This window comes from Lentzea sokolovensis, assembly GCF_033949975.1.
Lineage (GTDB): Bacteria > Actinomycetota > Actinomycetes > Mycobacteriales > Pseudonocardiaceae > Lentzea > Lentzea sokolovensis.
In genome coordinates this window covers 286982-343601 of sequence record NZ_JAXAVU010000004.1, presented here as the reverse complement: position 1 = coordinate 343601, position 56620 = coordinate 286982, and the positions used below count along the sequence as shown (strand labels likewise).

Here is a 56620-nt window from a genome sequence, read left to right as displayed (position 1 = left end):
AGGCTGGCGCGGCAGCTGTGGTTGCTCCACCTTCTTGGGGGCTTTCATGTCCCGGACGCGTTCGAACTCCCGGACCCACAGCTGGTGCTCGCGGTGTGAGACTCCGCAGGCGTAGAGAAACGCGTACAGCCACTGCTGCGATGGAAGCTTCGTTCTCGTGAGCACGACCTGGGCGCTGCTGCGAGAGATACCTGACCGAGGACCAGCTTTACGAGCCAGGCGTTCGTAGGAGAGATCGAGTTCGGTGCGAAGTTCGTTCATCAAGCGGACGAACTCGGCAGGTGACGACGCGGACACCGCGGCGAGCACTGCTTTCGACAGCGGCAGTGCCTTGGCGTCGGACAGTACAACGGTGCCCTCGGCGCCGTGAGTGTCCACGGCGCCGAGGGTCTCGGTCGACTTCTCCGTCACGCTAGCGAGCCAGCGTGACCTGCGGCCAGGTCCGTGCGGGACGGCCGAATCCATGCCCGACCTGAACGGACAGAACGCCAAGACCTGCCGCGAGCGCCAGGCAAGTCGTCGCGTCGTAGCCCCTGCCGAGCAACACGAGCACGAACACGAGCAGCAACGCGAGGACTGCGGTGCGTGCCAGCTGGGTGGGGAATGGGACGCACTCCAGCGAACGGTGTGTCCGTGGAATTTGCGGGGTTCTCATAGTGCGGTTCTCCCTCTCGACTCGACGTGCAGATGGCCCGGACGAAGAAGCTCGCTCCTGCGCCGCTGGTGAATGACTCTCATCCGGTTGGTGCCGGAGGAGGAAGCGGGGCGGGCGGGCTGTGATCCTGCTGCACCAATGATGGGGTGCATGAGGCGCCTGACCACGTAGGACAGCCGTCCAGAATTGCCGTCCAGTCGCTTGGAGGACGCTACTTTCACGCAGTCTTCGCAGATCAAGCCCACTTTGGCCGTCCAGGACGAAGTTGTGGGCGTCCAGGACGGTCCGGCCGGGCTGGCGCGCCGTCAACGCTTGGGCATACCGTTGAGTGGCTGAACAGCGACCAGGTTCGGTTCTCGACGTCGACGTCCGTTGGCCCGGACACGTTCGAGGTGGGGGCGGGCTCCTGTTGGTGCAGGAATCCGCCCTTCTGGCCGTCCAGGCGGATGTCCAGGATGGATTGCGTGAAGACCCATCAATGAGAAGCGTTGCCCAGGGCCTCGCGCAGTTGATTGTGAGAGGGTCGGCCGATGGTGAGCTTCAGCCATCCTGACGACCTGACCGGCGCCGCGTTCATCGACGTGAGCCTGCGGGGCGCGCGGTTCACGCGGTCGGACCTGTCCGGTGCGGTCATGCGGGCGGTCGACATCGCCGGTGCCGACATCGACGCGCCGTGGCTGCTCGGCGGCGAGAACGCGCTGCTGGTCAACGGGGTCGACGTCGCGCCGTTCGTGGAGGCCGAGCTCAACCGGCGCTTTCCCGGACGAGGGGAGCGGCGGGCGAAGGATCCGGACGGGCTGCGTGCGGCCTGGGCCAAGGCCGAAACCGCGTGGGCCGCCGCGCTGGAGAGAGTCGCCGGAATGCCGCCGGGCACCCAGGACGTCTCGGTGGACGGCGAGTGGTCGTTCGCGCAGACGGTCCGCCATCTGATCATGGCGACGGACACCTGGCTGGGCGGGCCGATCCTGGGCCGCGAGAAGACCTATCACCCGCTGGGCCTGCCGAACGCCGAGTACGAGACCGACGGGTACGACCTGTCCGTCTTCGCGCCGGGCACCCCGCCGTACGCCGAGGTGCTGGAGGCGCGGGCCGGTCGGGTGGCGATGGTGCGCGAGTTCCTGGCCGGGGTGACCGCGGCCGACCTGGCCGTGACACGCAGCAACCCGTGGGCGCCGGAACATCCGGAATCCACCCTGTCCTGCCTGCACACGATCCTGGAGGAGGAGTGGGAGCACCTGCGCTACGCCACTCGCGACCTCGACGTCATCGCGGCACGCCCTTAGCCCTGCGAACTTTCTTGAGCGGTTCCGCGTGGGTCTGACCTGCGGTTTTTTCGCCTTGCCGGTGGGTGTCCGTCGCTGACGGGCCTTGTGCCGGGCGTCCGCTCGTGCCTATATTTGCCGAAACAAGACTATGTAAGCGCTTACATTACCGAGCGTGACATGTAAGCGCTTACATCTCGATCAACGACGACGAGGGCGGCAGGCAGCGCTATGGCGAAGCAGCACCCAGCCTCTGCGGAGGCCCGGTCCGCTGGAGCGACGATCTACTCGGTCGCCGACCACGCCGGCGTGTCGATCGCCACCGTCTCGCGGGTGCTCCAGGGCGCGACGGTCGTGGCCGAGGCCACCCGGCAGAAGGTGCTCACCGCCGTCGAGGAGCTCGGCTACGTGCCGACCGGTGCGGCCCGCAGTCTCGCCGTGCGGCACCACGAGGCGCATGGGCTCGTGCTGCCGGAGCTGTCCGGTCCCTACTACGCCGAACTGCTGATGGGCTTCGAGGCGCGTGCCGCCGAGCTCGCGCAGTCCGTGGTGCTCGTGCTCACCAACAGCCGCACCGACATGGCCGCGGCGGTGCGGCAGCTGGCGACCAGGGTCGACGCCATCGCTGTGTTCGGGTCGGCGGCGATTCCGGCCGACCTGGTGCGGTTGCTGCGCGCGAAGAAGCCGGTCGTCGTCATCGCGGGCGAACCGCAGGACGGCATCGAGGCGGTCGCGGCGGAGAACCGGGAGAGCGCGCGGGAGCTGGCCGGGCACGTGCTCGACCACGGCCGGCGGCGGGCGCTCTTCGTCGGCGACCCGGACAGCGGTCCCGACATCCGCAACCGGTACGCGGGCTACCTCGCCGCGCACCGGGACCGTGGTCTCAAGGCGGCCGAACCCGTCCTGGCCCGGCTGTCCGAGGCCGACGGCACCGCCTTCGCACAGCGGTTGCTGGCCGGTGAGCACGAGGCGGACGCCCTGATGTGCGCCAACGACGAGCTGGCGTTGTCGATCATGACCACGCTGCAGGACGCCGGTCGGGACGTGCCCGGCGACCTCGCCGTCGTGGGCTGGGACGACGTCATGACCGCGCGGTACGTGCGGCCGGGGCTGACCACCGTGCGCCAGCCCGTGCACGAACTGGGCGCGCTGGCCGCGGATCGCCTGCACGAACTCGTGGGCGGCGAGTCACCGCGAACCTACGCCCAAATGCTGCCGACGCGGCTGGTGGTGCGCACCTCGTGCGGCTGCCTGCCCGTCACCTGATTCACCACCGTCTATTCGAGACGAACGCCGAAGGGAAGCGAAAAGCAATGGTGCGCAAAACTTCCAGGTCGATCGCGGGGGTGTCGGCCCTCGTGCTGGTGCTGGCCGCCTGCGGGCGCGGCGACGACCAGACCGGTGGTCAGAGCAGCGCCGACATCGCGCAGGGTCCTGCCACGGGCACCATCACCGTGTGGGCCATGGGTGCCGAGGGCGAGAAGCTCCCGGCGCTGGCGAAGGAGTTCGAGGACGCGAACCCCGGCGTCGACGTCCAGGTGACCGCCATCCCGTGGGACGCCGCGCACAACAAGTTCACCTCGGCGATCACCGCGGGCCAGGCGCCCGACGCGGCCATGGTGGGATCGACGTGGATGGGCGAGTTCGCGGGCATGGACGCCCTCGACCCGACGCCGTCCTCGATCGACAAGAACGCGTTCTTCGACGGCGCGCGACGCACGACCGAGGTCGGCGGCACCTCCTACGGCATTCCCTGGTACGTCGAAACGCGGTTGCTCTACTACCGCAAGGACCTCGCGAAGACGGCCGGGTACGAGACACCTCCCACCGACTGGGCGGGACTCAAGGAGATGGCCAAGGCCCTGCAGGCCAAGTCGGGCGCCAAGTGGGGCATCGGATTGCAGGCCGGCGGCACCGGTTCGTGGCAGTCGCTGCTGCCCTTCGCGTGGTCGAACGGCGCGGCGCTGACCAAGAACAACGACGCCGCCTACAACTTCGACAGCCCGGAGATGCAGGAGACGCTGAAGTACTACGGCTCGTTCTTCAGCGAGGGCATCGCGGACAAGGAAGCGCCCGCGCAGCCGACGACCGAACCGGACTTCGTCAGCGGGCGCGTGCCGATGTTCATCTCCGGCCCCTGGATGATGTCCGCGGTCGAGAAGCTCGGCGGGGAAGGCTTCAAGGACAAGTACGACGTCATGCCGATGCCGGTGAAGAAGACGTCGTCGAGCTTCGTCGGCGGGTCCAACTTCGTCGTCTTCAAGGAGACCAAGAACCGCGACTCCGCCTGGAAGTTCGTGAACTGGCTGGCGAGCCCGCAGGTGCAGGTCAAGTGGTACCAGTCCTCGACCGACCTGCCGTCGGTGAAGAGCGCGTGGCAGGACTCGGCGCTCGCCGCCGACACGAAGCTCGCGAAGTTCGGCAAGCAGCTCGACACCGCGCAGTCGCCGCCGACGTTCGCCACCTGGGAGCAGGCGATCACCGCGCTCGACACCGAGGTCGAGAAGGTGGCCCGCTCCGGCGCCGACCCGGCCGCCGCGCTCAAGGCGGCCCAGGCATCAGCCGACTCGATCGGCACCGGCCGGTGAGCTTGACCGCCCCGGCCCGCCGCCGAGGCGCGGAACGGGCGGCCTGGCTGCTCATCCTGCCGTTCTGCCTGCTGTTCGGAGTCTTCACGGCGTGGCCGGTGCTCCAGTCGTTGTTCATGAGCTTCACCGACACCCGCAACCGCGACCTGCGCACGCCGTTCGCCGTGGAGTTCGTCGGGCTGGGCAACTACGTGCAGGCGTTCGCCGACCCGCTCTTCCGCACGGCGGCGGCGAACACCGCGTACTTCGTGCTGGTCGGCGTGCCGCTCACGCTCGCCATCGCGCTGTTGGCCGCCGTCGTGCTGGACAAGGGGATCTCGCGGTTCCGCGCGTTCTTCCGGCTGGGCTTCTACACGCCGGTGATCACCTCGATCGTCGCGGTCGCGGTGGTGTGGAGGTTCCTGCTCCAGGACGAGTTCGGGCTGATCAACACCGTGCTCGGCTGGGTCGGGATCGACGGGCCGAACTGGCTCGGCGACCCCGACTGGTCGATGCCCGCCCTGATCCTGATGGCCGCGTGGCGCAACTTCGGCACCGCGATGATCATCTTCCTGGCCGGGCTGCAGGCGGTGCCGGCGTCGTTGCACGAGGCCGCGTCGATCGACGGAGCCGGGACTGTGCAGCGGTTCCGGCACATCACGCTGCCGCTGCTGCGCCCGACGCTGCTGTTCGTGTCGGTGACGACGGCGATCGGCTACCTGCAGTTCTTCGAGGAGCCGTACGTCATGACCAACGGCGGCCCGCTCAACTCGACGATCTCCGCGTCGATGTACACCTACCGGCAGTTCGGGTTCGGCAACTACGGCTTCGCCTCCGCGATGAGCTACCTGATCTTCGTCGTGATCGCGATCGTCACCGCCCTGCAGTTCCGCCTGCTGCGGGAGAGGGGCTGACATGACCGGGCAACGCACGCAGAACCGCTGGTGGATCTACGTTCCGCTCACGCTCGCGCTCATCGCCGTGATCGCGCCGTTCGTGTGGATGGTGCTGGGCAGTTTCAAGGGCGAGGGCGAGATCCTGGCCAACCCGCCCACGTGGCTGCCGGAGTCCGCGTCCCTGGACAACTACACGCAGCTGTTCTCCCGCCTGCGGTTCGGGACGTACTTCCTCAACTCGGCGATCGTCGCCGTCCTGGTGACCGCCGGGAACCTGCTCTTCTGCTCGATGGTCGGCTACGCGCTCGCCAAGCTGGAGTTCCGGGGCAAGCGGGCGCTGTTCGCGGTCGTCCTGGCGACCTTGATGATCCCGGGCGTCGTCACGTTCGTGCCGCTGTACGTCCTCGTCGTCAACGCGGGCCTGGCGAACTCGTTGCCCGCGCTGATCCTGCCGTTCCTCGTCTCGCCGTTCGGTGTGTTCCTGATGCGCCAGTTCATGACGGGCCTGCCGACGGAGCTGATCGACGCCGGCCGCGTCGACGGCGCGGGCGAGGTGCGCATCTTCGCCCGGATCGTCCTGCCGTTGTGCGGGCCCGCGCTCGCCACCCTCGGCATCCTCACGTTCCTGGGCAGCTGGAACAACTTCCTCTGGCCGCTGGTCGTCGCGCAGCAGGAGAGCGAGTACACGCTCCCGGTCGCGCTGGCCCTCTACTCGACCGGCCAGAACTCGATCCAGTACGGCCTGCTGCTGGCCGGGGCCACCATCGTCGTCGTTCCGGTCCTGCTCGTGTTCCTCGTCTTCCAGCGGCGCTTCATCGAAGGCATCGCGACCACCGGCATCAAGTGATCGTCCAAAGGGGACTCTCATGGCATCGCCAGCAAGGATCACCCGCCGAACACTGCTCGTCGCGAGCGCGGCCGCGCTCGCCGTTCCCTCGTTCGCCTCCGCCGCCCCGGCGCAGAAGGTGCTGACCGCCGACCCCACCCGGATCCGCGGGTGGGCGCGTGACACCTGGCGCAGCCTCGTCGCCATGACCCCGGCACGCACCGGCCTGCCCGCGGACAACATCCCGGAGTCGCTCGCCGCGTCCGACCGCTCGGGGTACACGTCGCCGACGAACATCGGTGGCTACCTGTGGTCGACGATCGTGGCCCGCGAACTCGGCCTCATCACCTCGGGCGAGGCGTCGGCGCGGCTGGTCCGCACGTTGTCCACTTTGGACCGGATGGAACACCACGCCCCGAGTGGCATGTACTACAACTGGTACGACGAGGAGACCGGGGAGGCGTTGCGCGCCTGGCCCGGCACGGGTGCCGTGGTCCACCCGTTCTGCTCCAGCGTGGACAACGGCTGGCTCGGCGCGGCACTGCGCGTCGTCGCGGAGGCCGACCGCGCGGCGTCCGGACCGGCCAAGCGGATCTTCGGCCGGATGCGGTGGGACGCGTTCTACAACCCCGGCGACGATCCCGCGCACCCGGTGCGGCCAGGCGGCCTGATCCACGGCGGGTTCTTCCCGTTCGACCACGACCGGCCCGGCGGGGTCTACCAGGGCACGCACATCGGTGGCGACCCGGTCTGGCTGACCACGCACCACTACGACACCACGGTGTCCGAAACGCGCATCACCAGCTACTTGGGCATCATCACCGGCCAGATCCCGCCGAAGCAGTACTTCGCGATGTGGCGGACGCTGCCGGCGTCGTGCGACTGGTCGTGGCACGAGATGCAGCCGGTGGGGGAGAACCGGACCTACTACGGCATCGAGGTCTTCGAGGGCGCCTACACCTATCGCGGCATGCGGATCGTGCCGGGCTGGGGCGGGTCGATGTTCGAGGAGCTGATGCCGGACGTGTTCGTGCCCGAGGCGAAGTGGGCGCCCCGGTCGTGGGGCCGCAACCACCCGTTGCACGTCCGGGCGCAGCGGGAACACGGCCTGCTCGAAGCGAAGTACGGCTTCTGGGGCTTCAGCCCGGCGAGCAACCCCGCCGGCGGCTACCGCGAGTACGGCGTCGACGCCCTGGGCATCGGACCCGGCGGCGAGCCGGGGAACCCCGCCAGCGGCTACTTCTCCGACCAGGAGATGACCAACTACGACGCGGGCTTCGGCTCGTGCCGCCCGGCCACCAACCCCACACCGACGTACGGCGACGGCGTGGTCACCCCGCACGCGGCGTTCCTGGCGATGATGCACGAACGCGACGAGGCGTACACGAACCTCGTCGGCATCCAGAACGATCTCCGCGCCTACGGGACGGGTGGGTTCTTCGACTCGGTCGCCGTGCGGTCGGGCACCATCGCGCGCCGCTACCTCTCGCTGGACCAGGCGATGGTCATGGGAGCGATCGGCAACGTCCTGTGCCGCGACGTGATCCGCCGGGCGTTCGCGACACCGGCCGTCGAGCGTGCTTTGCGGCCGGTGATCGGTGTCGAGGAGTTCGGTGCGAGCCGAGTCTGAAAGCTGTGGAGGTAAAGGCATGCGGCCCGTACGGCTGATCTCCGAGGACGGTGTGGAGTACCGCGACCTCAACGGCAACGGCGTCATGGACCCCTACGAGGATCCGCGCCTGCCCGTGGCGGAACGCGTGGCGGACCTGCTGGGACGCCTGACGCTGGAGGAGAAGGCAGGCCTGCTGTTCCACACCGTCATCGAGGCGGGCGCGGACGGCACGGTGAAGGAGGCGCCCGGCGACATCAGCAAGTCGCCGACAAGTGTTGTGGTGAAGCAGAAACACCTGTCGCACTTCAACGTGCACGCGCTCGACGACGCCCGCATGGCGGCGCGCTGGTACAACAACCTCCAGCTCATCGCCGAGAGCACGCCGCACGGAATCCCGGTGACGATCTCCACCGACCCGCGGCACGCGTTCATCGAGAACGCGGGTGTGTCGTTCAGCGCCAAGGCCTTCTCCCAGTGGCCCGAGTCGCTGGGCCTCGCCGCACTGCGTGATCCGGCGCTGGTGGAACGGTTCGCGGACATCGCGCGCCAGGAGTACGTCGCGGCCGGCATCCGCTGCGCCCTGCACCCGGCGATCGACCTGGCCACCGAACCTCGGTGGGCGCGCCAGGCCGGCACGTTCGGGCAGGACACAGCGCTGACGGCCGAACTCGCCGTCGCGTACGTGCGCGGGTTCCAGGGCCCGTCGCTGGGCTCGGAATCGGTCGCCTGCACCAGCAAGCACTTCCCCGGCGGCGGGCCGCAGAAGGACGGCGAGGACGCGCACTTCCCGTACGGCCGTGAGCAGGTTTACCCCGGCGGCCGGTTCGACGACCACGTCGCGCCGTTCCGCGCGGTCATCGAGGCGGGCACGGCGGCGGTGATGCCCTACTACGGCATGCCCGTCGGCCTGGAGGTGGACGGCGAGGCGATCGAGGAGGTGGGCTTCGGCTACAACCGCCAGGTCGTCACCGGGATGCTGCGCGAGGGCCTCGGCTTCGACGGCGTGGTGCTCACCGACTGGGAACTCGTCATGGACAACCACGTCGGCGACAAGGTGCTCCCCGCACGCGCCTGGGGAGTCGAACACCTCGACGCGCACGGACGCATGGAACTCATTCTTGCTGCAGGAGCCGACCAGTTCGGTGGCGAGGAATGCGTCGAAGTACTGCTCGAACTCGTGGCACAGGGCCGTGTCACGGAGGAGCGGATCGACGAGTCGGCGCGCAGGCTGCTCAAGGTCAAGTTCCTCCTCGGCCTCTTCGACGACCCGTTCGTCGACGAGGACCTGGCGGCGGAGGTCGTGGGACGGCAGGACTTCCGCGACGAGGGCCACGCCGCGCAGGCGAAGTCGGTGACCGTGCTGCAGGTGGGCTCGGGCGCGACGAGCCTGCCGTTGGCGCAGGGCCTGAAGATCTACGTGGAGAACGTCTCGCCCGAGGCCGCCGCGCGCCTGGGCGCCGTCGTCGCCACACCCGAGGAGGCCGACGTCGCGCTCGTGCGGCTGATGGCCCCGTTCGATCCGCGGTCGGACCTGTTCCTGGAGTCGTGGTTCCACCAGGGGTCGCTGGACTTCCAACCGGGCCTGGCCTCACGCCTGGCCCGGATCGCCGATGCGTGCCCGCTCGTGGTCGACGTGACGCTGGACCGCCCGGCCGTTCTGACCCCGCTGCTCCAGATCGCGTCGACCCTGGTGGCCAGCTACGGCACCAACGACGAGGCCCTGGTCGACGCGCTGACGGGTGTGTGTCCGCCACAGGGCAGGCTTCCGTTCGACCTGCCGCGCTCGATGGAGCAGGTCCGCCGCCACCCCGAGGACGTCGCGGGCTACGAGGACCCGCTCTTCCCCTTCGGCCACGGAGTGATGCCGGGCGACCGCTAGAAATCCTGTCCAGGACATCAATCGATCGCGCCGTTGACCGGGTCGTACCGCACCCAAGACCATGAGAGCGTTCCCACGGACGCGAGGGTGTGGTCGGTGTGCTGAACTTCTTCGTGGCGTTCCTGGTGGCGCTGGTTCCCTCCGCACCGCCCAGCGGACCACCCAGCGGACCGCCGCCCAGCACCCCGCCCGTGGTCGCGGCAGCCGTGGTGTGCGTGCTCTCCTGCGACACCCTGGATCCCTCTCAGGCCAAGCAGGAAACGTTCCCGGTGCCGGAGAGGCAGATCAACGGCCGGCGGCTGGTGCTGCACGTGTCGGATCGCGACGGCATGGCGTGGGGCAGCATCGACAACGGTGTCGCCGGCGACTCGGTGTGGCTGGACAGGTCGTGGGACGGCGGCGCGAGTTGGGAGGGCCTGCTGGGCAGGGCGAGCGTTCCCGGCTCGTGGACGGGCACGAGAACGTTGATGTACAACGTGACCGACCCCGTCGGCCACCGGCGCGGCCTGATCCGCGCGTGTGGTGACGCCGCCGCGGTCACGTGCACCGACTGGATCTACCCGACCGTGTGCGACGTGCTGTGCGACCGCACGAGCGCGGGCCAGGCCAACGGCGACATGCAGCCGGTGCCGCCGACGACGTTGTACGGCCGGGTCATCCGGCTGCACACCGACGCGAACGCGATGGCGTGGGCGAGCATCGAGGCGGGTGGGCCGGGCGACGAGGTCTGGCTCGACCGCTCCTGGGACAGCGGCGTGAGCTGGCCCGGCGGTTCGTCGCTCGGCCGCACCGCGACGCCGGCCGGGGCGAACTCGGTGCGCACGAGCATGTTCGCGACCCGAGACCCGCGCGGCCGCCACTACGGCGGCGCCGTGCGCGCGTGCGGCAGGGAAGCAGCCCACCAGGAAGGCAGCTGCACGGCGTGGGCGCGACCCGTCCCCACGAGGGCGCGCGCCGCAGCCGACGCACTCCTGTACTCCTACGACCCGTCCACCGCGTGGTGGCCGACGAGCTGGTGGAACTCGGCGACGACGCTGACAGCGGTGATGGACTCCGGAATCCGGGACTACGACTGGGTGATCGCGCGGACGTTCGACGTGAACCGCGGCCGGTTCGCGGCGGGACAGCGCGGCAGCGACCCGATCGAGGGCGACTTCATCAGCCGTTCGATCGACGACAGCGCCTGGTGGGGCCTCGCCTGGGTGGCCGCCTACGACCGCACCGGTGACCAGCGCTACCTCGCCATGGCGACCACCATCGCGACGTACGTGCACCAGTACTGGGACACCCGCACGTGCGGTGGAGGGGTCTGGTGGGACCGCGAACGCACCTACAAGAACGCCGTGACGAACGGCCAGTACCTGCGGCTGACCGCGTCGATCCACCGCCGCACACCCGGCGATTCGGTGTGGCTCCACCGCGCCCGCACCGCCGCGGACTGGTACCTGAACAGCGGACTGATCAGCTCGTCCGGCCTGGTCAACGACGGGCTGACCGGCGACTGCCGCAACAACGGCCAGACGGTGTGGACCTACAACCAGGGGCTGGGCATCGGCGGTTTCGTCGAGGTGTGGCGCGCGACCGGCGACGCCAGGTACCTCGACACCGCGAAACGCCTGGCGGACTCGGCGATCGCCAGCCCCGTGCTCACCCGCAACGGTGTCCTCACCGAGTCCTGCGACGTCGGCTCCAACTCCTGCGACGACAACCAGAAGCAGTTCAAGGGCATCTTCGTGCGCTACCTGAACGACCTCGTCGAGGCCACGAACTCCACTACCCATCAACGCTTCGCGCGTCAGCAGTCGGACTCGGTCTGGGCGAACGACCGCGACGCGCTGAACCGGATCGGCCAGCGCTGGGCCGGCGGCACGCCCAACCAGGTGGACTGGCGCACGCAGGCGAGCGGCCTGAACGCGGTGATCTCCTGATCACCTGTCGGGCCGGGAGAGGGCCTTCTCGGCGAGTTTCGTCTCGATGTGCCGCAGCGTCGCGATCGTCGCGTCCACCTCGGCCCGGTCGGTGACGACGCCGTCGAGCAGGTCGCTCCAGAGGTCGCGGAGCCGCCGGAGGTTCTCCTGTGCGCGGTCGGTGGGGTAGAGGCGCACGCGCCGGGCGTCCTCAGGGTCGGGTTCGCGGTGCACCAGGCCCTTGTTCTCCAGGCCGCGCAGGGCTCGGCTGAAGTTGCTGGAGATCTGCTGGGTCGCCTCGGCGGCAGCGCGGGCCGACGTGCCGGGGTTGCGGTCGATGTAGCGCATCACGGCGATGTCGCCCGCTGTCCACGACTCCCGGTTCAGCGCCTCCTTGGAGGCGTGGATCTGGCGGCCGACCGCGGCGATCAGGTCGGCGAGCTCGAACAAACGGGCCTTCTCGTCCTCATCCACGCGACCCATGTTACTTTTGCTGTCATCTGATAGCTATCATTTGACAGGAGAAGTGGTGAACTCGCCGTCACGCAGTGCCATTCCCGTGCCGTTGCTGCTCGTGCTCGCCCTGCTGGCGAGCGTCGCCCCGTTCGGCATCGACCTCTACCTGCCGGCGTTCCCGCGCATGGCCGTCGAACTGGAGACCAGCGACACCGCCATCCAGCTCACCCTCACGATGTTCCTGCTGGGGCTCGCGACCGGTCAGCTCGTCTTCGGCCCGGTCTCGGACAGGTGGGGCAGGCGCGGACCGCTGCTGATCGGGTCGGCGCTGTTCGTGGCCGCGAGCCTGCTCGCCGCCGCCGCGCCCACGATCGCGATCCTGCTGGTGGCCCGGCTCGTCCAGGGCGTGAGTGCCGCGGCGGGCATGGTCATCGGCCGCGCGATCATCGCCGACCTCGTGACCGGGCGTGCCGCGGCGCGGGCGTTCAGCCTCATGATGACCGTGACCGGGGTGGCGCCGGTGGTCGCGCCGCTGCTGGGCAGCCTGATGGTCGACGGCATCGGGTGGCGGGGCGTGCTGTTCGTGCTGGCCGGTCTGGCCGTCGCGATGCTCGCCGGATCGGCGGCGCTCGTCCGCGAGACCCATCCCCGGGAACGCCGCGGCTCGGCGCACGGCGGTGGCTTCCGCAGTCTCGGCCGGCGCGCCTACCTCACCGCGACGGCGACGTTCGTGCTCTCGTTCGCCGTGCTGATGGCCTACATCTCGGCCTCGCCCTTCCTCTACCAGGTCGTCATCGGACTGAGCCCCGTCGGCTACGGCATGTTGTTCGCGCTCAACGCACTCGGCCTGATCGCGAGCAGCACGGTCGCCTCCCGGCTGCTGCGCAGCCGCTCCCCGCGGCAGATCCTCGCCATCGGCACCACCTGGCTGCTCACCGCCGCCGTGACGCTGCTGGTCCTGGCTGTCCTGCCGATCAACGCCGGCTGGCTCGTCGTGCCGATCTTCTTCCTGGTCCCGGCCCTGGGTTTCATCGCGGGACCGGCGACGGGACTCGCCCTCGACGCGGTGCGGGGCGCCGCGGGTACCGGGTCGGCCGTGCTGGGAGCGTCGCAGTTCGCGCTCGCCGCGTTCGTCTCCCCGCTGGTCAGCGTGGGCGACGGCCACTCGGCGCTGCCAATGGCGATCACCATCGCCGTGCTCGCCGCACTCGCGGCCTCCGCCTACCAGGTGCTCGCCCGCACTCCTCAGGTCGAGAACGATGGGAACGCTCTCACCCAGAGGGCGGTTGTGACGCCTGCGGGTGGTGCGCCACGGTGATCACCGGCTGACAACGTTGTCCCGGAGGTCTCGTCATGCGTGCGCTGCTGGTCGTGCTGGCAACCGCCTTCACCCTGCTCGTTCCCGCCGGACCCGCCTCGGCGGGCACCGCGCCGGACTACGCGGAGTTCCCGTACGCGCCGACGACCTACGCGGAGCCGTTTCGCGGCCAGTTCCACTTCAGCTCGCAGTCGGGGTGGATGAACGACCCCAACGGGCTGGTGTTCGCGAACGGCCTCTACCACTTCTTCTACCAGCACAACCCGCACGGCCTCGAGTGGGACACCATGCACTGGGGTCACGCCACGAGCCCGGATCTCGTGCACTGGACCCAGAAACCGATCGCGCTGGAGCCCGGCGTGCACCCCGGCACGTTGTTCTCCGGCGGCGGCATCGTGGACAAGTTCAACACCTCGGGCCTCAAGACCGGTGCCCTCGACCCGATCGTCGTCTTCTCGAACACCAACGGCGTCAGCGTGTTCTACAGCAACGACAACGGCCGCAGCTTCCAGGCGTACGACGGCGGGCGCAAGCAGATCGAGATCCCGGAGGAGAGCCGCGACCCCAACGTGGTGTGGGACGCCGATCGTCGCCAGTGGGTCATGGTGGTCTGGTCGAACCGGGGCGGCAACGGCGTCGACATCTACACCTCTCCCAACCTTCTCCAGTGGACGTTCGCCAGCCGCTACGCCGCGGACTGGCTGTTCGAGTGCCCAGACCTGTTCGTGCTGCCGCTCGACGGCACGCCGCAGTGGGTCCTCACGTCGGCGACGAGCGAGTACGTGGTCGGCTCGTTCGACGGCACGACGTTCCGCACCGACCGGCCGCAGCCGAAGAAGATGAACCTGGGCACGACGTTCCCCGGCGGCACCTTCTACGCCGCCGAGTCGTTCGACAACACGCCGGACGGCCGCGTGGTGCAGATGGCCTGGCAGGGCGGCAACAGGGGCGGCTCCTGGACCGGCAACGCGACGTTCCCCGTGGCGCTGGGCCTGGTCGGGTCACCGGACGGCCCGAAGATCACCAGGACGCCGGTGGCCGAACTGGACTCGCTGCGCGCCGACACCCGCACCTGGCGCAACACCACCGTGACCGCCACGAACAACCCGTTCGCCGGAATCCTCGCCGACACCTACGAGATCACCGCGCGCTTCGACCTGCGCGGCGCGACGGCTCAGGAGTTCGGTTTCGCGCTGCACAGCCGTTCCGACGGCACGGCGGACCGCACTGTCACCTACGACCGGGTCGCGGGCACGTTGTACGGCAGGCCTTTCCAGCCCACCGGTGACGAGGTCAGCGTGCGGCTGCTGGTCGACCGCGGCCAGCTGGAGGTCTTCAGCGGCGACGGGCTGTTCTCGGTGGCGGACAACGTGAACTTCGACTCCGCCGCCGTCAGCCAGGGCATCAGGTTGTTCGCGAACGGCGGCACGGTGCGGTTGAAGGACGCGAAGTTCACCCGGCTCAGCACGAGCTGGGGCACCGCTCAGTCCACTTTGGAGAGCAACCTCCCAGGTCCCTGGCACGCCACCGCGGGCCAGTGGACCGACGTGGCGGGCGGCAAGCGGGCACAGGCGACCGGCGACTCGTTCTACCTGAGCGCGAGCACGGCCGGCGACACCACCTACCAAGGAGACCTGCGCCTGGACACGGCGCAGGCAGCCGGTCTCACCTTCCGTGCCACGCCTGAGGGTGCCGGCTACACCGCGAACATCGACGCGGCCGGCGTGGTCAAGCTGTGGCGGCCCGGCCGTGACATCGCGAGCTACTCCACGCCGATCACGCAGGGCCAGACCTACCACCTGACGGTGCAGACGACCGGATCGCGCATCCAGGTCTGGCTCAACCACGGCACGTCGCCGATCATCGACGCCACCGACACCGCGTACTCCAGCGGCCGGTTCGGCGCGAACGTCTATCGCGGCACGGCGACCGTGCAGAACCTGAACACCGGCCCGTCCGGGTTCGCCGCCTTCGCGTCCGGACCGTGGACGGCGGTCGGCGGCACCTGGACCGCGACACCGGAATCGTTGCGCGCCAACGCTTCCGGCGACGCCTTCTACCTCAGCGACCGCACCGCGTCCGACCTCGTCTACGAAGGCGACCTGTCCATCGTCAACGGGGTGGCGGCGGGCCTGACGTTCCGCGCGGGTGCCGACGGCGCGGGCTACACGGCGAACATCGACGCGAGCGGTGCGGTGAAGCTGTGGCGTCCGGGCCGTGACATCGCGACCTACTCCACGCCCATCGTCCAGGGCCGCACCTACCACCTGAAGGTGCAGGCGACCGGCTCGCGCATCCAGGTCTGGCTCGACCGCGGCACCTCACCGGTCATCGACGCGGCCGACACGACCTACGGCGCGGGACTGGTGGGACTCAACGTGTACGCCGGAACCGCCGCGGTACGCCAGCTCACGATCAGCTGACACGGCCGGTCACGTGCGGGCGATCTTCGCCACCAGGAGCTGCCGGGCGAGCAGGGTGAGGCCGTTCCAGAGGGCGTCGAGCAGGTCGTCGGTGGGCTTGGCCCGCAGCTCCTCCACGGAGAACCCCGAGTGCCGGTCGGTCTCGGTCATCGCGTCCTGCCGGTAGATCCGTTCGAGCCGTTCGGCCGGGCTGTCGACGAGCCGGAAGTACAGCACGGAGCAGATGTCCATCATCGCGTGCCAGTCCGCGTGCAGGCCGGCCTTCGGGAAGTAGGTCTGCAGGCGGCTTTCCAGTGCCTTGCCGACGACGCGGGATCTCCGGTACTGCAGGCCGAGGTCGTGTTTGACCGTCTCCAGGTAGCCGCGGTTGCCCGTGGCGGACGCCGTCGTGTCCTTCATGAACCAGTAGTAGGTGGCGAGGAAGTGGAACGAACCGGCGGCGTCGGTGACCTGGTTGACCAGTTCGCTGCGGAGCTCGCGGTTCGCGCGCCTGGTCTGGATGGTGTGGTTGAGCCAGCTGATGAACCCGCCGAGCACGAGCGTTCCGAGGATGGCTCCGGTGACCGGGCCGATCAGGGCGCGCAGAACGTCCGCAAGTGCCACGTTTGTGCTGTCGCGGCTTGGACTTCCGGCGCTACGGGTGCTCGGGCAGGTTCATTCGTTCGGCCCCTTTCGGTCCGTTAACGGGACTTCGCGGCCGCCCAGGTCTGGAGCCCGTCCAGGAACCGGTCCACGCCGAAGGCGAGTTCGAACGGCAGCGCGTCCTTGCTCGTCTGCCGGGGCCCTGCGGCGACCTCGGCGGCGTGGACCGCGGTCAGCGCCGGGTAGTTCTCGGGGTCGATGAGGTCGGCGACGACGTGCGTGAGGTCCGCGTCGGTGTGCGGGATCCCGTCGTCGCGCTTGTACTGGCCGGCCATGCTCGTGCTGATCTGCGCGGTGCCGCGGACGACCGCGGTCAGGTGCAGGGCCGCCGCCCGCGCCTCTCCGCCGGTCAGGCCCGCTGCCAGCAGGGGGCGCAGCAGCCGGTCGAGCCAGGCGAGCTGGTTGGGGCCCACGGGCGCGTGGTCGAGCGGGACGCGCAGGATCCAGGGACGGCGGTGGAACCCGGCCCACAGCGCGCCGGCCCACAGCCGGACGGCCTCCCGGAAGTCCGCGGCGTCGTCGAGGTTCGGGGGAGCGCCCGCGCCGACGTCGGCCGCCACCTCCAGCAGCAGGTCCTTGCTCGGGACGTGGTTGTAGAGCGACATCGTCGAGTAGCCGAGCTCGGCGGCGATCCGCTGCATGGACAGCGCCTCCAGCCCGTCGGCGTCGGCGACCTTGACCGCGGCCTGCGCGATCAGCTCGACGCTGAGCCGGGACCGGGGGCCGCGCCGGCCGGGTTGGCGTCCCTCCCACAGCAGCGTGAGGCTGCGCCGCAGGTCAGGGTCCTTGCTGTCACGTGTCGTCATCCGCCATCCCGTCCGGTTGCCCGGTGTCATCCTAAAACTATGTACGTCATACGTTTCTATGTATGGTGTACATAGTTTCCGCCCGGTCCCCACTCGAACGGACTTGTCATGACTTCGACCTCGCGCGCCTCCTGGTGGCGGCGGCCCTGGATCGTGCCGCTGATGCTGGTGGTGGCGGCGTTCCTGGCGTTCTCCGTGCCGCCGTACCTGACCCTCGACCCCGCCCAGTCCCGCTTGAAACCGCCGGAGGGCAACGACCTCTACTACCCGCTGCTGGTCGCGCACGTCCTGTTCGGCACCGTCGCGATGGCGACCGCCTGCTTCCAGGTCTGGCCGGCGTTCCGCGCTCGGCACCGCGTCGGGCACCGGATCACCGGCCGGATCTACGTCTACGCAGGGGCGTTGCCCGCCGGTGTGCTCGGCCTGTACATCGGCTGGCACACCGTGGCGGGACCGTCGGTGCTGGTGGCGAACCTCGTGGGATCGGCGCTGTGGCTGCTCGTCACGATCGTCGGGCTGCGGAAGGCTCTTCAACGGCGCTATGACGAGCACCGCCGGTGGATGTCGCGCAGCTTCGCGCTGGCGATGTCGATCGCGCTGAGCCGGGTGATCAACATCCCGGCGATGATCGTGCTGACGCCGCAGGTCGACACCGCGTTCGGGGGCAACGAGGAACTGATGCGCAACACCGCCACGAGCATCGGTGTGTGGCTCAGTCCTCTTCTTCTGCTCCTGCTGACGGACTGGATCCTGGAACGCCGCAAACCTCGTGCGCCACGAACCGCGCCGTCTCCCGCGGATTTCGGAACACCCGCAGTCGCGCGCCTTTAGCGTGCGTGGCGATCGCGTTCATCAGCAGCGGCCGGTGCCGGCGGCGCCACGACCAGACCCAGAGCCAGAAATCGGCCCGTTCCCGTGACCGGCGCAGCGCTCGCCAGGCGCAGCGCGGGAACGAGTAGTCGAGCAGGAGGACGGTGTCCGCCCTGCGCAGCCGGACGTCGAGCACGTCGTAGGGCCCGAGGTCGCCGTCCATGATCCACCGGTCGGCGGCGGCGAGTGCGCCCTGGACGACGGCCCAGCGGTCCGGGGGAGTCGCCTCCAGGCCCGGTCCCCAGAAGTGCTGGTCGAGTTCGACGACGGGAAGCCCGGTCGCGGCGCCCAGGGCGGCGGCGAGAGTCGACTTGCCCGCGCCGCCACGGCCGAGGATCACCACGCGCTGCACGGTCGCGATGGTGCCAGCGCGGCCGTCGGCGGTGCGAGCCTGTTTCGTCCGGTGAGGACGGTTAAGCTACGCCGGTGATCAATGGCCGGCGCCACCCTGGCCGCCTCGTCGTGCTGTCGTTCCTGGCCGCGGTCACTACGGGCACGGCGCTGTTCATGCTCCCGATGGCGGCCGAGCCCGGGAAGACGACTCCGTTCATGACGGCGTTGTTCACCGCGGTCTCCGGCCTCACCGGCACCGGCCTCGCGGTGGTCGACACGGGCACGCACTGGTCGACGTTCGGCGAGGTGCTGCTGCTGGTGCTGTCCCAGATCGGTGGTATCGGGATCATGACGCTGGCGTCGCTGCTGGCGATGATGGTGTCGAACCGCATCGGCCTGCAGCTGCAGCTCACCGTCCGGACCGAGACGAACACGCTGAACCTCGGCCACGTCCGCAGGGTCGCGCTGGGCGTCGTCGTGATCAGCCTGGTCATCGAGGCGATCGGTGCGGTGGTGCTGGGCCTGCGGTTCTGGCTCGGCCACGGCTACTCGCCCGGGCGGGCGTTCTACTCGGGCGTGTTCCACTCGGTGTCGGCGTTCAACAGCGTCGGCCTGTCGCTCTACCCCGACAACCTGACGAGGTTCGCGACCGACCCGTGGGTGTCGCTGACGGTCGTGGCGGTGGGCGTGATCGGCGGGCTGGGCTTCCCGGTGCTGTTCGAGGTGCTGCGCGGGCGGCGGCGCAAGCGCTGGTCGCTGCACACCCGGATCACCGTGCCGGTGTACCTGTCGCTGATCGCGTTCGGCGCGGTGATGTTCCTCGTCGTCGAGTGGGCTCGCACGGGCACGCTCGGTCCGTACGGGGTCTGGGAGAAGCTGCTGATCGGCGTCTTCCACGGCGCGCAGCCGGGCACCGCGGGCTTCAACACCGTCGACGTCTCCCAGCTCCAGCCCGCCACGCTGCTGGTGAACGACGTGCTGATGTTCATCGGCGGCGGCAGCGCGGGCACCACCGGCGGCATCAAGGTGACGACGTTCGCGCTGCTGGCGTTCGTCCTGCTCGCCGAGGTGCGGGCCGAACCGAGCGTGCACGTGATGGGCCGCCGGCTGAGCAACGACGTGCAGCGCCAGGCCGTCACGGTGGCGTTGATGGGCATAGGCGCCGTCATGATCGCCACGCTCATCATGCTCGCGACGACCTCGTTCCGGCTCGACGCCGTGCTGTTCGAGGCGGCGTCGGCGTTCGGCGGCGTCGGCATGTCGACCGGCATCACCGCGCAGCTGCCCGTGGTGGGCCAGCTGGTGATCATGGCGCTGATGTTCATCGGCAGGCTCGGCCCGATCACACTGGTGTCCACGCTGGCGCTGCGCGAACGCGGGCGCCGCTACGAACTACCCGAGGAGCGCCCCATTGTCGGATAGGCACGTCAACCGGGTCGTCGTGATCGGTCTCGGCCGGTTCGGCAGCTCCTTGGCACTGGAACTGGTCAGCCACGGCACCGAGGTCATGGCGATCGACCAGGACCCCAAGCTGATCCAGCGCCACGCCGACGACCTCACCCACGCCGTGGTCGCCGACAGCACCGACGCCGAGGTGATGCGGCAGCTCGGCGTGGACGAGTTCGAGCTGGCCGTCGTCGGCATCGGCACGAACCTGGAGGCCAGCATCCTGACCACCGCAGTCCTGGCCGACTTCGGCATCACGACCATCTGGGCCAAGGCGATCAGCCGCGAGCACGGCCGCATCCTGGAACGCATCGGCGCGCACCACGTCGTCCTGCCCGAGCACGAGATGGGCGAACGCGTCGCCCACCTCGTCACCGGCCGCCTGCTCGACTTCATCGAGTTCGAGGACGACTACGCGATCGTCAAGACCCGCGCGCCGAAGGAGGCCGTCGGTCACACCTTGGGTGAGAGCAGGTTGCGCAAGAAGTACGGCGTGACCGTGGTCGGCGTGAAGCGTCCGGGCGAAGGCTTCACCTACGCCACCGCGGAGACCATGGTGCACCCCGGCGACGTGCTCATCGTGGCGGGCAGGACGTCCGAGGTGGAACGGCTCGCCGATCTGACCTAGGCCGTGTCCTGCAGGTCCGTTCGATGAGAGTCACGGGCGAGAGACCCGGAGGCGGTGCCGCCGGAGCGCCCTCATACCGGGCGTATTCGGGCGTTCCGGCGGTGCCGCCTCCGGGGCCCTCGGCCGCGACTGTCGCGGACGAGACCTGCAGGACACGGCCTAGTCGAGCCGGGCCAGCTCGTCCGCGCTCAGCGCGAGTTCCACGGCCTGGGCCGACGAGGTGATGGACGCCGGACGGCTCGCTCCCGGAATCGGGATCACGACGGGGGAGCGGGCGAGCAGCCACGCCAGGGCGATCTGCTGCGGGCTCGTGCCTCGTTCGGCCGCGACGGCGTGGAACGCGGTGCCCGCCGAGGCGGGGCCCGGTCCGTCGAGCGAGCTGCGGGAGAGGCCGCCGAGCGGGCTCCAGGGCAGGAACGCGAGACCGAGGTCGGTGCACAGCCGCAGCACGTGCTCGCTGTCGCGGACGGCGGGGGAGTACCTGTTCTGCACGGACGCGAGCCCGTCGCCGAGGATCTCGCGTGCTTCGAGGACCTGGGCCGTGGTCGTGTTGGAGATGCCGGCGGCGCGGATCGTGCCGGCGTCGAGCAGGTCGCGCAAAGCACCGACGGACTCGGCCCACGGCACGGCGGGATCCGGCTTGTGCAGCTGGTACAGGCCGATCGTGTCGACGCCCAGGCGCCGGGAGGAGGCCTCGGCGGCGTGCTTGAGGTGCTCCGGGGCGGCGGTGACGGTCCAGCTGCCGTCGCCGGGACGGCCGCGGCCGCCCTTGGTGGCCACCAGAACTTCCGACGTGTCGCCGTAGCGAGCCAGGGCGCGCGCGATCAGGAGTTCGTTGTGGCCTTCTTCGCCGGCGTGCCAGTGGTAGCTGTCGGCGGTGTCGATGAGCGTGACGCCGGCGTCGAGGGCGGCGTGGATGGTGGCGATGGCCCGGGTCTCGTCCGGCCGGTGTTCGATCGACAACGGCATGGCGCCCAGGCCGATGGCGCTGACGGCGGTGTTCGCGATGAGGCGATGGCGCATCAGTTCCCCAGAAGGCCGGTGACGGCGCCAGGCAGCCAGTCACGGGTGTGCGAGACGAAAAGGCCCAGTTCCTTCGCGCGGGCGTTGCTCATGGCGTAGTGGCGGTCGAACGAGAACGGCGACGCCTCGGCGCCCTCAGGAACCGTTCGGCGGACAGGCGCACGGTCTACCTGCGCGGCGACGACCGCGGTGAGCTCGTGCACGTCGAGCGGGCCGTCGGAACAGGCGTTGACCGGACCGGTGAAGCCGCCAGTGGCCGTCCACCGCAGCACGTCCGCCAGCTCCTCCCAGTGGACGAAGACCGTCGGCAACGCGATGGCGTGCACCAGGATCTCCTCGCCGCGCAGGACGCGTCCGACGTAGTGCGCGAGCCGGCCGGTGAACTCCCTGGCGCCTCCGCCGAGCACATGAGCGCTGCGCACGCTGACGAAGTCGAAGCCGCCGGCACGCGTGAACACCGCCTCCGCCTGACGCTTGCCCTCGGCGTAGTGCGCCTGCAGGTACCTGTCGTCGTGCCAGGGAAGGTCCAGGGCCACCAGCCAGGTGGACGGGTCCACGAGCTCCTCCCGCACGGGCGTGTGGGGAGGCACGGTCAGTGCGGCGGTCGCGGGGTCGTAGACCTCGATCGTGGACGTCATGACGTAGCGCCGGGTGCGGCCGGTGAAGACGCGGGCGGCGATCGCGGCCTGCACCGGGGTGTAGCAGACCTGATCCACCACGACGTCGAACGTGCGGTCGCCGAGCGCCGCCTTCAGCGCGGTCTCGTCGTTCCGGTCGGCGACGAGGTGCTCGACCCCGGTGGGCGGCGAGGCAGCACCGCGGTTGATCACGGTGACCTGGTGCCTCGCCTCGTGCAGGCGCTCCACCAGGAGCGCTCCGAAGTACCGGCTTCCGCCGATGACGCAGATCTTGGGCATGCCTCCATCGTGGAGACCTGCGATCATCAGCAGAAGTCCCGAGCTGCTGTATCGGCATTAAGGAAAACTGTTGATCGACGTGCAACGGCTCCGCGTCCTGCGGGCAGTGGCGGAGCACGGCAGCTTCAACCAGGCGGCCGCCGCGCTCCGCCTCACCCCGTCGGCCGTCTCCCAGCAGGTGGCCGCGTTGGAACGAAGCGTCGGCACCGAGGTCGTGCACCGGAGCACCCGCGGTGTCACCCTGACCAGGGCCGGCGAGATCATGGTCCGCGCCGCCGAGTCCGTGGCCGCGGAGCTCGAACACGCCCAGCGGCAGGTCGCGCGGCTCAACACCGGCCGCACGCAGATCACCGTCGCCACGTTCACCAGCGGCGGCAGGGTTCTGTTGCCCGCAGCGCTCACCCGGCTCACGACGGTCCACCCCGGCACCGTCGTCCACATCAGGGAGAGCGAACCCGAGGAGGCTCTGCCGCTGGTCCGCCAGGGCGCCGTGGACCTCGCCCTCGCCTACCACTTCGACGGCCCGCTGCCCACCGGGCCGAACACCGGTCTGGAGTGGACCCCGCTCCTCGAAGACCCCCTGCACGTCGTTCTGCCCCAAGGACATCGGCTCGCCGGCCGGGACGCGCTCGACCTCGCCGAACTGGCCGCGGAACCGTGGGTGCTCGGCTGCCTGAAGACCGAGGCCTATCTGCGCCGCCACGCCGAGCGCGCCGGTTTCGTCCCGGACGTCCGCGGCACCACCACCGACTACTTCTTCGCCCGCTCACTAGTCGCCGCGGGCATGGGGATCTCGCTGATCCCCTCCATCGCGCTCGCTCCGGAGATCCCCGGCCTGCGCACCGTCGCCATCGCGCAGCCGCGGCCGATCCGCCACATCGGTACCGCCACGCTCGGTCGAAGCGACCAGCCCTCCGTCACGACCCTCGTCGAGGCACTCCGCGAACAGGCGATCTCGGCTTCGGCCTGCTGAGTCAGCCGGGCCGTGGCTCGTCGGATTCCCGGTCCAGGCCGGGTTCGTCCGGACCGGACTCCTCCGGTTGGCTGGTGTGCACGTCGGCGGGCGCCACGAATTCGTCCGCCTCGCTCAGCAGGGACCGGATCGCGGAGTTGAGCACCGCCAGCAGTGGCACCGCGAGCAGTGCGCCCGCGATGCCCGCGACGAGGAGGCCGGCGGCGATGGCCAGCACCACCGCGAGCGGGTGCAGCTTCACCGCGCGGCCCAGCAGGAACGGTTGCAGGACATGGCTTTCCAGCTGGTTCACGGCGATGACGATGATCAGGGCGATCGCGGCGGTCACCGGGCCGTTCGCGACCAGGGCGATGAGCACGGCCACGCCGCCCGCCACCACGGCACCGAAGATCGGGACGAACGCGCTGATGAACACCAGTGCTGCCAACGGAACCGCCAGCGGCACGCGCAGAATTGCCAGTCCGATGCCGATGCCGAGCGCGTCCACCACGGCGACCGCTCCGGTCGCGCGGACGTAGCTGACGAGCGCGGCGAGACTGCGCCTGCCCGCGACGTCGACGCGCCTGCGGGGCCCGTTGGGGACGACGCGGATGAGGAACTGCCAGATCCTGGGGCCGTCGTAGAGGAAGAACGCGAGCGCGAACAGCACCAGCAACATCTCGACGAGGGTCTCGCCGACCGTCGCGGCGGTGGTGATGGCACTCGTGGTGATGCCGGTCTGGTTGTCCTGCAGGGTTTTCACGATCCGGTCGGCGAACTCGCGCAGTTGCGTCTCGCTGAGCTGCAACGGGCCGTTGACGAGCCAGTCGGACACCGCGTCGATGCTGCGGGCCAGTTGTGCCGCCAGATCAGGAAGGCCGTTGACGAACGTCATCACGACGAACGTGAGCAGTCCGCCGAGCACGGCCAGTCCGCCGACGAGCACCACGAACGTGGCGAAACCTCGCGGAAACGTGTGGCGCGTCAGGAAACTGACGGCGGGAGTGAGCAACGCGGCCAGCAGCAACGCGATCGCGAGCGGGACGACGAGCGAGGCGAGCCTGCCGAAGATGGTGCCGATCACGTAGAGCGAGGCCACCACGACGAGAAAGCGCCACCCGAGAGCCGCACTGACGCGCAGTCCGAGGGGAACGGAGTCCAGCGGGTCCCGGCGGTCGGTGCTCACGGCGTTCGTACCTCCGGTGTCGGTCTCCGACGCCGGGGTCCGGGGTCATCGGTGAGAGGGATGCGTATCCGCACACCTCTGTGCCGGTTTCCCTGTCAGAGGCGCCACAAACGTGGCATGGGCGATGATTGAGGTTCTCCGCTGTGGGCATCCGATGGTCGACGTCCCATCTGAGATACGGGTGGAGGAGAGGAAGACATGGGCACCGACGACAAGATCGACGCCAAGGCCGACCAGGTCAAGGGCAAGGTCAAGGAAGGCGTCGGCGACGCCACCGGCGACCGTGAGCTGCAGGGCGAGGGCAAGGTCGACCAGGCGAAGGGTCACCTCAAGGAAGCTGGCGAGAAGGTGAAGGACGCCTTCAAGAAGGACTGACCGGCGTTCCGCTCTCACGGGAGCATGCATCCTCTGGGTGCGTGCTCCCGTTTTGCGTTCAGGCGAGCACTTCGGTGCCGATCAGACCGGCCAGCAACAGCGCCACGCTCACGACGGCACCGAACACCTCGACCGGAACGAGCCGTTTCCTGGCCTGCCGCGCGAAAACCAGGTTCACCAAGGCATGCGCGGACGCGGTGGCCAGCACCCACCACGGCCCGGCGGTGAGCAGCAGGGTCGCACCCAGGTAGAACGACATCGCCGTGAGGCCACGAACGCCGCTGTGCACGGGATGCGTGCTGACGAACCCGCCCTGCGCCTTCAGTTGTTCGGCGGCCTGACGCCCGATGGGCCAGGTGAACGTCGTCAGCTCGATGGCGGCGATGAACACGAGCTGAGCCAGCGCCCAGCCGAAACCGGCCCAGAGCGCGGACTCGACGCCGCTGACGGCGACCAGGACCAGCGCGAGCCGGACCAGCTCGTCGGTGATTCCCGTCGTCACCCCGATGATCGTGTCCCGGCGCCGGACGGCGTGCAGGCGGCCGGCCGTGCCCAGCGTCGGCAGGCGCGCCGCCAGTGCGGCCAGCCAGCCCAGGACGCCGACCACCGCCGTGCCCGCCTGCGAGACACCGAGCAGAACCGCCAGTGTCACCGCGAGAAGCACGAGCAGGATCGCGACCACCGCGGCGCCCGCCCGGATTCTCCCGGTGAGCTGAGCCGAGTCCGTGCCGGGTTCGCGCTGCGATGAGGGGTCGATGGCTCGACGCTACTCCGTCACCAGCGTGGCCGCGGTGTGCCGACCCTCGTCAGCGCGGCGGCCTCCGGTGACCGTTCGTTGACCAGCCTGGCCACGTCGGACAACAGCTGACCGGTGTTGCGCGCGTAGTTCCGCATGAGGGAGAAGGCGTCCGCGACGTCGATCTCCAGCCGTTCGGTCAGCACGCCTTTGGCTTGTTCGATCACGACGCGATTCATCAGTGCGGCCTGGAGTTGCTCGGCGACCGCCTCGCTCTGCTCGGTCGCGCGCACCTGGAGAAGACTGATCGTGGCGACGTTCGCGAAGGACTGCGCCAGTGCGGCGGCCTCGGAGGGCAGCGCGCCGGGCGACGTGCGGAACAGAGTGAGCGCCCCGATGGCCTTGTCCCGCGACCGCATCGGCACCGCGTCGACCGCGGCGAATCCCAGTTCCACGGCCGCGGCGGTGAACCGCGGCCACCGCTGCTGCCCGCGCAGATCGGGGCAGCGCACCGTCCGTCCGGAGTGGACACACTCCTCGGACGGGCTGTCTTCGCTGTGCGGCATCAGGTTTTCAAGCGGGTGGGCCAGGTGGCTGGAGGCGGCCATCAGCTTGAGGGCGCTCTGACCGTCGGCCAGCAGGATCCCCGCCGCGTTCACCGGCAGCAACTCGACGGAGCGCTCGGCCAGTACGTGCAGGAACTCGATGGTGTCGAACCGCTCCACGAGTGCGTCGGCCAGTTCGGCGAACGTCTGTGCCACCCGCTGGTCCGACACGCCGGTCCCCTTTCGCTCGTCGATGTGGCAGCCGCGGGGTCAGGGCGGTTCTGGTCAGACTAGCGCCGCGACGGCGGGGGACCTGCTTTTCCGGGAATTACCATCGGAATGCCGAGTTCTGCGTCGGTCGAACGCGTCCGAAAGAGTGTAGTCTCAATTCGTCGAGAACATTTCGCACCTGAGCGTTCAAGCTCCTGTCGTGCTCGATGAAACGTGACCCGGTCGTCTTGCGGCCGAAGTCGGGAGTTCCCGCATGACTGATTCCACCTACACGTCCGCCTACGACCGCAGGCTCAAGATGGTGGAGGACGTGCTGACCGGCCGCACCGAACTCGGCGGCAAGGACACGCGGGAGGTGGCGGTGCAGGTGCTGCGCGCGCTGGACCACATCCCGGAGCGGGTGCGGTGACTTGACACCACGACGGTGGGGCGCCGGCCTGGCGATGAGCGGGCCGGAGGCTACGCCCTGGAGGCCGTCAGCGCGGTCATGTCGATCGTGCCGTCGATGACGTCCTCCGCCACCTTGCCCAGGTGAAGGCGGTTGTTCCTCGAGTACTGCCGCAGGGTCTGGAACGCCGTGCTCATGTCCACCTGCAGCCGCTCGGCGAGCACCCCCTTCGCCTGTTCGATGAGGACCCTGCTCTGCAACGCGTGCTGCAGCTGCCCGGCGAGCAGTTCGCGGTGGCTGATGACCTGGGCCTGGAGCAGACCGATGGTGGCGACCTCCGCCATGGCCCTCGCCACCCTGACCCGCGTCTCGCCCAGGTCGTTCTCGGTGACGGTGAACAGGTTCAGCGCCCCGATGGTCTGCTCGCGCAGCCGCATCGGCAGGGCGTGCACCGCGCCGAACCCTGCGGCCACCGCGGCCGAGGAGAACTCGGGCCACCGCTGGGGTGGTTCGGTGAAACCGGTGACCGTGATCGGCGCCCCGGTGAGGTAGCACTCCATGCACGGGCCCTGCCGGTGCTGGAGTTCGAAGAGTTCCAGCAGCCGGGCGCGGTCGCTGGAGGCACCGACCGCCTGGAGCTCACCGAGGTGGTCCGCGAGCAGGATGCCGGCCGCGTCCACCCCCAGGGTGCTGACGCAGCGGTCGGCCAGGAGATGCATGAACTCGGCCGGGTCGAAGTCGGCGACCAGGGTGTCGGCCAGCTCGACGAACGTCTCCGCCAGGTTCTCCACGGACATGACAAGTCACCTCTGTCGGTTCTCGCCGGGGCGGCAGGATCATCGGGGATCGAACCGGCCGTTCGGACTCAGTCGCAGATGCCGGGTGACGACGTCGCGGGCGACCTCGACGACCGGCTTGTCTTGTGCGAACGAGTACGCGCGCAGCCGCACGAGCGCCTCGTCCATGCTCACCCCCAGTTGGACGGACAACATCCCGATGGCCTGGTGCACCTCGGCCTGGCGGAGCGGCATTCCAGTCGGCGGAGGAACTTCGACGTGGACGCGGGTCAACTCGTCCAGCACCAACGACATGACGACGTCGGTCACGACGTGCGCGTCGGCCACCTGTTCTGAGGTCAACGGCCCCGGGCTTGTCCTGTGCAGCACGAGCGCACCCAGGTGGATCGCGCCGCTGCGCAACGGGAACACGAACACCGCTCGCGCCCCGGTGGCGCCGGCGGACAGTGTGAACAGCGGCCACCGCTCATGGTTCTCCCAGGAGTCCAGATCGTCCACCAGGACAGGAACACCGGACCGGAGGGAGTGCTCGCACGGCCCCTCACCGAGGACGAACCGCATGTTCTCGAGGAGCGTGCCGATCTGGTTCGTGGCGTAGTTGTACGCACGTCGGCCCGTGCCGCGCGTCAAGGTCAGCTGAGCGCCGCTCACCCCGAGCAACGCCACGCTCGCTTCGCACGCGGCCTCGCTGGGCATCGCGACATCGCGATGAGCCGCGTCGCCGGTGAGGTGTGCCAGCACTTTCGCGAGCCGTTCACCGCTCACAGCGAGTCCGGCCGGGTGGTGCGGGCGTCTATCCGCTCGGCGAGGTCGAGTGCGCCGGCGTGGTCGTGGTGCCTGCGCGCCTGGAGTGCGAGCGGGCGGAAGCGGTCGCGCATGCGGGCCGACCCTACAGCGGCGGCGGAGTCCAGCGCCCGCAGCCCGGTGCCGACCCCGACTTCGACGTCCCCCTCGATCAACTGGTCGGTGGACAGCAGGACCAGGCTGAGGATCCGGCTGCGGGCCATGTCCTCGCCGTAGCCGTTGACTGCCGCGTGGAGCAACGGAACGGCCGTCCGCGCGTGGTGCCTGCCCGCGGTGCCCGCCAGGGTCGTGTGCACCGCTCCCGCCATGGCCGACAGGTCGGACTCGGTGAAGAACCTCGCCCACTCGGCCACCTCGGTGCGGTTCGCGGCGGTGAACTGCTCACGACCGCGGTCGAGCAACGTGAGCGCGCCGTGTTCGTCGCCCTTCCTCGCGCACGCCCAGGCGGAGTTGACCGAGATGATGCCGGCGGCGAGCCGGTCACCGGATCTGGAGGCCGCGATCCGGCCCAGGTCGAAGTACCGCAGCGCCTCGTCGAGGTGCCCGTGGTGCAGGTAGACCCGCCCGAGGCGATAGCACACGTTGGCGATCAACCCGTCGTCCCCGGCGATTCCGGCCAGCGCGAGCGCGTGCGAGAAGTGGTTGTGCGCGTTGGTGACCAGTCCGGCGTCGAAGCAGACCCACCCGGCCAGGTTCCGCAGGTCGGCCATGGCCACGTGCAGCCGTTGCCGCACCTCTGGGGCCGCCGTCGCGGTGAGCAACGGGAGGTTGTCGCGGATCCGCCGCCGCACCCGGTCCAGGCAGGGCTCGCCGCCGTGGCGGTAGTCCATTTCGCGCAACGCGCGGATGTCCTCTTCCAGATGCGTGACGTCGGCGAGACCGATCATGGCAGGCAGCACCCCAGACCAGTGGTGGAAGTGGCACCGCCGGGGGCCGGGGCGGGTGTCGCTTTCTCACCTGACCTGGGCCAGGCGCACGGTTGATCTTAGTGCTCCGCACTCCCGAGTTACGCCGCCGTTCGGACGTCGCCGGGCGTCTTCAGCTTGCGCGCCAGTCGCTCCGGCCGCGGCCAGCGGACGGCGGTGGCCCAGCCGAAGATCTCGAAGATCCGGATCAGCCGCGCGGAGATGTCGATCTGACCACGGCGGACGCCGTGCCGTGCGCAGGTGGGGTCGGCGTGGTGGGAGTTGTGCCAGGACTCGCCCATGGACAGGATCGCGAGCGGCCAGAAGTTCGCGGACTTGTCGCGCGCCTCGAACGGCCGGTCGCCGATCATGTGGCAGATGGAGTTGACCGACCACGTGATGTGGTGCAGCACGGCCACCCGCACGAGGCTCGCCCAGAAGAACGCGGTGAGCGCGCCCCACCAGCTCCAGCTGATCAGCCCACCGGCCACGGCGGGCGCGACCAGCGTGACGGCGGTCAGCACGGGGAACAGCCGGTTGACGCGCTGGATGTCGGGATCGGCGAGCAGGTCGGGCGCGAAGCGGGCGGCGTTGGTCAGTTCGCGGCGGAACATCCAGCCCAGGTGCGCGTGCCAGAATCCCTTGGCCAGTGCGCCGACCGATGTGCCGAACAACCAGGGGGAGTGCGGATCGCCCTCGCGGTCGGCGAAGGCGTGGTGCCGCCGGTGGTCGGCGACCCAGCCGATGATCGGCCCCTGCATCGCCATGCTGCCGGTCGCCGCCAGTGCGATCCGCAGCGCGCGGTTGGCCTTGAACGCGCCGTGGGTGAAGTAGCGGTGGAATCCGATCGTCACGCCGAGGCACGTCAGGCTGTAGAAGAAGACGGCGAGGCCGACGTCGGTCCAGCCCAGGCCCCAGCCCCACGCGAGCGGGACCGCGGCGGCCAGCGCCAGCGCCGGGACCACGGTGAAGAGCTTGATCAGGAATCTCTCGGACGGGGAGTTCTCACCCGCCATCATCGGCTGCGGTGCGGCCTGCGCGCCGGCTGCTGTGGTGCTCGTTGTCGTGCTCACGTCGCGAACCTCCGGGACGGCGATCTCGTCGGTGCCGCCGGGGTCTCGGGCGAACGGGAAGGGGCCGGCGCGGGCAACGCAGCCGAAGCGCCGGCACCTGGTGTCTACCCGGAGTCGCGAGGTGGCGAAACCCCGTTGGGGGTTACAAGGGCCGAGCGGCGCGCAGCCACAGATCGAGGTTGAGGGCGAAGTCGATGCCGGAACGGGTGGCGTGGTCGGTGGCCGGCCGCTCCAGCCGGTCCCGCAGGCGTGCGGGCTCCAGCAGCGTCCACACCGGGGCCGACGGGGTGGCGAGCAGGTCATGCGCCTGTGCGGAGATCGTGCGGTGGTACGCCGGGTCGTGCGTGATCGGGTAGGGCGCCTTGGTCCGGCCGATCACGCTCGCGGGAAGCAGAGGAGCCACCGCGGCGCGCAGCAGGGACTTCTCCCGGCCGTCCGAGATGTGGTGCGTCCACGGCGCGTTGAACGCGTACTCGACGAGCCGGTGGTCGCAGAACGGCACGCGCACCTCCAGCCCCACGGCCATGCTGAGCCGGTCCTTGCGGTCGAGCAGGTGGGGCAGCCAGCGGGTGAGGTGCAGGTACAGCACCTCGCGCATCCTGCCGCCGGTCTCGCCCGCGAGCCGGGGCACCTCGGCGAGGGCCTGGCGGTAGTGCGCCTCGCGGTGCGCGGCGATCCCGAGTTCGGTCGTGACGTCGTCGCGCAGCAACGCCTGGTAGGTACCGCTGTGCCCGGTGAAGTAGCGCCACGGGTAGTCGCGGGCGCCGACGCGATCGGTCTCGTGGAACCACGGGTAGCCACCGAAGACCTCGTCCGCGCTCTCGCCGGAGATCACCACGGTGGTGTGCTCGCGCACCGCCCGGAACAGCAGGTAGAGCGAGACGTCCAGGTCGCCGAGCGCGGGCGCGTCCTTGGCGGACACCACGGCCTGCCGGTGCCGCGGATCGGTCAGCTCGGCGGCGTCGAGGACGATGTCGCGGTGGTCGGTGCCGCAGTGCGCCACGACATCGCGCACGAACGGACCGTCCGGAGTGGACCGCAGGCCGGTGCCGGTGAAGTGGTCGCCCGCGAAGTCGACGGAGAACGTCCGCAACGGCGGCATTCCACTCCGCCTCGACGCGCGCTGACTGAGCGCGACGAGTGCGCTGGAGTCCAGTCCGCCGGAGAGCAGGGCACCGAGCGGGACGTCGGCCTGGATGTGGCGCGTGGTGATGTCCTCCAGGAGATCGGCGACGTTCGTGACCGTCGCGCCGACGTCCTCGTGGTGCGGACGCGCCTCCAGCTGCCAGTAGCGCTGCTCGTGCACGCCGTTCGCGTCGAGGATCACGACGGTGCCTGGCCGGACCTCGTGCACGCCCTGGAAGAGGCTGGTTCCCGGAGTGTGCACGGACGCGAGGAAGTCCCGCAGCCCGTCGGTGCTCGCTGACGGATTGACCAGACCGCTGGCGAACAGGCTCTTGGGCTCGGAGGCGAAGAGCAGGCCTGCGCCGTGCCGCGTGTAGTGCAGGGGTTTGACGCCGAGTCGGTCGCGAACCAGGACGAGTCGGCCGCGCAGGTGGTCCCAGACGGCGAAGGCGTACATGCCGTTGAGGCGGGAGGCCGCGTCCGTGCCCCACTCCAGGTAGGCGTGCAGGACGACCTCGGTGTCGGTGCCGGTGCGGAACTTGTGGCCGCGCTGTTCCAGTTCGTCGCGCAGTTCGCGGTGGTTGTAGACCTCGCCGCTGTAGGTCAGCGCCACGACCGGTTCGTCGCTGTCGTCGGTGAAGACCATGGGTTGCTGCCCGTGTGCCGGGTCCAGCACGGCCAGTCGGCGGTGACCGAGCACCGCGTGGGGACCTGACCAGACGCCGTCTCCGTCAGGTCCGCGTAACGCCATGGCGTCGTTCATCCGCTGGACGCGTAAGCGCATCCCGGGGGAGGGGTGGACGAGATCGGCCCAGCCTGCGATGCCGCACATCGGCTCACGGTTCTTTCGATCGATGATCAGGAGCGGGCCAATGAGAGCAGCAAGATCGACTGGTGGTCCAATTAGGACACCCGAAGTGATGACGGAGATCTTGATGAACACGTGCGAGCCGATCGCGATCGTCGGCATGGGCTGCCGCTTCCCCGGCGCGGACAGCCCCCGGCGGCTCTGGGACCTGGTGCGCGGCGAGGTCGACGCGACGACCACCGGGCGGTTCGCCGGAGACGCGGCGGAGTTCGCGCCGGAGGACTACTTCGTCACCGAACGGGAGAACGCCACCCTCGACCCGCAGCACCGGGTGCTGCTGGCCTGCGCTCGCGACGCGCTGGCCGACGCCGGACTGCGCGACGAGACGATCGCGGGCCAGGACGTCGGCGTGTTCATGGGACAGAGCACCGGTGAGCACTGGGACCGCCTGCGCGGTGAGACCACCGTGGACATGTACGCGATCGCGACGGCCGCGGCCCGGAGCATGGCGTCCGGCCGCGTCAGCTACGCCTGGGACCTGCGCGGTCCCTGCGCCACCGTCGACGCGGCCTGCTCGTCCGGCACGCTCGCCGTCCACCTGGCCTGCCAGAGCCTGCGCACCGGCGAGTGCGACACGGCACTCGCCGGCGGTGTCAGCCTCGTGCTCGGCACCGACCACACCGACGGCTACTCCGCCGCCGGAATGTTGTCCTCCTCGGGCCGTTGCCGCTTCGGGCACGAGGACGCGGACGGTTTCGTGCGCGCAGACGGTGCAGGAGTCGTTGTCCTCAAAAGGCTTTCGCAGGCACAGGTGGACGGTGACACGATCCACGCGCTCATCCTCGGCAGCGCGCAGGCCAGCAAGGGCCGCACCGCCAAGGCGGTCATCGCGCCGTCCGTGGAGGGCTACGTGCAGGTGATCACCCGCGCCGCGGCCGTCGCGGGCATCACCCCGGCCGCCATCGGCTACGTCGAGGCGCACGGCAACGCGGCTCCGGCAGGCGACCGGCTGGAACTGCAGGCCATCGGCGCCACCATCGGCGTGCACCGCGACGAACCGTGCCTCGTCGGATCGGTCAAGACCAACATCGGCCACCCGGAGGCCGCGGGCGGGATGGCGGGGCTGGTCAAGGCGGCGTTCGCGGTGCGGGAGCGCACGGTTCCCGCCAGCCTGCACAGCGACCGGCCCACCTCCCAGGTGGACTGGACGGGCCTCAACATCGCGCCGGTGCCCAGCACGACATCGTGGCCGGGCACCGGACCGGCGATCGCCGGGGTCAGCAGCTACGGCCTGTCGGGCACGTTCGTGCACCTCCTCGTCGGAGAGCCGCCGTCACCGCTCCATGGCGTCGATCAGGGCGCTCACTGACGTCGTGGCCAGGCCGATGGTCGCGTCGCTCGCGCCGTACGGGATGACCAGCGTGTCGCCGTGCAGCAGGCCACCGCACGAGTAGACGACGTTGGGCACGTATCCGTCGCGTTCGGTGGAACTGGGCACCAGCAACGGTTCCGCCAGCGTGGCCAGCACCTTCCAGGGCTCGTCGAGGTCGAGCAGCATCGCGCCCATCGAGTAGAGGCGCATCGGGCCGACGCCGTGGGTCAGCACGAGCCAGCCCTCGGGTGTCTCGATCGGTGAACCGCAGTTGCCGACCTGGACGAGGTCCCAGTCCCTGGCCGGCACCGCCACCGGCCGGGGATCGTTCCACGTCCGGATGTCGTCTGTGGTGGTCACGGCCGTGCTCTCGCCGTCTCCGCGGGACAACGCCGCGAACCTGCCGCCGATCCGCCGGGGGAACAGCGCCATGCCCTTGTTGCGTGCCGCGGAACCGGTGGTCTGCGACACCCGGAAGGTGCGGAAGTCGTTGGTCTGCAACAGTTGTGGTTCGACGTCGACCCCGTCGTACGCGGTGTAGGTGGCGTAGTAGGTCTGATCGCCGTCGTCGTCGGTGAAGAGGACGAACCTGGCGTCCTCCATGCCGTGGCGCTCGGACGGGCCGATCGGCCAGAGCACCCGCCCGCTCACGACCGAGTCCTCCGGGAACTCGGTGGTGTAGTTGCACGCGGCGATCCACCTGACGAGTTCGACGGTCCGGTGGGCCGCCTGCCTGGCGACCAGCTTCGGGTGCAGGCCCGCCAGCAGCTCGTCCAGTTCGGCGCCGGTGAACTTCGCGGGCAGCCACCGGTTCAGCACGGCGGAGACCTCGTCGTGGTGGCCCCGATCGGCGAGCTTGCCCTGGAAGAGGCTCTTCTCGTAGATCGAGTCCCGGTGCAGGCCGGTGCTGATGATGCCCGGCTGCGGATCCACGCTGAGCACACCGCCGGGCCCGGCCAGCCCGGTCCGGAAGCCGATCGAGGACAGGTGACCCTCGCCGATGCCGCGGACGCTCAGCACGAACCGCACCTGTCCGGGCGCCGTCCCGCTCTGGTCCGGGTGCGCGACCATGGACGGGTTGCACAGCGCGGCGCCCTCGACGGCGTACTCGTGGGTGAAGTACGCGCCGATCAGCAACCGGCGGGACTCGGACAGGCCGACGTCCTCCGGCAGCCGGTGGCTCACGCTCGCGAAGTTGTCCGCGAAGGTCACGCGGACGTCCCGGTGCCGTCCCGCGAACAGGCGGACCGTGCGTTCCAGCGCGGCGCACGCGGTGTCCTCGTCGAGTGCCATCACCCGCCGGATCACGGCCGCGGACCGCGACTCGTGCTCGGGAACCTCCTCTCCCGGCACGAAGAGCTTGGTGATGACCCGTCGCGGGTCCGGGCGCAGCCGCAGCGGGCTGCGCGTGACTCGGGCGTTCATCCGGTGCTCTCCAGGAGCGTGCGCAGGTGTTGCATGGTGGAGATCAGCGCCAGGGTCGACTCGGCGCCCTGGTTGATGTTGGGGCCGTCCGGGGTCAGGCCGTCGTAACCGCCGCCGGTCTGTTCGTCGTGCATCAGCGTGCCGAGATCGTTGTCGCCGTTGAACCAGGCGATCGAACGATGGACCCCGGCGAGCCACTTGGGGTCGGCGGTGATCCGGTAGGCGCGGGCGCAGGCGTCGGCCATCGCGGCGGCCTCGATGGGTTGCTGGTCGAACGCCGGCCGCGACTCGCCGAGGGACCACCCGCCGGCCGGGACCGGGGAGAGGTGGAAGTCCGTGGACTCCACGGCCAGCAGCCAGTCCAGGAGCAGCAGGCCGTCGTCGCGGACCTTGTCGTCCGAGAGGAGGTCGCCCGCGGCGATCAACGCCTCCGGCAGCACGGCGTTGGCGTAGAACAACCGGTTCTCCGGCCACGGCCAGTTCTCGTCGGGACGTGGTGCGCCGACGTACGAGGTGATGTCGCCGAGCAGTTCGGCGGCGGGAGCGTGCACGGGATCGGCGGCCAGCACCTCGGCGGCACCGAGTGCGGCGAACGCCATGGTGCGCACCGACGGCGGGCGGTGACGGGCGCCGCGGTCGAAGCACTCCAGCGCGGCCTTGCGGACCGCGGGCACGGGGGAGCGGGCGGCGGCGGTGCCGAGTCCCCACAGTGCACGTCCCCACCAGTCGCCCAGCCCCGGCTCGTCCAGCCAGACGCGGGCGGGGCCGAGCCGGTTGTGGAAGCGGCCGTCCTCGCTCTGCGCGTAGGCGACGAAGGCGAGGTAGTGCTCCGCCAGAGCGGTCAGCTCGGCGGACAGGTGCGGTTCGCGGCTCAGGACGACCAGGCCCCTGGCGACGTCGTCGAGGCAGTAGCCGTGTTCGATGCGCGGCAGGGGGCCTTCCGCGTGCTCGTACAGGCCGGTGTCGTCGCTGAGCCGGATCAGGTGGGCGAAGTCGGGGCCGCTCACGTCGTCACGACGACTCTGGCGGTGAGCTTCTCCGCCACCAGGTTCTCGGCCAGCCGGCGATAGCGGCCCGCCACCGCCGCCCAGCTCAGTGCCGGACCCAGGTCGGCGGAACGGGCGCGCATCCCGGCGGCGAGTCCGGGCTCGGTCAGCACCCGGCGCAGCGCCGCGGCGATGGCGACCGGATCCCGGTGCGGCACCAGCAGACCGGCGCCGTCCGCCAGCAGCTCCACCGCGTGCGGGAACATCGTCGCCACCACCGGTTTCCGTGCCGCGAGCGCTTCGACGAGCACCCCGGACGTGACCTGTTCGGACGAGTCGTACGGCAGCAGGACGACGTCCGCCCGGCCGACGAGGTCCGCCAGCGCCTTCGGGTGCAGGTAGGCGGGTTCGAACTCGACCAGGTTCGCGACACCGGAGGCGGCGGCGCGCTCCCGCAGGTGCGTCCGATAGGCCTCACCCTCGTGGGCCATCACCTTGGGATGGGTCTGTCCCGCCACCAAGTAGCGCGGACGCAGGTCGCGCAGCGCGCCGAGCGCCGCGATGCCCCACTCGACGCCCTTGCCGCGCCCGAGCAGACCCCAGGTCAGGATCAGCGGGTCGCGTCCCGGCGTGCCGGGGGCGGATCCGCCGGTCGGGACGGCGCCGTGCGGGATCACCACGACCTCGCCGGGCCGTTCGACCGCGTAGCCGGCCAGGAGACGGTCGCGCGCCGCCTCGGACATGGTGACCACGGCGTCGGCGTGGTCGACGACGGCTTCGAGCACCTGACGTTGTCCGGGCGTGGGCGAGGTGAGCACGGTGTGCAGCACGACGATGACCGGGACCCGCAGCCGGGCGAGCACGCTCAGCGCCTCCGCGCCGTCCTCCCCGGCGTAGATCCCGTACTCGTGCTGGACCACCACGACGTCACAGCGGTTGAGCACACGGGCGGCGGAGTCCACCGCGCCGGGAAACATGTGGTGCACCGCCGGTGACGTCGAGGCGGCGGTGCCGGCGTCCGCGTCCGTGAGAACGCGGACGACCCGGCTTCTGCTGCCCGGCGTGACCGCGGTCAGGTGGCGCCGGAGGGCGGTGGTGAACGTGGCGAGCCCGCATTGTGTTGGCGGATACGTGCTCATGAAGCCATAGGTGCGAACCATGAAGCGGACGGCCTTTCGGGTCGGCTGCCGAGCAGAAGTCCACAAAGGACTTTCTTGGAATGGCGGTCAGCCGTGCTGTGTCACGGCCGCGTTCGCCAGGTCGGCGAGTTCAGCGTGGGGAACGGGAGTGGCGCGGGCGGTCGCCGGGGAGCTGTCCGTCGGACAGGGCGTCCGGTTTCCTCGTCGTTCGCGGGCCGCGGGACGAGGTGAGTTCGACGCCGGTGCTGGTCGGGCCCGAGATCATCTCGGTTCTCCCGCCTCCGTCCGTACCAGCCGGGCGGGGTCGCCGAACTCCGGAGGAGGCACCTGCTTGGCCGCTGATGCGCGAAGTACCCTCGGGGTGTTCATTCTACGCTCGTGGCTCGTGCGCGCTGGTTTCCTCAGGTGACGGCCTGATGACGTCGGCGTAGACCCGCACCAGTTCCGCGGCGACGCTGTCCCAGGAGTACCGCGCGCGAATCCTCTCCCGTCCCGCGGCGCCGAGCGTTCTTCGCCGGGTGGCGTCGCGCAGGAGTGCTGTCAACGCCTGGGAGATCGCACGCGGGTCCTGTGACGGGACCCGCACACCGGTCTCTTCGTCGACCACGGCGTCGACCAGGCCTCCCACGGCGGTCACCACCACCGGGACACCGCAGGCCATGGCCTCGATCGCGTTGACGCCGAACGACTCGTACCGCGGCGTGCACGCCACGACATCCGCCGACCGGAGCAGGGCGGGCAACTCGCGCTGGCGCAGCGGGCCGGTGAACGTGACCCGGTGCGCGAGGCCGCGCGAACGGGCCAGCGTCCGCAGTCGTCTCGCCTCCGGATCACCGCGCAGCCGCCCGGTCGCGGATCCGCCGGCGATCACCAGCTCGGCGTCGTCCACAGTGGACAGCGCGCGGATCAGGTCGTCGAATCCCTGGTGCGGAACCAGCTGGCCGGCGGCCACGATGCGGCGTGTTCGTTCGCGTGGCGCGATCGCACCGTGGGGTGTGAACAGCTTCAAGTCGACGCCGTGGGGAATCACGGACACCTTCGATCCGCAGATCCCCATCCTGAGCACGTCGTTCGCCTCGTCCGAGTGGGTGGCCACCACCTTGGCGACCTCCTTGCCGAGCAGCCGCTCGACCGCCAGGCTCCGGTCGGCGGAACCCAGGGTGTGGAACGTCTGCACCACCGGCACCTGTCTGCCGCGGGCGCCCAGTACCGCCGTGATCCCGGACAACCAGCCCTGCGCGTGCACGACATCAGGCCGTTTCGCGTTCCAGTCGGCGCTCAGGAACCGGGCGAAGTCGGTGACGCGGGAGGTGGCCTCGTCCTCGGCGAGTTTCCTGGAGGGGCCGGAATGCACGTGGACCACTTCGTAACCGGCCTGGGTGCGCACCCGGTTCGGGGCGCGCGGGGCGGTGCGGCGGGTGTAGACGACGACCTCGTGACCGAGGCCGCACAGCGCGGCCGAAAGAGCGGCGACGTAAGCGTTCTGGCTTCCCGCGTCGAGCTGACCGGGTGCTGTCAGCGGGCTGGCGTGCTCGGACACCAGCGCGATCCTGCCCATCGGTGGATCTCCTCACAGCGAGGTGACGAGTCCGCGGGGGCCGGGCGGTTGAACGGGTTCAGGCTACCGGCTGTCGCGCTGCGGAGCGAGAGCGTTACCTCTCGTGGCGGTACGTCCGTCTACAAAGGATGATCGGTGGTCTACCGCCGTGGAGTAGTTCCGCGCCAGGTCGGCGGCGACGCGCCGCCACGAGTACCGCGCGTGCGCCCGGTCGTGCCCGGCGACGCTGAGCAGTTCTCGCTGCGTGGCGTCAGCGAACAGCGCTCTCAGTGCCTTGCCGATCGCGTCCGGTTTTCCCTGCGGGACCAGCACGCCGGTCAGGCCGTCCACCACGGCGTCGACGAGGCCGCCGACCGCGGTCGCGACGACCGGGACGCCGCACGCCATTGCCTCCAGTGCCACGCCGCCGGACGACTGATCCCGCGGGGTGCACGCCACCACGTCCGCGGACCGCAGCAGGACGGGCAACTCCACGTACGGCACGTGACCGGCGAACACGATCCGGTCTCCCACTCCCAGCGAGCGGGCCAGCGCGAGCAGCCGCTTCGTCTCCGGATCGCCGTAGACGTCGCCCTGCGCGCCGGCGCCGGCGATCACCAGCTCGACTTCATCCACTGTGGACAGAGCGCGGACGACCGCGTCGAATCCCTTGTGCGGCACCAGTCTGCCAACGGAGACGATCTTGCGTGGGCGATTTCGCGGCACGGGCCCGCGTCCCGGTGCGAACAGGTCGAGATCGACACCCCGCGGCACCACGGCGAGCTTCGACCGGTCGATCCCCATCCCGAGCACGGCACGTGCCTCGGTCGAACAGAGCGCGACGACGCGGGTGACCTCATGACCGACGAGCCGCTCCACGGCCAGGCGTTTGGTCGAGGCCGGGCCGCTCGCACGATGGTCCTGCCGCTGGGCAGTGCCCACCGAGTGGTACGTCTGCACCACCGGCACCGCGATGTCCCGCGCGCTCAGCACGGCCGCGATGCCGGACAGCCAGCCATGCGCGTACACGACATCAGGACGCCGCGCTTTCCAGGTGAGTTTGAGGAATCCGACGAAGTCCCCGATGTAGGCGAGGACCTCTTCTCCGCTCAGCTTCGTGGCGGGCCCGGCCGGCACGTGCACCACTTCGTAGCCGTCAGCGGTCCGCACGCGTTGCGGAACGTGGGGATGATCGCGCCGGGTGTAGACGACCACGTGGTGGCCGAGCGCGGACAACGCTGTCGCGAGCCCCGCCACGTGGAGGGTCAGGCTTCCGGCACCGGACGCGCCGGGCTCGGTCAGGGGGCTGGCGTGCTCGGAGACGAGCGCGATCCTCATCCGCCTGAACGCGGTTGGCTCGACACTGCCGGCCACGGTGATCTCCTCACGACGAGGCGACGAGACCGCGGGGGCCGGGCGGTTGCTGCTTCTGCCAGCGGGTTCAGGCTACCAAGGTCACGCCTCGGTGGGGCGGGGCTGTGCGGTGAGAAGATCATCCGGACTGAGCTCTCCGAGAACGAGTTCCCGCGAAATGTCGGCCAGACGGCGACCGCGGCTGCGCGCGTAGCCGCGCAAAGCGTGGAACGCCTGCTCCATCTCCAGGTTTCCGGCGAACGCGAGCACACCTTTGGCCTGTTCGATGACGACCCGGCTGTTCAACGCCGTCTGCAGCTGCTCGGTCACGACCTCACCGCGCCGGATGGCACGTTCCTGCAGGATCCCGATCGTCGCCGTGTCCGCCAGGGCGCGCACGACCAGCAGGTCCTCCTCGCTCAGCAGACCGGTCTCGCGGCGGAACAGGTTCAACGTGCCGATGGTCTCGCGCCGCAACCGCATCGGCATCGCGTGCACCGACGCGAAACCCTCCTCGATGGCGAGCGGCGCGAACCGGGGCCAGCGCGGGATCTCGGTCGACAGATCGGCGACCAGCACCGGCTCACCGCTGTGGACGCAGTCCAGGCACGGACCTTCGCTGGCCTGGAGCTGGAACAGCTCGAGCATCCGGGTCTGCGCGGAGGAGTAGGCCACCACCCGCAGGCTGCCTCGCTGATCGGACAGCATCAACCCCGCCGCCGTCGCGTCCAGCAGCTGAACGCAGTGCTCTACCAGTTGGTGCAACACGTCCACCACGTCGTAGTCGTCGACGAGGGTGTCCGCCAACTGGACGAACGCCCGGAGCAACCGAGACTCCCGTTTGGTTCCGGACAGCGCTCTACCGGTCATCACCAGCTCCTGTCTTCTTCGTTCGACGGTAGTGCTGCCCGCATCGGGTTGCCATCGACACCTCGTACGCGGTCATTTGCCCAGTTCCAGCGGAGACAACCTGCGACTCACCATGTCCTTGGCGACGTCGTCGAGCGACCTGCCCTTGACGAAGGCGTACCCGCGCAGCCGGGCCAGAGCCTCCTCCGCCGAGATGGTGAGAGCCGCGATGAGCATGCCGGTCGCCTGGTGCACCTGCTCCCGTCCAGGCGACAACACACCCTGGAACCCGTCGGCGTCACCGGCTTCGCCCAGCAGCAGCCCGAGCAGCACCGCGGTCACCAGGTCGATGACCTCCAGCGCGACGGCGAGCTCGTCACCGGACAACCAGCCGGGCCGGCGGCGGTACAGGTCGATCGCGCCGATGCCGATCGCGCCCGCCTGCAACGGGAACGCGAAGATCGCGCCGATGGGCAGCGTGGCGATCGCCGTGGCGAACACCGGCCATTTCTCGGCCGATGCCTGGGTCAGGTCGGGGACCAGCACGGGCCTGCGCGTGGAGAACGCCTCGAAGCACGGGCCCTCGCCCAGGTTGAACTGCACGTCCTCGATCTGAGCCGCGATCTTGTCGCTGGCGTACAAGGTCTCCCGCTCGCGCGGACCGCTCATCACGGAGATGGAGGCGCCGTCGACCGGCAGCACGTCCACGCACGCGCGAATCACACGCGCCAACGTGTCGAGTTTGCTCTCACTGTCACGCAGCGCGGCCATCACCGTCGCGCGTGCATGACTCAGCGTTTGACGAGATCTGTCAGGTCCGCGCACCGGTGGTCACACCACCGGGAAAAGGCCGATCATCCACGGCTGGCACAGCTTCCTCCGCCACGTCGACTGCTTCCAGTCTTTCCTGGGACGTAGCGAGGTCTAGGCCCACGCCTTGCGTGACCGCATCAGGATCAACTCATTCAGCTTACGGCTCGTGCCCGCGGGCCGCCGTTCAGCCTCCGTTACCGGGTCCGAACCTGCGCGAGGTCACGACTGTCCTGGACGAGCCGATGCTCGTCGAAGGGCCAGATGCCGCTCATTCGCCAGGCGGGTCCGCCCAGGCGGCCTGGGCCTGCGCGGCGGTGGGATGGGTGACGAAGAAGCCGCCCAGCCCGACGAGTGCCAGGGTGCGGGTGAGGTGGCGGGGCACGCCCGCCAGCGCGATGCCGGCGTCGGCCGCGTGCGCCAGGTTGTGGGTGGCGATCAGCGCGGAGATGCCGCTGGAATCGCAGAACCGCAGTTCGGTGAGGTCGACGACCACCTGCTGCCCCGGCCGCGGCGTGAGGGCCTCGACCGATTGGAGCGCGAGGGGAGCGGTGGCGGAGTCGAGGTCTCCCGCGAGTTCGAGCACCGGCCCGGCCGGGGTGTCGCGGGTGACGACGGTGAACGCGGTCATGACCGGCCTTCCTCGTTGAGGTTGACGCTCAGCGCCAGCAGCGCGGTGTCGTCGTCGACGCCGAATCCCGCGAGGAGCTTGGACACGGCGGCCACGGTCTCGGTCGCGCTGCTGACGTCGAGAGTGTCGGCGAAGTCGCGCAGTTCCTCCTCGTCGTAACGGACGCGGCCGTGGGTCCTGGCCTCGGTCAGACCGTCGGAGTAGAGCAGCAGCGTGTCGCCGGGCCGCAGGTGCACCTGGAGCTCGGCGAACCGCGCGTCGGGCAGCGCGCCGATCAGCTGACCGCCGCGGATCGTGAGCAGCTCGGCCGCGCCGTGGTGGCGGATCAGCAGCGCGGGAGGGTGCCCGCCGCCGCCGAGCGTGATCGTGGCGCCGCCGCCGGCCAGTTCCAGCAGGCCGTGGAGGGCGGTGCAGAAGCGCGGCGTGGTGCTGATCTGCTCCTGGACGAGCACCGTGTTGAGGTGCTCCAGCACGGCCACCGGATGCGGGTCGTACACGGCGGCGGCGCGCAGCGTGTAGCGGACCAGCGACGTGACCACGGCGGCCTCGGCGCCCTTGCCGGACACGTCGCCGAGGAAGAACGCCCAGGTTCCGTCGGCCAGCGGGAAGAGGTCGTAGAAGTCGCCGCCGACCTCGTCGGCCGAGGCCGGGTGGTAGTAGGCCGCGACGTCCATGCCGGGGATGTCCGGCAACGAGGGCGGCAGCAGCGTGCGTTGCAGCGTCGTGGCCAGCAGCTGCACCCGATCGCGTTCCTGTTCGGCCAACTGCAGGGCCCGCAGCAGCTCCTGCTCGTAGGAGCGCCGGTCGTGCGCGTCGAAGACGGTGGTGCGGATCTGCTCGGCGGCGCCGCTCGCGCTGGTCTTGACGGTCGAGCTCACCAGCACCGGGAACCGGGTGCCGTCGGTGCGCACCAGTTCCAGCGCGATGCCGCCGGCCTCACCGTGCATGCGCAGCATCGGCGCGAAGTGCGTCTCGTGGTAGATGCGACCGCCGACGGTGAGCAGGTCGGCGAACCGGCGCCGCCCGACCAGCTCGTCACGCCCGATGCCGAGCCACCCGAGCAATGTTCCGTTGACCTTGGTGATCGTGCCGTCCATCGACGTGGACAGGTACCCGCACGGCGCGTGCTCGTAGAGGTCCGCGAAGTTCTCGCGAGCGTCGTCGGCCCGGCTGATCACCGGGCACCCGCGAACCCGGCGATCGCCGCCGTGGTCTGCTCCGGGTCGCTCAGCTGCGGGCAGTGCCCGGTCGCGTCCAGCGTCACCAGGACGCTGCCCCGGATCCGCTCGTGCACGAACTGGCCCACCTCGGGCGGCGCGATCGCGTCCGCCGAGCACTGCACCACCGCGGTGGGAACGGTGACGCCCGCGAGGTCCGCCCGGTTGTCCGACAGGAACGTGGTGCGCGCGAACACCCGCGCGATCGCCGGATCGGTGCGGCAGAACGAGTCCTCCAGCTCACCGGCGACCTCGGGACGGTCCGGGTTGCCGGCGATGACCGGCGCCATCGCCGCGGACCAGCCGAGGTAGTTGGACTCCAGCGAGTCGAGCAACTCGTCGATGTCGGCGCGCGAGAACCCGCCGCGGTAGTCGCCGTCGTCGAGGTAGCAGGGCGACGGGGTGAGCAGCACGAGCTTGGCGAACCGCGCGGGTTCGCGGTTGGCGGCGAGCACGGCGATCATCGCGCTGACCGAGTGCCCGACCAGCACGACGTCGTGAAGGTCGAGTTCGGCGCAAATGTCCAGAATGTCCTCGGCGTAGCCGTCGAGCGTGGAGTAGCGCTGCGGCGACCACGCGGCGAGGTCGGATTTGCCCGATCCGACGTAGTCGAAGAGCACGACGCGGAACTGTTCGGCCAACGCCGGCGACACCAGCCTCCACAGGTTCTGGTCGCAGCCGAACCCGTGGGCGAGCAACACGGTCGGGCCGTCCTCGCGACCGATGACGGTCACGTTGTTCCTCCGACGCGTGTCCATCACCGCATCCTGCCACCTGGCCGGGTGAATTCCCGTCACGACAGGGGAAACGCCGAGCAGGGTCGTCCGTGCGGGGTATCCCGGCCGCGAGGTGCAGTTCGCAGCCACAACGACGTGGAGGTGGGGACCGTGATTCTGCGTGACCACGGGTCTGATGCGAGGCAAGGGGACTTCGTCGAGTTCAGCGTCGACGGAGACGAGACGCACAAGGGGGTTGTGATGATGCTGCGCAGCGTGGGGGAGAAGCTGCACTACGTCGTGCAGGACGAACTCACCCGCGACCGGCACGAGATCCCGATGCAACGGATCGCCTGCGTGCTCGAACGGCACGAAGAACACCGACCTCCGGAGCCCGTTCACACGGTCAGGTGAACGATTTGATCTTGGCGCCCGCCGTGCCGCACTCTGCCGCAATTCCCACTACGTGCGAGCGAGAGGTGCCATGGAGCACGAGGCGAACTGGTTCAAGGGCGCGGTCTTCTACGAGGTTCTGGTCCGGGCGTTCAGCGACTCCAACGGTGACGGCACCGGCGACCTCCGCGGGCTCGCGTCCAAACTGGACTATCTCCAGTGGCTGGGCGTCGACTGCCTGTGGCTGCCGCCGTTCTACGCGTCGCCGTTGCGTGACGGCGGGTACGACATCAGCGACTTCCGGGCGGTGCTGCCGGAGTTCGGCACCGTCGAGGACTTCGTGTACCTGCTGGAGGAGGCGCACCGGCGCGGGATCCGGGTGATCACGGACCTGGTGCTCAACCACACCAGCGACGCGCATCCGTGGTTCCAGCAGTCGCGGCAGGACCCGACGGGTCCGTACGGCGACTACTACGTGTGGAGCGACGACGATTCGCGTTACAGCGACGCGCGGATCATCTTCGTGGACACGGAGTCGTCGAACTGGACGTACGACCCGGTGCGCGGGCAGTTCTTCTGGCACCGCTTCTTCAGCCACCAGCCGGACCTCAACTTCGACAACCCCGCCGTCCAGGACGCGATGCTCGACATCCTGCGGTTCTGGCTGGAGCTGGGCATCGACGGCTTCCGCCTCGACGCCGTGCCCTACCTGTTCGAGCGCGAGGGCACGAACTGCGAGAACCTGCCCGAGACCCACGACTTCCTGCGCAAGTGCCGCAAGGTCGTCGACGACGAGTTCCCCGGTCGCGTTCTGCTGGCCGAGGCGAATCAGTGGCCGTCGGACGTCGTGGAGTACTTCGGTGACCAGGCCGTGGGTGGCGACGAGTGCCACATGGCGTTCCACTTCCCGTTGATGCCGCGGATCTTCATGGCGGTGCGGCGGGAGTCGCGGTTCCCGATCTCGGAGATCCTGGCGCAGACGCCGGCGATCCCGGAGAACGCCCAGTGGGGCATCTTCCTGCGCAACCACGACGAGCTGACACTGGAAATGGTCACGGACGACGAACGTGACTACATGTACACCGAGTACGCGAAAGACCCGCGGATGAAGGCGAACATCGGCATCCGCCGTCGCCTGGCGCCGTTGCTGGAGAACGACCGGAACCAGCACGAGCTGTTCACCGCCATGTTGCTGTCGTTGCCGGGTTCGCCCGTTCTGTACTACGGCGACGAGATCGGCATGGGCGACAACATCTGGCTGCAGGACCGCGACGCCGTCCGCACGCCGATGCAGTGGACGCCGGACCGCAACGCCGGGTTCTCGTCGTGCGACCCGGGCCGGATCTACCTGCCGGTGATCATGGACCCGGTCTACGGCCACCAGGGCCTCAACGTCGAGGCGCAGACCCGCAACCAGTCGTCGCTGCTGAACTGGACCCGCCGGATGATCGAGGTGCGCAGGCAGCACCGCGCGTTCGGGCACGGCGACTTCACCGAGCTCGGGGCGTCCAACCCGACGGTGCTCGCGTACCGCCGCACGCTCGGCACCGACGTGGTGCTGTGCGTGAACAACCTCTCCCGCTTCCCGCAGCCCGTCGAGCTCGACCTGTCCGAGCACGCCGGCACCGTGCCGCTGGAGCTCACCGGCGGCGTCGCGTTCCCCGCGGTCGGGGAGCTGCCGTACCAGCTGACCCTGCCCGGCCACGGTTTCTACTGGTTCCAGCTGAGCTCCGACGTGGAAGGCGGCGACAAGAAGTGACGACGAGCGAGGCCGTCGAGGTCGTCCCCGCCCCCGAGCAGCTGGATCGCTGGCTGCACGCGCAGCCCTGGTTCCGCGGCCGCGGGCCGGTGGTGTGCGAACGAGTGACCGTCCTGCGCGACGGCGATCCCATGCTGGTCCACGTCGTGCTCGCGAGTGACGGACGCCGGTACCAGCTGCTGCTGGGCCTGCGCGACGAGCTGCCCGAGCGCCTGGTGCACGCCCGGATCGGCCGCGCGGGCGAGCGCGAGGTGTACGAGGCGGTGTACGACCCGGAACTGACGGCCGTGCTGCTCGACCACTTCGAGAAGCCCTCGGAGATCGAGGAACTGCGGTTCCGCGGCGCGCTGCCGCCCAGGTACACCGCCGCTCCGGTCGGGCGGCCGTTCCCGGGGCCCCAGCGCAACTTCTCGATCGTCTACGGTCAGCGGCACGTGCTGAAGTTCTTCCGCGAGCTGGTGCCCGGCGACAACCCGGAACTGGTGCTGCACACCGCACTGCACGAGATCGACGATCCGCACATCGCACCGCCGCTGGGCGCGCTGGAGTCCGAACTGGACGGAGTGCGCACGACTTTCGCGGTGCTGCACGAGTTCGTGCCGCTCGGCGCCCTGGGCTGGCCGATGGCCACGGCCAGCGTCCGGGACTTCCTGGCTGGCCCCGGCGCGGACCCGCAGGACGCGGGTGGCGACTTCGCCGCCGAGGCGCACCGGCTGGGCAGGGCCGTCGCGCGCGTGCACTCCGACCTGCGCGAGACGCTCGGCGAGCAGGTCGCCGGACCGGACGACGAGGTCGAGTTCGCCGCGGCCCTGCACCGCCGCCTGGACGCCGCGCTGACCGAGGTTCCCGCGCTGGCGCCGTTCGAGGCGGGCCTGCGCGCCCGGTTCGACGCGGTGCTGGAGACCTCCGAACCTCTGCGGCTGCAACGGGTGCACGGCGACCTTCACCTGGGCCAGGTGCTGCGGTCGCCGCGCACGTGGGTGCTCGTCGACTTCGAGGGAGACCCGAACGGCAGCGCGGCGGAACGCGCGCGGCCACGCCCCGCCGAGCACGACGTGGCCACCGTCCTGAGGTCGCTGCACTACGCGGCGGCACAGCTGCTGGTCGGCGCGGAGGACGTGGCCACCCTGCTGCCCAGCGCCGCGCGGTGGCTGGAGCGCAACCGGAAGGCGTTCTGCGACGGGTACGCCGAGCTGGCGCCGGACCTGCGGCCCGATGGCGCGCTGCTGACCGCCGTCGAACTGGACCGGGCGGTGCTGGAGGTGCGGCACGAGCACCGGTTCCGTCCGGAGTGGACGGTCATTCCGCTGTCCGCGATCGCGGAGGTGGTGACCGGAGAGCCTGCCTGGCTGGTCTAGTCGACGGTGACGACGATCTTGCCGATGTGGCTGCTCGCCTCCATGTACCGGTGGGCGTCGGCGATCTCGGCAAGATCGAACGTGCGGTCCACGGCGGGCGTGAACGAGCCGACCGCCAGCCCGGCGTTGATGAACGCGACGGCGCGGCGCAGGCGTCCGGGGTCCCTGCTGATCGAGTGCATCGAGTACGCGCGGCTGGTCAGCTGCGGGTAGCTGCTCGCGTTCGGCAGGGGCGTGGGTCGAGGGTCGAGCGCGCCGTAGACCACCAGGTGGCCACCGGGAGCGATGGCCTGGGCGATTGTCTCGACGCCGGGACCCGCGATCGGGTCGAACGCCAGGCGGACGCCCTCGCCGCTGGTGATCTTCTTGACGCGCGTGGGCAGGTCCTCCTCCGCGGTGACGATGACGTGCGCAGCGCCCGCGTCCAGGAGCCGTTGGCTCTTCGCGGCGTCGCGGGTGGTGGCGATCGGGATCGCGCCGATGTGGCGGGCGATCTGGACGGCCGCCTGGCCGACGCTGCTCGCGGCGGCGGTGATCAGCACGTGGTCGCCGGGGCGGACCTCGCCGGACTCGAACAGTGGTCCGTACGCGGTGATGTAGGCCATCCACACGGCCGCGGCCTGCACCGCGCCGACGTTCGCCGGGCGGGGGAACACGGCTGAGGCGGGCACGATCACGTGGTCGCCGTAGGTGCCGTACCTGGTCAGTGAGAACGCCGGCACGACGGCGATCGGGTCGCCCTCGGCGACGTGCGACACGCCTTCGCCGACCGCCTCGACCACGCCCGCGGCCTCGTAGCCGAGCGTGGCGGGGAAGACCGGCTGTTCGTAGTAGACGCCCTCGCGGAACATGATCTCGGCCCGGTTCAGGCCGATCGCGTCCACGCGGATCCGCACCTCACCCTCGGCGGGATCGCCCACCTCGACGTCGCGGAGCGTCAGCACCTCGGGACCACCGAGCCGGTCGAACTGCACGAGTCTTGCCATGGCGGCGCCGTCCTCAGGGGTCGGGAAGCAGTGCCGCCCACCCTGCCCCAAAGTTTGATGGCCGTCAAACTTTGATCGCCATCGAAGTTAAGCCTCGGCCTCCGCCGCGCTCACCACGGCCGGCAGCAGGCCGGGGAACCGGGCCTCCATCTCGGCCGTGCGCAACGAGTTCAGCTTGGTCGTGCCCCGGTAGTGCTGCCGGATCACGCCCGCCTCGCGCAGGACGGCGAAGTGGTGGGTGAGGGTCGAGTCCGACACCGGCGTGTCGAACGTGCCGCAGCCCTTCTCGCCGCCCGCCCGCGTCAGCTGGCACACGACCATGCGCCGGACCGGGTCCGCCAGCGCCTCCAGGGCCTGCTGCAACGTGACCTCGGACAGCTCGGGGTGCTCCACGGTCCGCGGGGTGGTGCGGGGACGTGCCACGGTGACTCCTCACGACTTCGACGATGTTCATAGTACGACCGCCATCGAACCTTCCGGGCGTCCTGCCGCCGGTAGCCTCCCGTCCATGAGCAGAAAACTGCTGGTCGGGCTCGGAATCGTGTTGCTGCTGGTCGGCGGGGTGTGGACCGCGCAGGGGCTGGGCTATCTCAAGGGCAGCTTCATGACGGGGCAGCAGCTGTGGACGACGATCGGGCTGCTGTGCGCCAGCGCCGGCGTCATGATGCTGATTCCCTGGCCCAAGAAAAAGTGACAGAACGTGCGCTATCAATCACAGCCCCCGGAGTGCTGTGAACGATAACGGAACTCCGTGAATGAACGATCCCGTCGTTGACGCGTATTTAGTCAATGAACGGAACGGCCGTTTGTGTCATGGATTGTCCGACCTTCTTCAAGCCGGGGACCGCCATTGCCCAGCACAGCTGAATCCGCCGCTCACGGGGCGGTCACGGGGATCGTCCGCCGCTTCTGGTGGCGCACCAGCCAGCCCGCGAGGCTGGCGATCGGATGTTTCGGTGTCGTCACCGCGCTCGCCGCCACCGGCGCGGTCGCGTTCGGCGGCGACGATCTTTCCCGGGAACGGGGGAACGGGCTCGAAGCGAGCGGGTTCCGGGGCGACACACTCCAGGTGACCGTGCGCGAAGTGACCGAAGTAGATCTTTTCGAGGGCGCGGAGCCCATCACCGGACGCGTCGTCCGCGCCCGCGTCGCCGGGTTGCGGCCGGTGGCGGACTGCTGGGCGGCGGAGTCCCGGGCCACCGCCCAGGACCTGTTGCGCGGCAAGGACGTGCGTCTCGTGGTGAAGAAGGACGCGTCGGGGAGCGATCGGCTCCTGGTCGACGTGGAACTGCCGGACGGCGCGGACTACGCGCAGACCGTGGTGAGCGGCGGCGCGGTGCCGGCAGACCTGACGGCTCGCGGCGAGCTGGCAGGGGACGAGTCCGCTGCCCGGCTGGGGCGCCTCGGTCTGTGGGCGGCCGGGTGCGCTCCCGGCGGAGTGACGACCGCGTCCAGCACGCCTCCGTCGTCTTCCGAGTCGAGTGCGCCCACGACGACAACGGTCACGACCACGACGGAGACCTCCACTCCGCCGCCACCTCCGCTCCCGCCCACGACGACCTCGTCGGAGCCCCCGGACGAGGAGGAGTGGGACGACTCCCGGCTGGGCAAGCTGTGTCTCTTCGAGGGCGCGCGCAGGACGACGAAGGACGGTTACGAGATCGTCTGCTCCCGCAACGGGAAGAACCAGCTGAGGTGGCGCCGTGCCGACTGAGGACGACGTCGACCTGTTCAGCAAGGCCGCTCCTGCCGCCGAAACAGAGCCCAGCCTCGCCGACGGCAGGACACCGCGAGGTCTGACACCTGGCGGCTGGGTGCGCACGACGGGCTGGCTCCAGGTCGGCGACCATCCTGTGAGCTCGGCGCTCGTCGCCGCGGTGGTGGGTCTGCTGGGAGCCTTGGTCGTCGCGGCCGCACTCGTGGGCACCCAACCCGTCGCCGCCGGAGTCCTGGTGCTCACGGTGCCCGTGGTGTGCGGCGCGGCGTGGTGGCTGTTCATCAGCCGGCTGAAGCCCGCGTCCCCGGCGCGCAACATCGGGACCACGCCGGCGGGCGAGCTGATGCCCGGCGACGACGTCCGGCTGTACGGCTCGATCGGGCCGGTCGGGCACGTCGCGGCGGTGACGCTGGGCGAGGTCGTCGAGGTGACCTTCCGCGGCGGCACGCACCAGTCGTGGCCTCGCGACGAGACGGTGCACCTCGTGCGGCTCCTCGGCTGACGTCAGGGCAGGAGAAGTTCGAACAGTTGCCGGAGGGTGGCTTCGAGCGTCTCCTCGTCCGTCCCGTTCAGCGCGGTGCTGCCGATCACCTTGCGCAGCAACCAGAATCCCGCGATCACCGACAACGCTACCGCGGCGCGGCCGGTGCCGCGGGTGCCGGGCGCGACCTCGTGCAGGTGCGCCTCGACGTGTCGTTCGATGTTCTCGCGCAGGATCTCCGCGGCCCGCGGGTTGGCCGCCGACCTCAGCATCAGCAGGAACGGCGACAGGTCGTCCGCGGCCGGTGCGGTGCGGCGGACCAGTGCGGCGGCGATGTCGCGGGCCAGGGTCGCCGGGTCGCCGCCCAGCACCGTGCGGTCGGTCATGGACACCTCGGCGACCTCGGCGAACAGTCCTTCCTTGGAACCGAAGTAGCGGTTCACCAGCATCGCGCTGACCCCGGCCGCCTGGGCGATCTCGCGGACGCCGATCCCGTCGAAGCCGTGGCGGGTGAATCCCTCGATGCCCGCGCGCAGGATCGCGGCACGGGTGGCGGACGCGTCCCGGCGGTGTGTCGTCGTCATGTATACGAGCGTAGACTTACCTCGTAAGTATACGGTTGTAGACTTGATGGAGACGCAGTGGAACTGAACCTGAAAGGCAAGCGCGCCCTGGTCACGGGCTCGAGCTCGGGCTTGGGGGAGGCGATCGCACGGCTGCTGGCCGCGGAGGGGGCGGAGGTCGTCGTGCACGGTCGCGACGAGGTTCGCGCCAAGGCGGTCGCGGCGGACATCGGCGCCGTGGCGGTGGCGATCGGCGACCTCGCGACCGACGCCGGGGCTGACGCGATCGCCGAGGCCGCCGGTGAGATCGACGTGCTGGTGAACAACGCCGGCGTGTACGGCCACGAAGGCTGGGAGGACGCGACCCCGGACGTGTGGCGGGACATCTACGAGACCAACGTGGTCTCCGCGGTGCGGATGATCCAGCGCTTCGTCCCCGGCATGCGCGCCCGCGGCTGGGGCCGGGTGATCCAGATCGGCGGCGGACTCGGCTCCCAGCCGATTCCGGTCCAGCCCCACTACAGCGCCACCCTGGCCGCCCGGCACAGCCTCGCCGTCTCCCTGGCCCGTGAGCTCAAGGAGACCGGTGTGACCTCGAACGTGGTCTCACCGGGCGCGATCATGGTCGACTCGGTCCGCGAGTGGCTGACGAGTCACGCGCCGGCGAACGGCTGGGGCGAGCGGTGGGAGGACGTCGAACGCAACGCCGCCAGGGACTTCGTGCCCAACGACATCGGCCGCTTCGGCCGCCCGGAGGAGATCGCCGGAGCCGTGGCCTACCTGGCGAGCCCCTACGGCGACTACGTCAGCGGCGCGACGATCAGGGTCGACGGCGGCACGGTCAAATCGGTGATCTGAACCGCGGTACCCGGAGCACGGCGCCATCACCGGACACGTGCAGCGCGCCGTCCGGTCCGACGGCGAGCCCGGCGAAACCACGCGGGCACCCCGGCATTCCGTGGACGACGAGCGCGCGTGGAACCGTCTCCAGTGGACTGAGGGCGAGGTCCTCGGCCTCAGTCCTGATCGCGCCGGTGGTCAGGTCGATCGCCAGCACCCGCCGGCGGCCCGCCTCCACGACGAACAGCTCGTCGTCTCGGACGGCCAGACCCTGAGGTGCCGCAAGACCTTCGGCGATCGGCACCGGCCGCCCGTCGTCGACGCGGTGGACGCCCTGCTCGTCGCTCACGTAGCACCGCTGCCCGGCGTCGAACGCCACGTCCACCGGCTCGCGGAATCCGTCCGCCAGCACCGTGACCGCGTCGTCGGCGTCGATCGCGATGATCCGCCCGGCGCCTGTCTCCGCGACCACCAGCACCCCGTCGTCGCGCACCGCGATGCCGAGCGGACAGCGCAGTCCCCTGGCACGCACCTTCCCGTCCGTGCGCACCTCGCCGTACTGCGAGGTCGTGTGCAACCGGTCCCGATCGGCGGCCACGCCGTGCGTGAAGCTGACCGCCTGGTCACCGGCCACGCGATAGTGGTCCGCCGCGTGGACGACGCCGCCCGGGTCGACCGCGACGCCGTAGGGCCCGACCAGGCCCTGCGGCACGATCTGCCGGACCCGGCCGTCCGGGTGGAGCTCCGCGATGCCGCCGCCCGCGAAACTGGAGACGTACACGCGGTTGTCGTCGTCGACCGCGGCGTTGTCGAGTCCGAACACGCCGGTGGTGATGAGTTGCCGTTGCCCGGTGGGGGAGATGCGCGTGATCTCGCCCTCGACGCCCGCGGACAGGATCAGCAGGGTGCCCTCGCGGTCGAAGCGGACCGCGACCGGGGAGTGCAGGCCGTCGGCGACGAGTTCGGGCGTTCCTCCGTCGGGTGAGATCCGGTGAACCTCGCCGGTGAGCATGTGGGGGTAGTACAGGTGGCCGTCGGGGCCGGCCTGCATCGCGTTGCCGATGGCCAGGCCGGAGGCGAGCACGACGGGCTCGCCGCCGTCCGGGAACAGTTCGAACAACCGGCCGCCGGGCCGCATCTCGTTGACGAACAGGCGGTTCCCCACGCACGTGATGCCGTTCGGCGCCTTCACCTCTTCGCTGACCAGCGTGTACTCGCCGAGCGGGTCGCGGCGCCACACCCGGCCGGGCGCGAGGTCCGCGATGTACATCGAGCCGTCCGCGCCGAACGCCAGGTCGTCCGGTGACTGGACGACGCTGCCGATCGGCACGATCACCTCGATCTCGCCGGTGGCGAGGTCGAGGGCGCTGATGCGTCCGCTGAGGTACTCGGCGACGTGGAGCCGGCCGTCCGGGCCGAACGCGATGCCGTTGGTGCCGCGGAACGGGCTCATCCGGCCATCACCATGACGTCGTCGATGCCGCGGCCTGCCCGCCAGTCCCTGAGCAGGGCGTGGAACGCGCTGGCGCCGCCGCCGTAACCGTGGCGCGGCTGGGGTTTCCCCTCGTTGTTGTAGTAGCCGGGGGTGCATTCGAGGTGGAACCTGTAGAGCTCCTCCGCGTTCGCGCCGAGGGCCGACACCCAGGCGTCCACGGCCTCGGCGCTCGGCTCGACCCACCGCGCGCCGCGCTTGCCTGCCTCCGCGACGACGGCCGCGATGTGACTCGCCTGCTCGTCCAGGACGTGCGTGAAGTTCACCGAGGCGGCGTTCTGCAACGCGCCCATCGTGAACAGGTTGGGGAACCCGTTGCTGTAGAAGCCGTGCAACGTGCGCGGGCCGCGGCTCCAGTGCTGCAGCAGGTGGGTGCCGCCGCGTCCGTACACGGGCAGGCGGCCGGTGACCAGGTCCGACATGCCGACCTGGAATCCGGTGGCGAAGATGACGCAGTCCACCTCGTACTCGCGGTCGCCGACCACGATCGCGTTCTTCGTGACGCGTTCGACGCCGCCCTGGTCCGCGGTGTCGACCAGGGTGACGTTGGGACGGTTGAAGGTCTGGAGGTACTCGTCGCTGAAGGTCGGCCGCTTGCACGCGTAGCGGTACCAGGGTTTGAGCAGTTCGGCCGTGTCCGGGTCCTCCACGATGCTGTCGACGCGGGCGCGGACCTGGTTCATCTTGCGGAAGTCGAGGATCTCCTCGACGCGCTCGCGTTCCTCCGGCGTCAGCGACTCGTGCGCCTGCCCCTGGGTCATCTTCCGCAGCAGCTGGGCGCTGTCCGTCCACGCGTCTCCGACGTGGTCCTCGTCGGCCTGGCCACCGCTGATGATGTCGAGGAAGTTCTCCATCCGGCGCCGCTGCCAGCCCGGTGCCAGGGACGCGGCCCAGTCCGCCTCGGTCGGCCGGTTGCCGCGGTAGTCCACAGTGGACGGCGTGCGCTGGAACACGTACAGCCGTTCGGCGTCACGGCCGAGGTGGGGCACGACCTGGATCGCGGTCGCGCCGGTGCCGATCAGGGCGACGCGCTTGTCCGCCAGTGCGGTGAGGTTCCCGTTCGCGTCGCCGCCCGTGTAGCCGTAGTCCCAGCGGCTGGTGTGGAAGGTGTGGCCCTCGAAGGTCTCCATGCCGGGGATGCCGGGCAGCTTGGGCCGGTCCAGGGTTCCGTTGGACATCACCACGTACCGCGCCCGCATCCGGTCGCCGCGGTCGGTGGACACGATCCACTCGGCCGCGTCCTCGTCCCACCGCAGTTCCGTGACCGCGGTCTGGAAACACGCGTCGCGGTAGAGGTCGAAGTGCTCGCCGATGGCGCGCGCGTGCAGGCGGATCTCCTCGCCGGGCGAGTACTTCCACTCGGGGACGTGACCGAGTTCGTCCAGCAGTGGCAGGTAGATGTAGGACTCGATGTCGCAGTGGATGCCCGGATAGCGGTTCCAGTACCAGGTACCGCCGAAGTCCCCGCCCTTCTCGATCACCCGGATGGAACCGGCGCCCGCCTGCCGGAGTCGTGCCCCGGCGAGCAGGCCGCCGAGCCCGCCGCCGATGACGATCACTTCTACGTCGTCCTGCAACGGTTCGCGGGTGAAGTGCGGATCGCCGTGCGGGTCCTCGGCGTAGTAGCCGAACTCGCCGGAGGCGTCGCGGTACTGGGCGGCGCCGTCGGGACGGATGCGGCGCTCCCGTTCGGCCTGGTACCTGGCGCGCAGTTCCTGGGGGTCGAAGCCGGGGTCTTCGGAAACGGACGGCACAGAAAAGCCTTTCGCTGAATAGAAGGGGTCGTCAGACCGCGGACCAGCCGTTGTCGACCGGGAGGACGACGCCGGTGATGTTGGAGGCGGCGGCGGAGGCCAGGAAGACGATCGCGGCGGCCTGCTCCTCGGCCTCCGCGATGCGGCCGACGTTGGGGAGGTACCGGCCGACGACCCGCGGTCCGTGCCCGGCGGGATCGGGGGAGGTGGAGATGCCCGTCACCGTGCCGCCGGGCGCGATGGCGTTGGCCCGGACACCCGACTCCCGGTACATGACCGCGACTGAGCGCATGAGTCCGACGAGCCCGGTTTTCGCTGTGGTGTAAGCGAGTCCGGCGGCGCTGCCGCGCAGGGCGGCCTCCGACGCGGTGTACACGATCGCGCCCTTGCCCTGGGCGAGCAGGTGCGGCAACGCGGCGCGGGTCAGCCGGAAGGGCGAGGTCAGGTTGACGGCGATGAGGCGATCCCACTCCTCGTCGGAGACGTCGGCCGCCGCGGTCATCGAGTCCATGATCCCGGCGTTGCACACCAACACGTCCAGGCCGCCGAACGTGCTCACCGCCGTCGTGATCACCTCGTCCACCACGGCGGCCTCGGTCAGGTCGCCCGCGACGGCCACCGCGGTGCCGCCGGCCGCCGAGATCTCCTCGGCCACGGTCTTGGCGGCGTCGCCGTTGACGTCAGCCACCACCACTTTCGCGCCCAGCAGGGCGAACTGACGGGCCGCGGCCCGTCCGATGCCCGATCCGGCGCCGGTCACGACGACGCTGCTGCCGTCCAAGTCACTGGTTGTGGTCATGCGATCACCGTACCGACTTAATGGCACGATGCGCCACTATGTCATTCACAGA

56 protein-coding genes (1 of these 56 only partly in view) are annotated in these 56620 nt (G+C 69.9%); 24 read left to right on the top strand and 32 right to left on the bottom strand.

The features are described 5' to 3' along the window. Both SK854_RS07085 and SK854_RS07080 read right to left on the bottom strand, forming a co-directional pair. Positions 1-411, bottom strand: partial view of a hypothetical protein gene (locus SK854_RS07085; protein ID WP_319974181.1) — the 5' portion only. The gene continues 360 nt to the left of window position 1, outside the view; only the first 411 of its 771 coding nucleotides appear in the window; it begins with the start codon at positions 409-411; its stop codon lies off the left edge, out of view. 1 nt (position 412) lies between these two features. Then, complete coding sequence (locus SK854_RS07080) at positions 413-655, bottom strand: hypothetical protein (protein ID WP_319974180.1); 243 nt, start codon at positions 653-655, stop codon at positions 413-415. 530 nt (positions 656-1185) lie between these two features. Here SK854_RS07080 and SK854_RS07075 point away from each other — a divergent pair. The 8 genes from SK854_RS07075 to SK854_RS07040 all read left to right on the top strand — a co-directional run bounded on the left by SK854_RS07075 (position 1186) and on the right by SK854_RS07040 (position 11625). Continuing rightward, the gene (locus SK854_RS07075; protein ID WP_319974179.1) at positions 1186-1938 is read left to right on the top strand and encodes a DinB family protein; all 753 of its coding nucleotides are present in this window, start codon (positions 1186-1188) and stop codon (positions 1936-1938) included. A 210-nt stretch (positions 1939-2148) separates the two neighbouring features. After that, positions 2149-3183: a LacI family DNA-binding transcriptional regulator gene (locus SK854_RS07070; protein ID WP_319974178.1), complete on the top strand. Its 1035-nt coding sequence runs from the start codon at positions 2149-2151 to the stop codon at positions 3181-3183. Between the two features lie 47 nt (positions 3184-3230). Beyond that, positions 3231-4505, top strand: coding sequence for a sugar ABC transporter substrate-binding protein (locus tag SK854_RS07065; protein ID WP_319974177.1), 1275 nt, complete (start codon positions 3231-3233; stop codon positions 4503-4505). Beyond that, on the top strand, positions 4502-5398 hold the full coding sequence (locus tag SK854_RS07060) for a carbohydrate ABC transporter permease (RefSeq protein WP_319974176.1): 897 nt from the start codon (positions 4502-4504) through the stop codon (positions 5396-5398). The genes SK854_RS07065 and SK854_RS07060 overlap by 4 nt, the downstream gene beginning before the upstream one ends. 1 nt (position 5399) lies before the next feature. Next, on the top strand, positions 5400-6227 hold the full coding sequence (locus SK854_RS07055) for a carbohydrate ABC transporter permease (RefSeq protein WP_319974175.1): 828 nt from the start codon (positions 5400-5402) through the stop codon (positions 6225-6227). A 19-nt stretch (positions 6228-6246) separates the two neighbouring features. After that, positions 6247-7836, top strand: a complete 1590-nt coding sequence (locus SK854_RS07050) for a glucoamylase family protein (protein WP_319974174.1) — start codon at positions 6247-6249, stop codon at positions 7834-7836. Between the two features lie 19 nt (positions 7837-7855). Next, positions 7856-9697: a glycoside hydrolase family 3 protein gene (locus tag SK854_RS07045; protein ID WP_319974173.1), complete on the top strand. Its 1842-nt coding sequence runs from the start codon at positions 7856-7858 to the stop codon at positions 9695-9697. A gap of 89 nt (positions 9698-9786) precedes the next feature. Then, a complete protein-coding gene (locus tag SK854_RS07040; protein WP_319974172.1) occupies positions 9787-11625 on the top strand; it encodes a glycoside hydrolase family 76 protein in 1839 nt (612 codons plus the stop codon). On the opposite strand, the gene SK854_RS07035 is transcribed toward SK854_RS07040, so the two are convergent. Beyond that, positions 11626-12078: a MarR family winged helix-turn-helix transcriptional regulator gene (locus tag SK854_RS07035; protein WP_319974171.1), complete on the bottom strand. Its 453-nt coding sequence runs from the start codon at positions 12076-12078 to the stop codon at positions 11626-11628. A gap of 55 nt (positions 12079-12133) precedes the next feature. Between SK854_RS07035 and SK854_RS07030 the strand changes: the two genes are divergently transcribed. Both SK854_RS07030 and SK854_RS07025 read left to right on the top strand, forming a co-directional pair. Then, positions 12134-13378, top strand: coding sequence for a multidrug effflux MFS transporter (locus SK854_RS07030; protein WP_319974170.1), 1245 nt, complete (start codon positions 12134-12136; stop codon positions 13376-13378). A 35-nt stretch (positions 13379-13413) separates the two neighbouring features. Then, positions 13414-15801 carry a glycoside hydrolase family 32 protein gene (locus SK854_RS07025; protein ID WP_319974169.1) on the top strand — a complete coding sequence of 796 codons (2388 nt, stop codon included), beginning with the start codon at positions 13414-13416 and terminating at the stop codon, positions 15799-15801. A 9-nt stretch (positions 15802-15810) separates the two neighbouring features. Here SK854_RS07025 and SK854_RS07020 read toward each other — a convergent pair whose 3' ends face one another. Both SK854_RS07020 and SK854_RS07015 read right to left on the bottom strand, forming a co-directional pair. Next, positions 15811-16404 (bottom strand): hypothetical protein, encoded by a 594-nt coding sequence (locus SK854_RS07020; RefSeq protein WP_319974168.1) that lies wholly within the window; start codon positions 16402-16404, stop codon positions 15811-15813. Between the two features lie 77 nt (positions 16405-16481). Further along, positions 16482-17249 carry a TetR/AcrR family transcriptional regulator gene (locus SK854_RS07015; RefSeq protein WP_319974167.1) on the bottom strand — a complete coding sequence of 256 codons (768 nt, stop codon included), beginning with the start codon at positions 17247-17249 and terminating at the stop codon, positions 16482-16484. A gap of 108 nt (positions 17250-17357) precedes the next feature. On the opposite strand from SK854_RS07015, the gene SK854_RS07010 reads away from it, so the two are divergent. Continuing rightward, entirely contained in the window at positions 17358-18080 is a 723-nt protein-coding gene (locus tag SK854_RS07010; protein ID WP_319974166.1) for a DUF2306 domain-containing protein, read from the top strand. Here the strand turns inward: SK854_RS07010 and SK854_RS07005 are convergent. Continuing rightward, positions 17962-18471 carry a P-loop NTPase family protein gene (locus SK854_RS07005; RefSeq protein ID WP_319974165.1) on the bottom strand — a complete coding sequence of 170 codons (510 nt, stop codon included), beginning with the start codon at positions 18469-18471 and terminating at the stop codon, positions 17962-17964. The two genes, SK854_RS07010 and SK854_RS07005, sit on opposite strands and share 119 nt — an antisense overlap. Before the next feature lie 74 nt (positions 18472-18545). On the opposite strand from SK854_RS07005, the gene SK854_RS07000 reads away from it, so the two are divergent. Both SK854_RS07000 and SK854_RS06995 read left to right on the top strand, forming a co-directional pair. After that, the gene (locus SK854_RS07000) at positions 18546-19874 is read left to right on the top strand and encodes a TrkH family potassium uptake protein (protein ID WP_319974164.1); all 1329 of its coding nucleotides are present in this window, start codon (positions 18546-18548) and stop codon (positions 19872-19874) included. Then, positions 19864-20526, top strand: a complete 663-nt coding sequence (locus SK854_RS06995) for a potassium channel family protein (RefSeq protein WP_319974163.1) — start codon at positions 19864-19866, stop codon at positions 20524-20526. Before SK854_RS07000 ends, SK854_RS06995 begins: the two co-directional genes overlap by 11 nt. Before the next feature lie 159 nt (positions 20527-20685). Here the strand turns inward: SK854_RS06995 and SK854_RS06990 are convergent, their stop codons facing one another. Both SK854_RS06990 and SK854_RS06985 read right to left on the bottom strand, forming a co-directional pair. Further along, positions 20686-21549: an aldo/keto reductase gene (locus SK854_RS06990; protein WP_319974162.1), complete on the bottom strand. Its 864-nt coding sequence runs from the start codon at positions 21547-21549 to the stop codon at positions 20686-20688. Further along, positions 21549-22466, bottom strand: coding sequence for an NAD-dependent epimerase/dehydratase family protein (locus SK854_RS06985; RefSeq protein WP_319974161.1), 918 nt, complete (start codon positions 22464-22466; stop codon positions 21549-21551). The genes SK854_RS06990 and SK854_RS06985 overlap by 1 nt, the downstream gene beginning before the upstream one ends. A gap of 79 nt (positions 22467-22545) precedes the next feature. On the opposite strand from SK854_RS06985, the gene SK854_RS06980 reads away from it, so the two are divergent. After that, complete coding sequence (locus tag SK854_RS06980; RefSeq protein WP_319974887.1) at positions 22546-23439, top strand: LysR family transcriptional regulator; 894 nt, start codon at positions 22546-22548, stop codon at positions 23437-23439. Position 23440: 1 nt separating this feature from the next. Here SK854_RS06980 and SK854_RS06975 read toward each other — a convergent pair whose 3' ends face one another. After that, entirely contained in the window at positions 23441-24604 is a 1164-nt protein-coding gene (locus tag SK854_RS06975) for an AI-2E family transporter (protein WP_319974160.1), read from the bottom strand. Positions 24605-24802: 198 nt separating this feature from the next. Between SK854_RS06975 and SK854_RS06970 the strand changes: the two genes are divergently transcribed. After that, complete coding sequence (locus SK854_RS06970; RefSeq protein ID WP_319974159.1) at positions 24803-24979, top strand: CsbD family protein; 177 nt, start codon at positions 24803-24805, stop codon at positions 24977-24979. A 58-nt stretch (positions 24980-25037) separates the two neighbouring features. On the opposite strand, the gene SK854_RS06965 is transcribed toward SK854_RS06970, so the two are convergent. Further along, positions 25038-25661 carry a hypothetical protein gene (locus SK854_RS06965; RefSeq protein WP_319974158.1) on the bottom strand — a complete coding sequence of 208 codons (624 nt, stop codon included), beginning with the start codon at positions 25659-25661 and terminating at the stop codon, positions 25038-25040. Between the two features lie 92 nt (positions 25662-25753). Continuing rightward, complete coding sequence (locus SK854_RS06960) at positions 25754-26491, bottom strand: GAF and ANTAR domain-containing protein (protein WP_319974157.1); 738 nt, start codon at positions 26489-26491, stop codon at positions 25754-25756. Between the two features lie 253 nt (positions 26492-26744). Between SK854_RS06960 and SK854_RS06955 the strand changes: the two genes are divergently transcribed. Then, positions 26745-26900, top strand: a complete 156-nt coding sequence (locus SK854_RS06955) for a DUF6307 family protein (RefSeq protein ID WP_319974156.1) — start codon at positions 26745-26747, stop codon at positions 26898-26900. A gap of 50 nt (positions 26901-26950) precedes the next feature. Here SK854_RS06955 and SK854_RS06950 read toward each other — a convergent pair whose 3' ends face one another. The 5 genes from SK854_RS06950 to asnB all read right to left on the bottom strand — a co-directional run bounded on the left by SK854_RS06950 (position 26951) and on the right by asnB (position 32415). Further along, positions 26951-27676, bottom strand: coding sequence for a GAF and ANTAR domain-containing protein (locus tag SK854_RS06950; RefSeq protein ID WP_319974155.1), 726 nt, complete (start codon positions 27674-27676; stop codon positions 26951-26953). A 39-nt stretch (positions 27677-27715) separates the two neighbouring features. Further along, positions 27716-28441 carry a GAF and ANTAR domain-containing protein gene (locus SK854_RS06945; protein WP_319974154.1) on the bottom strand — a complete coding sequence of 242 codons (726 nt, stop codon included), beginning with the start codon at positions 28439-28441 and terminating at the stop codon, positions 27716-27718. Next, positions 28438-29367 (bottom strand): hypothetical protein, encoded by a 930-nt coding sequence (locus SK854_RS06940; protein ID WP_319974153.1) that lies wholly within the window; start codon positions 29365-29367, stop codon positions 28438-28440. The genes SK854_RS06945 and SK854_RS06940 overlap by 4 nt, the downstream gene beginning before the upstream one ends. 119 nt (positions 29368-29486) lie before the next feature. After that, complete coding sequence (locus tag SK854_RS06935; protein ID WP_319974886.1) at positions 29487-30404, bottom strand: acyl-CoA desaturase; 918 nt, start codon at positions 30402-30404, stop codon at positions 29487-29489. Positions 30405-30600: 196 nt separating this feature from the next. Further along, positions 30601-32415: an asparagine synthase (glutamine-hydrolyzing) gene (gene asnB, locus SK854_RS06930; RefSeq protein WP_319974152.1), complete on the bottom strand. Its 1815-nt coding sequence runs from the start codon at positions 32413-32415 to the stop codon at positions 30601-30603. Positions 32416-32503: 88 nt separating this feature from the next. Here asnB and SK854_RS06925 point away from each other — a divergent pair, with 88 nt between their 5' ends. Beyond that, positions 32504-33760, top strand: a complete 1257-nt coding sequence (locus tag SK854_RS06925) for a beta-ketoacyl [acyl carrier protein] synthase domain-containing protein (protein ID WP_319974151.1) — start codon at positions 32504-32506, stop codon at positions 33758-33760. Here SK854_RS06925 and SK854_RS06920 read toward each other — a convergent pair. From SK854_RS06920 to SK854_RS06875, 10 genes are all read right to left on the bottom strand, one after another. Then, positions 33725-35188: a glycoside hydrolase family 130 protein gene (locus SK854_RS06920; protein WP_319974150.1), complete on the bottom strand. Its 1464-nt coding sequence runs from the start codon at positions 35186-35188 to the stop codon at positions 33725-33727. The genes SK854_RS06925 and SK854_RS06920 overlap by 36 nt on opposite strands. Then, the gene (locus SK854_RS06915) at positions 35185-36195 is read right to left on the bottom strand and encodes a hypothetical protein (RefSeq protein WP_319974149.1); all 1011 of its coding nucleotides are present in this window, start codon (positions 36193-36195) and stop codon (positions 35185-35187) included. Before SK854_RS06915 ends, SK854_RS06920 begins: the two co-directional genes overlap by 4 nt. Further along, the gene (locus SK854_RS06910; protein WP_319974148.1) at positions 36192-37313 is read right to left on the bottom strand and encodes a glycosyltransferase; all 1122 of its coding nucleotides are present in this window, start codon (positions 37311-37313) and stop codon (positions 36192-36194) included. Before SK854_RS06910 ends, SK854_RS06915 begins: the two co-directional genes overlap by 4 nt. Before the next feature lie 370 nt (positions 37314-37683). Then, positions 37684-38871 carry a glycosyltransferase gene (locus SK854_RS06905; protein ID WP_319974147.1) on the bottom strand — a complete coding sequence of 396 codons (1188 nt, stop codon included), beginning with the start codon at positions 38869-38871 and terminating at the stop codon, positions 37684-37686. A gap of 63 nt (positions 38872-38934) precedes the next feature. Beyond that, positions 38935-40188, bottom strand: a complete 1254-nt coding sequence (locus SK854_RS06900) for a glycosyltransferase (protein ID WP_319974146.1) — start codon at positions 40186-40188, stop codon at positions 38935-38937. A gap of 117 nt (positions 40189-40305) precedes the next feature. Next, positions 40306-41073 carry a GAF and ANTAR domain-containing protein gene (locus SK854_RS06895; RefSeq protein WP_319974145.1) on the bottom strand — a complete coding sequence of 256 codons (768 nt, stop codon included), beginning with the start codon at positions 41071-41073 and terminating at the stop codon, positions 40306-40308. A 72-nt stretch (positions 41074-41145) separates the two neighbouring features. Further along, positions 41146-41784, bottom strand: coding sequence for a GAF and ANTAR domain-containing protein (locus SK854_RS06890; RefSeq protein WP_319974144.1), 639 nt, complete (start codon positions 41782-41784; stop codon positions 41146-41148). Between the two features lie 349 nt (positions 41785-42133). Then, positions 42134-42493, bottom strand: a complete 360-nt coding sequence (locus SK854_RS06885; protein WP_319974143.1) for an STAS domain-containing protein — start codon at positions 42491-42493, stop codon at positions 42134-42136. Beyond that, positions 42490-43671: a PP2C family protein-serine/threonine phosphatase gene (locus SK854_RS06880; RefSeq protein ID WP_319974142.1), complete on the bottom strand. Its 1182-nt coding sequence runs from the start codon at positions 43669-43671 to the stop codon at positions 42490-42492. Before SK854_RS06880 ends, SK854_RS06885 begins: the two co-directional genes overlap by 4 nt. After that, a complete protein-coding gene (locus SK854_RS06875; RefSeq protein WP_319974141.1) occupies positions 43668-44468 on the bottom strand; it encodes an alpha/beta fold hydrolase in 801 nt (266 codons plus the stop codon). Before SK854_RS06875 ends, SK854_RS06880 begins: the two co-directional genes overlap by 4 nt. A 129-nt stretch (positions 44469-44597) precedes the next feature. Between SK854_RS06875 and SK854_RS06870 the strand changes: the two genes are divergently transcribed. From SK854_RS06870 to SK854_RS06860, 3 genes are all read left to right on the top strand, one after another. Beyond that, positions 44598-44840, top strand: a complete 243-nt coding sequence (locus SK854_RS06870; RefSeq protein ID WP_319974140.1) for a hypothetical protein — start codon at positions 44598-44600, stop codon at positions 44838-44840. Positions 44841-44910: 70 nt separating this feature from the next. After that, positions 44911-46578, top strand: a complete 1668-nt coding sequence (treS, locus tag SK854_RS06865; RefSeq protein ID WP_319974139.1) for a maltose alpha-D-glucosyltransferase — start codon at positions 44911-44913, stop codon at positions 46576-46578. After that, positions 46575-47936, top strand: a complete 1362-nt coding sequence (locus SK854_RS06860; protein ID WP_319974138.1) for a maltokinase N-terminal cap-like domain-containing protein — start codon at positions 46575-46577, stop codon at positions 47934-47936. Before treS ends, SK854_RS06860 begins: the two co-directional genes overlap by 4 nt. Here the strand turns inward: SK854_RS06860 and SK854_RS06855 are convergent. Both SK854_RS06855 and SK854_RS06850 read right to left on the bottom strand, forming a co-directional pair. Next, positions 47933-48922: a zinc-dependent alcohol dehydrogenase family protein gene (locus SK854_RS06855; RefSeq protein WP_319974137.1), complete on the bottom strand. Its 990-nt coding sequence runs from the start codon at positions 48920-48922 to the stop codon at positions 47933-47935. The genes SK854_RS06860 and SK854_RS06855 overlap by 4 nt on opposite strands. A gap of 87 nt (positions 48923-49009) precedes the next feature. Further along, positions 49010-49345 (bottom strand): ArsR/SmtB family transcription factor, encoded by a 336-nt coding sequence (locus SK854_RS06850; RefSeq protein ID WP_319974136.1) that lies wholly within the window; start codon positions 49343-49345, stop codon positions 49010-49012. An 85-nt stretch (positions 49346-49430) separates the two neighbouring features. Here SK854_RS06850 and SK854_RS06845 point away from each other — a divergent pair, with 85 nt between their 5' ends. The 3 genes from SK854_RS06845 (at position 49431) to SK854_RS06835 (ending at position 51141) form a co-directional block, all read left to right on the top strand. Next, complete coding sequence (locus SK854_RS06845) at positions 49431-49616, top strand: hypothetical protein (protein WP_319974135.1); 186 nt, start codon at positions 49431-49433, stop codon at positions 49614-49616. A 156-nt stretch (positions 49617-49772) separates the two neighbouring features. Next, positions 49773-50636 (top strand): thermonuclease family protein, encoded by an 864-nt coding sequence (locus SK854_RS06840; protein ID WP_319974134.1) that lies wholly within the window; start codon positions 49773-49775, stop codon positions 50634-50636. Beyond that, entirely contained in the window at positions 50626-51141 is a 516-nt protein-coding gene (locus SK854_RS06835) for a hypothetical protein (protein WP_319974133.1), read from the top strand. The genes SK854_RS06840 and SK854_RS06835 overlap by 11 nt, the downstream gene beginning before the upstream one ends. 2 nt (positions 51142-51143) lie before the next feature. Here SK854_RS06835 and SK854_RS06830 read toward each other — a convergent pair whose 3' ends face one another. After that, the gene (locus tag SK854_RS06830) at positions 51144-51704 is read right to left on the bottom strand and encodes a TetR/AcrR family transcriptional regulator (protein WP_319974132.1); all 561 of its coding nucleotides are present in this window, start codon (positions 51702-51704) and stop codon (positions 51144-51146) included. Positions 51705-51761: 57 nt separating this feature from the next. Here SK854_RS06830 and SK854_RS06825 point away from each other — a divergent pair, with 57 nt between their 5' ends. Further along, a complete protein-coding gene (locus tag SK854_RS06825) occupies positions 51762-52541 on the top strand; it encodes an SDR family NAD(P)-dependent oxidoreductase (RefSeq protein WP_319974131.1) in 780 nt (259 codons plus the stop codon). Here SK854_RS06825 and SK854_RS06820 read toward each other — a convergent pair. From SK854_RS06820 to SK854_RS06810, 3 genes are read right to left on the bottom strand one after another with little or no spacing between them, the layout of a single operon-like run. Further along, positions 52525-53976, bottom strand: a complete 1452-nt coding sequence (locus tag SK854_RS06820) for a hypothetical protein (protein ID WP_319974130.1) — start codon at positions 53974-53976, stop codon at positions 52525-52527. The two genes, SK854_RS06825 and SK854_RS06820, sit on opposite strands and share 17 nt — an antisense overlap. Next, on the bottom strand, positions 53973-55769 hold the full coding sequence (locus SK854_RS06815; protein ID WP_319974129.1) for a flavin-containing monooxygenase: 1797 nt from the start codon (positions 55767-55769) through the stop codon (positions 53973-53975). The genes SK854_RS06820 and SK854_RS06815 overlap by 4 nt, the downstream gene beginning before the upstream one ends. Before the next feature lie 31 nt (positions 55770-55800). After that, positions 55801-56568, bottom strand: a complete 768-nt coding sequence (locus tag SK854_RS06810) for an SDR family NAD(P)-dependent oxidoreductase (RefSeq protein WP_319974128.1) — start codon at positions 56566-56568, stop codon at positions 55801-55803. Positions 56569-56620: the final 52 nt, after the last annotated feature.

Excerpts from the sequence above, each read along its gene's own strand:
- SK854_RS06905 (WP_319974147.1), bottom strand. The coding sequence starts at position 38,871 with ATGGGCAGGATCGCGCTGGTGTCCGAGCACGCCAGCCCGCTGACAGCA.
- SK854_RS06940 (WP_319974153.1), bottom strand. The coding sequence starts at position 29,367 with ATGATCGGTCTCGCCGACGTCACGCATCTGGAAGAGGACATCCGCGCG.
- SK854_RS06845 (WP_319974135.1), top strand. The coding sequence starts at position 49,431 with ATGAGCAGAAAACTGCTGGTCGGGCTCGGAATCGTGTTGCTGCTGGTC.
- SK854_RS07015 (WP_319974167.1), bottom strand. The coding sequence starts at position 17,249 with ATGACGACACGTGACAGCAAGGACCCTGACCTGCGGCGCAGCCTCACG.
- SK854_RS06990 (WP_319974162.1), bottom strand. The coding sequence starts at position 21,549 with ATGCGCCATCGCCTCATCGCGAACACCGCCGTCAGCGCCATCGGCCTG.
- SK854_RS07045 (WP_319974173.1), top strand. The coding sequence starts at position 7,856 with ATGCGGCCCGTACGGCTGATCTCCGAGGACGGTGTGGAGTACCGCGAC.
- SK854_RS07065 (WP_319974177.1), top strand. The coding sequence starts at position 3,231 with ATGGTGCGCAAAACTTCCAGGTCGATCGCGGGGGTGTCGGCCCTCGTG.
- SK854_RS06885 (WP_319974143.1), bottom strand. The coding sequence starts at position 42,493 with ATGACCGCGTTCACCGTCGTCACCCGCGACACCCCGGCCGGGCCGGTG.
- asnB (WP_319974152.1), bottom strand. The coding sequence starts at position 32,415 with ATGTGCGGCATCGCAGGCTGGGCCGATCTCGTCCACCCCTCCCCCGGG.
- SK854_RS06820 (WP_319974130.1), bottom strand. The coding sequence starts at position 53,976 with ATGAGCCCGTTCCGCGGCACCAACGGCATCGCGTTCGGCCCGGACGGC.
- SK854_RS06925 (WP_319974151.1), top strand. The coding sequence starts at position 32,504 with ATGACGGAGATCTTGATGAACACGTGCGAGCCGATCGCGATCGTCGGC.
- SK854_RS07055 (WP_319974175.1), top strand. The coding sequence starts at position 5,400 with ATGACCGGGCAACGCACGCAGAACCGCTGGTGGATCTACGTTCCGCTC.
- SK854_RS06875 (WP_319974141.1), bottom strand. The coding sequence starts at position 44,468 with ATGGACACGCGTCGGAGGAACAACGTGACCGTCATCGGTCGCGAGGAC.
- SK854_RS06935 (WP_319974886.1), bottom strand. The coding sequence starts at position 30,404 with ATGATGGCGGGTGAGAACTCCCCGTCCGAGAGATTCCTGATCAAGCTC.
- SK854_RS06830 (WP_319974132.1), bottom strand. The coding sequence starts at position 51,704 with ATGACGACGACACACCGCCGGGACGCGTCCGCCACCCGTGCCGCGATC.
- SK854_RS06900 (WP_319974146.1), bottom strand. The coding sequence starts at position 40,188 with ATGAGGATCGCGCTCGTCTCCGAGCACGCCAGCCCCCTGACCGAGCCC.
- SK854_RS07025 (WP_319974169.1), top strand. The coding sequence starts at position 13,414 with ATGCGTGCGCTGCTGGTCGTGCTGGCAACCGCCTTCACCCTGCTCGTT.
- SK854_RS06910 (WP_319974148.1), bottom strand. The coding sequence starts at position 37,313 with ATGAGCACGTATCCGCCAACACAATGCGGGCTCGCCACGTTCACCACC.
- SK854_RS07050 (WP_319974174.1), top strand. The coding sequence starts at position 6,247 with ATGGCATCGCCAGCAAGGATCACCCGCCGAACACTGCTCGTCGCGAGC.
- SK854_RS06950 (WP_319974155.1), bottom strand. The coding sequence starts at position 27,676 with ATGTCCGTGGAGAACCTGGCGGAGACGTTCGTCGAGCTGGCCGACACC.
- SK854_RS06985 (WP_319974161.1), bottom strand. The coding sequence starts at position 22,466 with ATGCCCAAGATCTGCGTCATCGGCGGAAGCCGGTACTTCGGAGCGCTC.
- treS (WP_319974139.1), top strand. The coding sequence starts at position 44,911 with ATGGAGCACGAGGCGAACTGGTTCAAGGGCGCGGTCTTCTACGAGGTT.
- SK854_RS06970 (WP_319974159.1), top strand. The coding sequence starts at position 24,803 with ATGGGCACCGACGACAAGATCGACGCCAAGGCCGACCAGGTCAAGGGC.
- SK854_RS07080 (WP_319974180.1), bottom strand. The coding sequence starts at position 655 with ATGAGAACCCCGCAAATTCCACGGACACACCGTTCGCTGGAGTGCGTC.
- SK854_RS07075 (WP_319974179.1), top strand. The coding sequence starts at position 1,186 with ATGGTGAGCTTCAGCCATCCTGACGACCTGACCGGCGCCGCGTTCATC.
- SK854_RS06855 (WP_319974137.1), bottom strand. The coding sequence starts at position 48,922 with ATGGCAAGACTCGTGCAGTTCGACCGGCTCGGTGGTCCCGAGGTGCTG.
- SK854_RS06955 (WP_319974156.1), top strand. The coding sequence starts at position 26,745 with ATGACTGATTCCACCTACACGTCCGCCTACGACCGCAGGCTCAAGATG.
- SK854_RS07070 (WP_319974178.1), top strand. The coding sequence starts at position 2,149 with ATGGCGAAGCAGCACCCAGCCTCTGCGGAGGCCCGGTCCGCTGGAGCG.
- SK854_RS06895 (WP_319974145.1), bottom strand. The coding sequence starts at position 41,073 with ATGACCGGTAGAGCGCTGTCCGGAACCAAACGGGAGTCTCGGTTGCTC.
- SK854_RS06810 (WP_319974128.1), bottom strand. The coding sequence starts at position 56,568 with ATGACCACAACCAGTGACTTGGACGGCAGCAGCGTCGTCGTGACCGGC.
- SK854_RS06920 (WP_319974150.1), bottom strand. The coding sequence starts at position 35,188 with ATGAACGCCCGAGTCACGCGCAGCCCGCTGCGGCTGCGCCCGGACCCG.
- SK854_RS07010 (WP_319974166.1), top strand. The coding sequence starts at position 17,358 with ATGACTTCGACCTCGCGCGCCTCCTGGTGGCGGCGGCCCTGGATCGTG.